General features: G+C 33.4%; 37 protein-coding genes. 16 read left to right on the plus strand and 21 right to left on the minus strand.

Going from position 1 to position 42,319, the window contains the following annotated elements; genetic code table 11:
* Together ACM55G_RS14370 and ACM55G_RS14375 are read right to left on the minus strand one after the other, a co-directional pair.
* Positions 1–2,431, minus strand: a 2,431-nt coding sequence (locus ACM55G_RS14370; RefSeq protein WP_416844633.1) for an ice-binding family protein, incomplete at its 3' end; no start/stop codon positions are given.
* A gap of 1,398 nt (positions 2,432–3,829) precedes the next feature.
* Positions 3,830–4,684: a leucine-rich repeat domain-containing protein gene (locus ACM55G_RS14375; protein ID WP_416844634.1), complete on the minus strand. Its 855-nt coding sequence runs from the start codon at positions 4,682–4,684 to the stop codon at positions 3,830–3,832.
* Between the two features lie 180 nt (positions 4,685–4,864).
* Between ACM55G_RS14375 and ACM55G_RS14380 the strand changes: the two genes are divergently transcribed.
* Positions 4,865–5,347: a DUF1761 domain-containing protein gene (locus tag ACM55G_RS14380; protein WP_416844635.1), complete on the plus strand. Its 483-nt coding sequence runs from the start codon at positions 4,865–4,867 to the stop codon at positions 5,345–5,347.
* Positions 5,348–5,398: 51 nt separating this feature from the next.
* Here the strand turns inward: ACM55G_RS14380 and ACM55G_RS14385 are convergent, their stop codons facing one another.
* The gene (locus tag ACM55G_RS14385) at positions 5,399–5,677 is read right to left on the minus strand and encodes a 4a-hydroxytetrahydrobiopterin dehydratase (RefSeq protein ID WP_416844636.1); all 279 of its coding nucleotides are present in this window, start codon (positions 5,675–5,677) and stop codon (positions 5,399–5,401) included.
* Positions 5,678–5,772: 95 nt separating this feature from the next.
* Here ACM55G_RS14385 and ACM55G_RS14390 point away from each other — a divergent pair, with 95 nt between their 5' ends.
* Positions 5,773–6,921 (plus strand): 8-amino-7-oxononanoate synthase, encoded by a 1,149-nt coding sequence (locus tag ACM55G_RS14390; RefSeq protein WP_416844637.1) that lies wholly within the window; start codon positions 5,773–5,775, stop codon positions 6,919–6,921.
* On the opposite strand, the gene ACM55G_RS14395 is transcribed toward ACM55G_RS14390, so the two are convergent.
* A complete protein-coding gene (locus ACM55G_RS14395) occupies positions 6,914–7,804 on the minus strand; it encodes a diacylglycerol/lipid kinase family protein (protein ID WP_416844638.1) in 891 nt (296 codons plus the stop codon). The genes ACM55G_RS14390 and ACM55G_RS14395 overlap by 8 nt on opposite strands.
* Positions 7,805–7,868: 64 nt before the next feature.
* Here ACM55G_RS14395 and ACM55G_RS14400 point away from each other — a divergent pair, with 64 nt between their 5' ends.
* On the plus strand, positions 7,869–8,837 hold the full coding sequence (locus tag ACM55G_RS14400; protein WP_416844639.1) for an App1 family protein: 969 nt from the start codon (positions 7,869–7,871) through the stop codon (positions 8,835–8,837).
* 33 nt (positions 8,838–8,870) lie between these two features.
* On the opposite strand, the gene abc-f is transcribed toward ACM55G_RS14400, so the two are convergent.
* Positions 8,871–10,778: a ribosomal protection-like ABC-F family protein gene (gene abc-f / locus ACM55G_RS14405; protein WP_416844640.1), complete on the minus strand. Its 1,908-nt coding sequence runs from the start codon at positions 10,776–10,778 to the stop codon at positions 8,871–8,873.
* An 86-nt stretch (positions 10,779–10,864) separates the two neighbouring features.
* On the opposite strand from abc-f, the gene ACM55G_RS14410 reads away from it, so the two are divergent.
* A complete protein-coding gene (locus ACM55G_RS14410; protein WP_416844641.1) occupies positions 10,865–11,248 on the plus strand; it encodes a DUF983 domain-containing protein in 384 nt (127 codons plus the stop codon).
* A 2-nt stretch (positions 11,249–11,250) separates the two neighbouring features.
* On the opposite strand, the gene ACM55G_RS14415 is transcribed toward ACM55G_RS14410, so the two are convergent.
* From ACM55G_RS14415 to topA, 7 genes are all read right to left on the minus strand, one after another.
* Positions 11,251–12,303, minus strand: coding sequence for an NAD(P)/FAD-dependent oxidoreductase (locus ACM55G_RS14415; RefSeq protein WP_416844642.1), 1,053 nt, complete (start codon positions 12,301–12,303; stop codon positions 11,251–11,253).
* A gap of 100 nt (positions 12,304–12,403) precedes the next feature.
* On the minus strand, positions 12,404–13,294 hold the full coding sequence (gene porN / locus ACM55G_RS14420; protein ID WP_416844668.1) for a type IX secretion system ring subunit PorN/GldN: 891 nt from the start codon (positions 13,292–13,294) through the stop codon (positions 12,404–12,406).
* Positions 13,295–13,342: 48 nt separating this feature from the next.
* Complete coding sequence (porM, locus tag ACM55G_RS14425; protein ID WP_416844643.1) at positions 13,343–14,893, minus strand: type IX secretion system motor protein PorM/GldM; 1,551 nt, start codon at positions 14,891–14,893, stop codon at positions 13,343–13,345.
* Positions 14,894–14,938: 45 nt separating this feature from the next.
* A complete protein-coding gene (gene porL / locus ACM55G_RS14430) occupies positions 14,939–15,589 on the minus strand; it encodes a type IX secretion system motor protein PorL/GldL (RefSeq protein WP_416844644.1) in 651 nt (216 codons plus the stop codon).
* A gap of 54 nt (positions 15,590–15,643) precedes the next feature.
* Positions 15,644–17,053, minus strand: a complete 1,410-nt coding sequence (gene porK, locus ACM55G_RS14435; protein ID WP_416844645.1) for a T9SS ring complex lipoprotein PorK/GldK — start codon at positions 17,051–17,053, stop codon at positions 15,644–15,646.
* Positions 17,054–17,319: 266 nt separating this feature from the next.
* Positions 17,320–18,471 (minus strand): formimidoylglutamase, encoded by a 1,152-nt coding sequence (locus ACM55G_RS14440; protein WP_416844646.1) that lies wholly within the window; start codon positions 18,469–18,471, stop codon positions 17,320–17,322.
* Between the two features lie 83 nt (positions 18,472–18,554).
* On the minus strand, positions 18,555–21,071 hold the full coding sequence (gene topA, locus ACM55G_RS14445) for a type I DNA topoisomerase (RefSeq protein WP_416844647.1): 2,517 nt from the start codon (positions 21,069–21,071) through the stop codon (positions 18,555–18,557).
* Positions 21,072–21,412: 341 nt separating this feature from the next.
* Between topA and miaB the strand changes: the two genes are divergently transcribed.
* The 7 genes from miaB (at position 21,413) to groL (ending at position 28,410) form a co-directional block, all read left to right on the plus strand.
* A complete protein-coding gene (gene miaB / locus ACM55G_RS14450; protein WP_416844648.1) occupies positions 21,413–22,858 on the plus strand; it encodes a tRNA (N6-isopentenyl adenosine(37)-C2)-methylthiotransferase MiaB in 1,446 nt (481 codons plus the stop codon).
* Positions 22,859–23,132: 274 nt separating this feature from the next.
* The gene (locus ACM55G_RS14455; RefSeq protein ID WP_416844649.1) at positions 23,133–24,392 is read left to right on the plus strand and encodes a sigma-54 interaction domain-containing protein; all 1,260 of its coding nucleotides are present in this window, start codon (positions 23,133–23,135) and stop codon (positions 24,390–24,392) included.
* 112 nt (positions 24,393–24,504) lie between these two features.
* Entirely contained in the window at positions 24,505–25,008 is a 504-nt protein-coding gene (locus ACM55G_RS14460) for an LptE family protein (RefSeq protein WP_416844650.1), read from the plus strand.
* A 101-nt stretch (positions 25,009–25,109) separates the two neighbouring features.
* Entirely contained in the window at positions 25,110–25,964 is an 855-nt protein-coding gene (locus ACM55G_RS14465) for a tetratricopeptide repeat protein (RefSeq protein WP_416844651.1), read from the plus strand.
* A gap of 3 nt (positions 25,965–25,967) precedes the next feature.
* Positions 25,968–26,312, plus strand: coding sequence for a preprotein translocase subunit SecG (gene secG, locus ACM55G_RS14470; protein ID WP_416844652.1), 345 nt, complete (start codon positions 25,968–25,970; stop codon positions 26,310–26,312).
* 135 nt (positions 26,313–26,447) lie between these two features.
* Positions 26,448–26,723 carry a co-chaperone GroES gene (locus tag ACM55G_RS14475; RefSeq protein ID WP_416844653.1) on the plus strand — a complete coding sequence of 92 codons (276 nt, stop codon included), beginning with the start codon at positions 26,448–26,450 and terminating at the stop codon, positions 26,721–26,723.
* 58 nt (positions 26,724–26,781) lie between these two features.
* Positions 26,782–28,410 (plus strand): chaperonin GroEL, encoded by a 1,629-nt coding sequence (gene groL, locus ACM55G_RS14480; protein WP_416844654.1) that lies wholly within the window; start codon positions 26,782–26,784, stop codon positions 28,408–28,410.
* 75 nt (positions 28,411–28,485) lie between these two features.
* On the opposite strand, the gene ACM55G_RS14485 is transcribed toward groL, so the two are convergent.
* The 8 genes from ACM55G_RS14485 to xrtF all read right to left on the minus strand — a co-directional run bounded on the left by ACM55G_RS14485 (position 28,486) and on the right by xrtF (position 35,548).
* On the minus strand, positions 28,486–29,166 hold the full coding sequence (locus ACM55G_RS14485) for a DedA family protein (RefSeq protein ID WP_416844655.1): 681 nt from the start codon (positions 29,164–29,166) through the stop codon (positions 28,486–28,488).
* Positions 29,167–29,357: 191 nt separating this feature from the next.
* Positions 29,358–29,696, minus strand: coding sequence for a heavy-metal-associated domain-containing protein (locus tag ACM55G_RS14490; RefSeq protein WP_416844657.1), 339 nt, complete (start codon positions 29,694–29,696; stop codon positions 29,358–29,360).
* Between the two features lie 42 nt (positions 29,697–29,738).
* Positions 29,739–31,748 carry a TonB-dependent receptor plug domain-containing protein gene (locus ACM55G_RS14495; protein ID WP_416844658.1) on the minus strand — a complete coding sequence of 670 codons (2,010 nt, stop codon included), beginning with the start codon at positions 31,746–31,748 and terminating at the stop codon, positions 29,739–29,741.
* A gap of 71 nt (positions 31,749–31,819) precedes the next feature.
* Positions 31,820–32,236 carry an HYC_CC_PP family protein gene (locus ACM55G_RS14500; RefSeq protein ID WP_416844659.1) on the minus strand — a complete coding sequence of 139 codons (417 nt, stop codon included), beginning with the start codon at positions 32,234–32,236 and terminating at the stop codon, positions 31,820–31,822.
* Between the two features lie 53 nt (positions 32,237–32,289).
* Positions 32,290–33,645, minus strand: coding sequence for an MBL fold metallo-hydrolase RNA specificity domain-containing protein (locus ACM55G_RS14505; RefSeq protein ID WP_416844660.1), 1,356 nt, complete (start codon positions 33,643–33,645; stop codon positions 32,290–32,292).
* Between the two features lie 37 nt (positions 33,646–33,682).
* Positions 33,683–34,519, minus strand: a complete 837-nt coding sequence (locus ACM55G_RS14510; RefSeq protein WP_416844661.1) for an ATP cone domain-containing protein — start codon at positions 34,517–34,519, stop codon at positions 33,683–33,685.
* A 59-nt stretch (positions 34,520–34,578) separates the two neighbouring features.
* On the minus strand, positions 34,579–35,022 hold the full coding sequence (locus ACM55G_RS14515) for an exosortase F system-associated membrane protein (protein ID WP_416844662.1): 444 nt from the start codon (positions 35,020–35,022) through the stop codon (positions 34,579–34,581).
* Complete coding sequence (gene xrtF, locus ACM55G_RS14520) at positions 34,997–35,548, minus strand: exosortase family protein XrtF (protein WP_416844663.1); 552 nt, start codon at positions 35,546–35,548, stop codon at positions 34,997–34,999. Before xrtF ends, ACM55G_RS14515 begins: the two co-directional genes overlap by 26 nt.
* Positions 35,549–35,623: 75 nt before the next feature.
* Here xrtF and ACM55G_RS14525 point away from each other — a divergent pair, with 75 nt between their 5' ends.
* The 5 genes from ACM55G_RS14525 to rpe all read left to right on the plus strand — a co-directional run bounded on the left by ACM55G_RS14525 (position 35,624) and on the right by rpe (position 41,038).
* Positions 35,624–36,079 carry a GAF domain-containing protein gene (locus ACM55G_RS14525; protein WP_416844664.1) on the plus strand — a complete coding sequence of 152 codons (456 nt, stop codon included), beginning with the start codon at positions 35,624–35,626 and terminating at the stop codon, positions 36,077–36,079.
* Between the two features lie 286 nt (positions 36,080–36,365).
* A complete protein-coding gene (gene rpsO / locus ACM55G_RS14530) occupies positions 36,366–36,632 on the plus strand; it encodes a 30S ribosomal protein S15 (RefSeq protein WP_066079886.1) in 267 nt (88 codons plus the stop codon).
* A gap of 155 nt (positions 36,633–36,787) precedes the next feature.
* Positions 36,788–38,923 (plus strand): polyribonucleotide nucleotidyltransferase, encoded by a 2,136-nt coding sequence (locus ACM55G_RS14535; protein WP_416844665.1) that lies wholly within the window; start codon positions 36,788–36,790, stop codon positions 38,921–38,923.
* A 164-nt stretch (positions 38,924–39,087) separates the two neighbouring features.
* A complete protein-coding gene (locus ACM55G_RS14540) occupies positions 39,088–39,951 on the plus strand; it encodes a sigma-70 family RNA polymerase sigma factor (RefSeq protein WP_007137700.1) in 864 nt (287 codons plus the stop codon).
* Between the two features lie 424 nt (positions 39,952–40,375).
* A complete protein-coding gene (gene rpe, locus ACM55G_RS14545) occupies positions 40,376–41,038 on the plus strand; it encodes a ribulose-phosphate 3-epimerase (protein ID WP_416844666.1) in 663 nt (220 codons plus the stop codon).
* Positions 41,039–41,443: 405 nt separating this feature from the next.
* Here the strand turns inward: rpe and ACM55G_RS14550 are convergent, their stop codons facing one another.
* Positions 41,444–42,172, minus strand: coding sequence for a superoxide dismutase (locus tag ACM55G_RS14550; RefSeq protein ID WP_416844667.1), 729 nt, complete (start codon positions 42,170–42,172; stop codon positions 41,444–41,446).
* Positions 42,173–42,319 lie beyond the last annotated feature (147 nt).

The following is a 42,319-nucleotide window of genomic DNA, read 5'->3' on the forward strand; positions in this document are numbered from 1 at the left end:
CCCAACAGGCTAATGCCGTGGTTGGTTCTGATGGCTGTGTGCCGGTTGTTTTCCAAGCACAAGTGGTGGTATCAAAACTTCTAGTTTCCCAACAGGCTAATGCCGTGGTTGGTTCTGATGGCTGTGTTAGCGTGATAGAAATAGTAGCACTACTGCAATTTGTTGGATTTAGAGCCTGACAAATTTTATAAACTAAAGTATATTCTCCAAATGCAAGATTATTAGTTATAGAAATATCTCCTGTAGTTGTATTTAAAGAAATATTTGGATTAGCTCCAGATTCTAAAGAAATATTGACATCAGCTGCAGCAAAAGATACACCATCTATTCTATCATTTGTTAGAACGTTGCCTAAACTACCACTAGTAGCACATTCCGATTGGTAACTATCGTTTAGAGCTGCTATTACTGGTGCAGTTACCGTCACATTACTTGTTACTGTACTACAATTAGTTGGGTTGTTTACCTCACAAATGGTATACGTAATTGGATAGCTTGCTGCTGCTGTCTTTGACGCAACTGTGATTGTTCCATCAGCATTCATTGTTAATGGTCCGTTTGGGGTAGAAGTCAAAGTTACCTGTCCTGGGGCAGTGCCGATTACTGCTTGTGCTCCTTTTAAGGTATCATTTCCAATTACACTTGGTGTTTTTGTACCTGGTAATACACTTGGACTGTCTGTTAATGCATCTATTGCTGGTGCAGTTACCGTTACATTACTTGTTACTGTACTACAATTTGTTGGATTTGAAACCTCACAGATGGTATACGTGATTGGATAACTTCCTACTGGTGTGTTTGATGCAACAGTGATTGTACCATCAGCATTAATTGTTAATGGTCCGTTTGGGGTAGAAGTCAAAGTTACCTGTCCTGGGGCAGTTCCGATTACTGCTTGTGCTCCTTTTAAGGTATCATTTCCAATTACACTTGGTGTTTTTGTACCTGATAAAACAGTTGAACTATCTGTTACTGCTACTATTACTGGTGTTTTTAAAGAAGTAGAAGTAATGCAAACTGGATTATTATAAATTATGCCTGAATAAGTATTAACTGCTCCGCCTGTAGAAAGCTGTCGGCCGGCGAGAAACACAGAAGCTCCTGAACCACAAGCTCCGCCATGGGAAAGAAATGTCCCTTTTAAAACAGCACCTGCTCCTATACTAATAGCACCAGTAGTAACACCGGCTCCGCCAATCCAAAAAACATTACATCGACGTGCTCCATTAATTAAAATCATTTTTGCTTTTGCTTCTACTGTAAATGCCCCAGCAAACTTAAAAACAAATATTGCATCGGGATTATTTTGACCGTCTAAGACGAGAGTACCTCCTAAAGATCCAGCACCGTTTATGAAATAAACCCCAGCATTTATTGTTTCCCCGCCTAGAGCAACACTTCCAAAAGCTGCTGCGTGTGCATGATGTACTACAGGTAAAACACCCCCATCCGAAGGAACTGTATTTGGCAGAGCCATGAGCGAATTATAAGCTTTATCTAAATCTATATTCGCTTGTGCTGTATTAGTATCCGCAGTATGATAAGACCCGATAACAACTGAATCCCCAAACCCACTTATAGCGCCAGAATTTGTACCAATTTTGCCATTAATACCAGATGTACTAGTATTTGGCACATCACCAAAATTAGTATAAAGGGCATAATTTGAAAGAACTCCCAAAACATCAACAGCAGGAGCGGGACTACAGTTATTTTCACAGAAAATTGGAATTGTACAAGCATCAGCAGGAGGACTTACGGTAGCACCTGCTCCAGTAGTTATCGCTCCTTCTAAGGTAAGCATTCTTCCTTCAAGAATAGCATCAGCACCAAGACCAACAGCCCCTATCTTTGCAAATAAGGTTCCTTTTAGATTAGTATTTGCCGCAACAGAAATAGCTCCATCAGTAATAAAAAAAACATTACTAGATTTTGTTCCATTAATTAAATTAATAGTTGCGCCAGCTCCTACTGTCATTGCACCGTAAAATTTAATTACAAAGAAAGCATTAGGATCTCCTTTTCCATCAAGAGTAAGATTTCCGCCTATAGATCCCGCACTAGGTATGGAATAAACTCCAGGCTTAAGCGTTTCGCTACCAAAAGCAGCAGTATGGGTGGCTGGATTGTCAACAAAAAGATCGTTAAGATGAATATATAACCTAAATAAATCGAATCTGCACTGAGCAGTTACTGCATTAGCATTGTATGTATTACCATTAAAAGATGGTGGCGCAAATCCGCTAATTATTCCAACATTTGTACCAACATCCCCTGTCCAAGTGGCTCCCGCTCCATTTGTAGCAGCTCCCGCTCCCGTATAACCTTCAAAAGATTCAAGTATACCTAGATTAACGGTTTGACTAAAACTTCTATTTGAGAAAAGCAATAACGCAATGGTTACTACATAGAAGAGTAAATATTTTTTCATAAGAATTAAACTAAATATATTTTCTTGTTTTTTTATTACTTCAAAAACTGGGCCTGTACATTTTTATAGTACTTATTTAATTCAAAAAGACTCCTTAGAAAGATGACTCTACTCTAATTTTGCTCTGAATATGGATTTGATTCTATTATAAATTTCATCGATATTTGAAAAACATCAATAAAGCTTGTTTTAATTGGAATACAGGTAAATCTAACTGTTTAAAAAAACTAATTCATTCAAATAAAAAACTTTATTTGATTAAAGTAGTAACAAGCAAGATTAATTAGTTCTTTCCTTATTTTGAAAACTTAATAAAATTAATTAGGTTTTTATGACAATGAAAAACAAATTCTGATATGCAAAATTTCATTATCAAAGAAAAAAATGCTTAATCAATTAAGTTTTTTGTTAAGTAGAATCAGCGACTATTGTTTTAAAGTTTTGGAAGTTTGTGACCAGAAAGTTTGCAGTTATATAAATTATAAGAATTAAAAAAGTATTTTTTTTTCATAAGTTTGGGGGCATTAACTAACTAGATAAGGCTTTAAAGTGCATTATTTACAACACGAATGGCATTAACTGTTTTAAAATTTGGAACATTAGGGCATAAAAGTACTTTATTATTTTCGAAAAAAGGATTTAAAGAGGAAACAGTTCTGCTCAGATTCAATCTGAACACAAAATACTACTAATAAAAAAAAAGAATTACTAACGTTATCTAATTGATTTTCAATGCATTAAAATTAAAAAAAATACTCATTGTCTTTCGTGATATTCTTTTGACGTGAAGCCAACAACTGCCTTAAAAATCTTGCTAAAAAAATTCCGACATACAAATCCAAACGCCTATGATAGTGCTTCAATGGTGTTTTGATTCAGAAACCCTTAATTAATTGTACAGCGTGTTCATTCGCAGCTTATTGGGATATGTAGCAAAACTAGTTTGGACATGCTAACTTAGCCTTCACAGAAAGTTAAGAAATAATCTTAATTCTAACCTATGAAATAAGTGCGCAAAATTTATCACAAAGCTTTTAAAGAAAAAGCCTTATCAGAGCTCGCCAGAGAGTTGGGAGTAACAGCACAAAAATTTTATTAATAGCGCAAAGAGTTCGAGGAGTTTGGAAAAGGAAGTTTTCCTGGAAAAGGAAATGTAAAACTAAGTCCGAACAAGAAAAAATTCACGAACTGAAGAAAAGACTCAAAGATGTAAAGTTAGAGCGCGATAATTAAAAAAAAAAACAACCGGCATTTTTTCCAAGGGCGGTCGATGATTAATCGGATTAATTCATACAAAAAAAAACCTGTGAAGCAAAAAAGCTACACAGGTTTTTCTAACTAAACTTATCAAATTAAACTTATTTAAAAAAAAACTAAACCTCACATTTATTTCAAATATTAATCTTCAGAAACTATAGCTGTATTTTTATTAGAAGTTACATTTAATAAAATGGCAACACCTTTATCATTTATCATTGTCATATTTAATGTATCCAAAATCGCTAAATCTTTAGATACTAATCCATTAAACATATTGTAGGAAATATTCATTTCTTTAAGGTTATTCAATTTTTCTAACTCAAATGGCACTTGACCAATCATTTTATTATCAAATAAACTAAGATTTTCAAGAGACGCCATATTTACTACATCACTGCTTAATGCCCCAATAAATTTATTACTACTTAGTAATAAAATTTTTATTGTTTTTACATCATAAAGCGAAGTAGGAATTTCTCCAGTTATTTCATTGTTATATAACGACAGAACTTCTAATTGTTTTAAAGATCCTATTTGCAACGGCAATTCACCAGAAAGCATATTCATATATAACTCTAAATTTTTTAAACTACTCATTTCACAAACTGAGGTAGGTATTGTCCCTGATAAATTGTTAAACGAAAGGTTTAATAATTTCAAGTCCTTTAAATTTCCAATATTAGATGGAATTTTTCCAGATAGGTGATTTTTGTGTAAATTCAATTCTTGCAGGCTAACTAATTTGACAATATCAGATGGAATTTGGCCATTTAAATTATTATCAGCCAAATTTATTGAAATCACTTTCTCCCCTTGTAACTTAACTCCGTACCAAGTAGAAACCGGTGATGATAAATCCCATTTAACATTCCATTGATTTCCATTTGTTGCTTGATATAATTTCACAAGTGCATCTTTATCTGAAAGAGACACATTAGCCAACATGGAAAAAGAAAACAAAACGGTTAAAAATAGAGTAGTTAAATTTTTCATAACTTAAAGTTTTATACTTTTATATTTATTAAATGTACGTACAATAAGAATAACTATCAAATAAAATCGACAAAACGCACTATTTTATATTATTTACAGAGTTATATCTTACAAAAAACACAAATTACTGTTAAATAATAATTCACTAAATTTGACTTACTAACCTTTAAAATTAATTTTATGGAAATGAATTATTTGGCGCTTTTAGTTGCTGCAATGTCGACACTTGTAGTAGGATTTGTTTGGTATCATCCCAAAGTCTTTGGGACAATGTGGATGAAAGAATCAGGAATGACTGAAGAAAAAATAAAAGGAGGAAATATGCTTATAATATTCGGTGTGTCATTGCTTTACGCATTTTTAATTTCTCTACTCTTACAAACAATAGTTATTCATCAAATGGGCGCTTACAGCGCAGCAAATAATATTCCTAATATTGATCCTTCAATTCTACAAAATTACATGAATGCTTATGGGAAAACCTACAGAACATTTAAACATGGTGCATTACATGGCTTCTTAGCAGGCTTGTTTATTATTCTGCCTGTAATTGGAACAAATGCATTATATGAAAGAAGAAGCTTCAAATACACCATTATAACTGGCGGCTTCTGGATCGTTTGCTTTATGATTATGGGCGGGATTATTTGTGGCTGGGTTTAAAAATATATTTTTATTAAAAAATCTCGTCTCTTCTAAAAAGACGAGATTTTTTTATTCTATTTTTTCGATCGTTTTTGCTAATTCTATGTCCTTATCAGTTACTCCATCAGCATCGTGAGTAGTCAGCCGAATCGTCACTTTATTATAGACATTAAATAATTCCGGATGATGATTTCTTTTCTCAGCCAGCACTCCCACCTGAACTATAAAACCCAATGCTTGAGTGAAGTCTAAAAATTTAAACTTTTTCTCTATTCCATTATTAATAAATTGCCAGTCCTTTAGCTCTTTTAATTCGGATTGGACTGTTTGCTCTGTATACGTTTTCATAATTTATTTTTTTATTCATATAAAGTTAGCAAAATTAGAATCATAGAACAATACTTTAAATTTATTAACTAATTTTGTGAAAATTAAAATCCAATTTGAATACTTCTTATTCTTTCAAAATTTATAATTCTACCGCTCAACTTCCAAAAAATTGGAATGATTTAGCTATATCAACTATTTTTTTATCCAAAAATTATCTGGAGTTACTAGAAAAATCACCTCCAGAAAACATGATTTGTCATTTTATTGGAATTTTCAAAGATGAAACTTTAGTTGGTATTGCAGTTTCACAATTTTTAGATTTAAATAAATTGGACTCTTTTGGCGAACGAGATAAATGTGTAAAAACCGCCATACGGAATTTTGCTTTTAGAAATTTTTGCTCGCATGTATTACTTATTGGCAACAATATGTTAACCGGGCAAAATTCTTTTGCTTTTTCTAATACTATAGATGAAAAAAAAGCGCTGCAAACATTAAACTTGGCAACAACTGCATTGAAAAAAATCTTTGAATCTAAAGGTAAAAAGATTCATATTACCTCATTTAAAGATTTTAACGAAGACGAAATTAAAAATTTTAACATTTCAGAATACAAAAACAATTATCAGTTTTCAACACAGCCAAATATGGTTTTTTCGATCAATGAAAATTGGAAATCAGAGCAAGATTACATCGACTCACTTTCAAAAAAGTACCGAGATCAATACAAAAGAGCCCGAAAAAAGGCTGAAATGGTTGAAAAAAGAAAAATGCATCTTGAAGAAATCATTGCAAATGAACAGACCATTTATGACTTGTATATCCACGTAGCCAAAAATGCCCCTTTCAATACTTTTTTCCTTCCTAAAAATCATTTTAGAACTTTTAAAGAAATATTCAAAGATAAATTTCTTTTTTATGGCTATTTCATTGATGGAAAACTAATTGGCTTTAATACTTTAATAAAAAATGGCGCCGTAATGGATACCTATTTTCTAGGATATGATGAAGGCATTCAACGTGAAAAAATGCTGTATTTAAACATGTTATATGATATGATTGCCTATTCTATCAATAAAGGTTTTAAGGAAATTATATTTGCAAGAACTGCTTTGGAAATTAAAAGTTCTGTAGGGGCAAAGCCTGTAAAAATGTATGGTTTTATAGAGCACAGCAACCTCATACTTAATTCCTACATGCCTAGAATTTTTAAATATTTAGAGCCCGAAACTATTTGGCAAGAACGAAATCCATTTAAATAACCTCAATGATTCGATTCGGGATTGCAACTTTCATTTGTTTAGGTAAAATTTCGATATTCAATTTTGTTTTTTTTCCAAAATATTCTCCATCAATTTGAAAACTAACCGGTACATTTGTCGTTATTGTTGCTTTATCAGTTGAAATTATCTCTAAATCTTCTGAATCTATTGGCATATTTCCAGTAATAATTTTCCCAAGTATTACCAAATCCAAGTTTTTCAAAATAACCAATTCAAACTTTCCATCATCCATAACTCCATTTGGATTGATTGAAATTCCTGTGCCATACTTTTTAGAATTAGCTATTACAATCATTCTTGCCACACATTCTATTGTTTCAAAATTACCTGTAATAGTGGCTATGAAAGGATCGTCTAGATCAATCAAAGTACTGAAGCTTTGTAAAAAATAGCCCCATATACCACGAATACTACTTTTTTCATAGTTCTTAATCATTTCCGCATTAAGCCCCAAATCACTTAGATGAATACTTTTTTTTCCATTGATGGAAATCATATCTATTTCCATATAATTATTATGGAATGCTATTGTTAAATTTTCTTCCAGTGTTAGAGGCAAATTTAAATCTACTGCTAAACCGTTGGCAGAACCAGCCGGTAAAATCCCAAGAATTACATTGTATTTTTCCATTGCCTCAGCAACCATTTTTATAGTTCCATCCCCACCTGCTACAATAATTCGTTCTGGCTTGTAAGTTTCATAAAGCGCTTTTATATTGACTATATCAGCAACTCCTGAAGTAGTATAACTGACAAGATTCAGGTTTTCTTTTTCAACAAAAAGCATTACACTTGCAATAAGTTCCGCTTTATCAATATCTCCAGAGATAGGATTAACAACCAATATGATATTCTTTCTCAAAATTTACTTACTTTTATTGGTTAAAAAATCACAACTTCTAATTCATCTCAAAAGTACAAAATAAATGAAGCCTATTTTAAAATTATACCGCGGCTATGCTAATGAACAGGAATTAATAGTTATGGGCCATGTCTTTAGACCGACAACAGCCAAAGATTATGATTTTCAGAAAAAAAATATCAAAAACGCAACTTCGGTAATTGGTATGTACCGAATTAAAACACAAGCAAATGCTGATGTCTATTTAATGCATAATAAAATTAAGATTCATACAAAAACACTGAATGACGGATATTTTAAATTTTGTGTACCATTAGACCAGTTTACCCTTTATGGCTGGATTGACTACGAGGTAAGTATTCATTACAATAACGAAACGATAACTATCAAAGACAGTTATATTCGCCCCCACAAAGGTAATTTAGGAATTATATCCGATATTGACGATACTTTTTTAGTATCGCATACGGTGAACCCTTTGAAGAAATTATATGTTTTGTTATTCAAAAACATTAACAAAAGAAAAATTTACGAAGACGTTGTCACGCACTATCAGGCATTAAGTACGGCTGGAAGAGATCATAAAGAGGAATTCAACGCTTTTTTCTATGTTTCAAGCAGCGAATGGAATTTGTACCGTTTTATTATAAAATTCACCGAACTTCATCAACTACCAAAAGCGGTTCTTCTATTAAAGGACATTAAAACGAGTCTGACTGATTTTTTTCTAACCGGAAGAGGCAACCACAATCATAAGTTTGACAAAATAAAACACATTCTAGAATTTTACCCTAATTTAGAATATGTGCTACTTGGTGACGATTCACAACATGATGCCTTTTTATACGAAGCAATTTGCAAAATTTTTCCAGTTACGGTAAAAGCAGTTTATATTAGACAAACTGGTGACACTAAAAAAGTAAAAGTAACCGCTATTTTGAAAAATTTAAAAACCTTAAATGTTTCTGTTTGTTATTTCAAGAATAGCAGTGAAGCTATTACACACTCTAAAATGATTGGGATTATTGTATAAAAAAAAGAGTTCCAAAAATTGGAACTCTCTTTTTTATACATTGTCAATTTCTTCTTGAACTACTTCCCACTCTAGAAGGAGTTTCTCCAGCTCGGCTTTTTTCTTGTTGTATGCTGTGAAAAATTTAGCGTCTTCAATGTGTTTGTCGTAATTAGAAGCGAGCATTTTGTCATCTTGTTGAATGTCTTTTTCTAATTGCTTAATTTGACTCTCCACTTTACTCAACTTATTCTGCAAGGCTTTCCCTTTCTTTTGATCTTCATAAGAAGCTTTATTGCTTTCTTTCGGTACTGCTGCTTTTTGAGCATCTTTTTTCTCCACTTCACGCATATTCTCCATATTGCGTTGTTCCAAGAAATAGTTAATATCTCCTAAATATTCTTTTATTTTTTGGTCTTTAAACTCATACACCAAATTTGACATTCCTTGCAAGAAATCTCTATCGTGAGAAACTAACAATAAAGTACCACCAAATTTTTGAAGTGCGGCTTTCAAAACATTCTTCGATTTTATGTCCAAGTGATTCGTAGGCTCATCCATCAGTAGAACATTGATGGGTTGCAACAACAGTTTACATAACGCCAAACGGTTTCTTTCGCCCCCAGAAAGGACTTTTACCTTTTTCTCTACATCGTCGCCACGAAACAAAAAAGAGCCCAACATATCGCGTACTTTAGAACGATTGGTATCTACCGCTGCATCTTCCATAGTTTGTAACAAGGTGATTTCACCATCCAGGTATTCTGCTTGATTTTGTGCAAAATAACCCAACTGTACATTGTGGCCTAACTTAATATTTCCTTGGTATTCAAATTCATCTACAATGGCTTTGATAAAAGTCGATTTTCCTTGTCCATTTTGTCCAACGAATGCAATTTTACTTCCACGTTCTACTAACAAATTAATATCTTTCAAAATCGTCTTATCACCGTAGCTTTTAGTAACATTTTCTGCTTCTATAACTACTCGTCCCGGTTCCTTTGAAACAGGAAAAGTAATATTCATCACCGAATTATCATCTTCATCAACTTCAATACGTTCTATTTTATCGAGTTTTTTAATCATCGATTGCGCCATGGAAGCTTTAGAGGCTTTGGCACGGAATTTTTCGATTAATTTCTCGGTTTCTTCAATTTTTTTGGCTTGATTTTTTTGTGTTGCCAATTGTTTTTCACGGATTTCATGACGCAGTTCTAAATATTGAGAATACGGTCTGTTGAAATCATAGGCTTTTCCAAGAGAAATTTCGATGGTTCTATTAGTCACATTATCCAAGAACATTTTATCGTGCGAAACAATCACCACAACACCCGGGTAATTACGAAGGAAACTTTCCAACCAAATGATACTCTCAATATCCAAGTGATTCGTAGGCTCATCCAATAACAAAACATCATTTGCCTGTAATAATAGTTTAGCCAACTCGATACGCATTCTCCATCCACCTGAAAAAGTTTCTGTCTGATTATCAAAAACTTCTCTTTTAAAACCTAATCCAAGTAGAATTTTCTCAGTATCGCCAACATAATTATATCCACCCAATAATTCAAAACGATGGGTGTAATCAGATAAGTCTTCTATAATTTGGCTGTATTCATCACTTTCATAATCAATTCTGGTAACTAATAAATGATTAATCTCTTCAAGCTTTTTCTCAACAATTTTTATCTCCGTAAAAGCTTCATAGGCTTCTTCTAGAACCGTTCTTCCTTGTTCAAAATCAATATCCTGGCGCAAGAATCCCATTCGAAGATCTTTTTCTTGAGAAATAACACCTGAATCAGGAGCAAAATCTCTTGCCAACATTTTAAGCATGGTCGATTTTCCAGCACCATTTTTCCCAACAAGACCCACTCGGTCTCCAGCACCCAATCGAAAGGTTACTTCTTCAAATAAATAAGTACCACCAAACGAAACGGATAAATTGTGTATATTAAGCATGTATTGTTATTTTATTCCTTTCTGAATTTGTAAATTTGTATCCCGAATTGTCGGAATTAAAAAAGGAAAAATTAAATTTTTTGCAAATGTTAAAAAAAGGATCCAAATTATATAGCATTTTAACAGGAACTTGTCCTAAATGTCAGAATGAGAGTATGTATTTAGATAAAAATCCGCTACATATCACTAAAATCTTAAAAATGCATGAAAATTGTAGTCATTGCGGTTTAAAATATCAAATAGAACCTTCTTTCTTTTATGGCGCAATGTATGTGAGTTATGGATTGAATGTTGCAATTGGAATTGCTGCCTTTATAATCTCTTTTATATTTTTTGGCTCCAATCTTAAAGTTGCCTTTATTTCAATAATTGCCGCGCTCATTCTTTCATTCCCATTTGTTTTACGTTGGTCCAGAAACATATATATTAATATGTTTGTTTCTTATGATATAAAAACAAAACTAAAATAATATTATTGCTGCCCTTTAGGCAAAAACCTGTTAATATTAATTTCCTTATTTAAAGGAATTTGATGTTCTATATTGTCAAATAAAGCTTTAGCCATTGCTGGCCCCAGCATAACTCCTCTTGTTCCTAAACCATTCAGGATATGTATTGATTCATAATTTTGGAGTGTTCCTACTAATGGTCTTCTGTCTTTTACAGTGGGCCTAACTCCAGCAAAATGCTCCACAATTTCAAAATCACAGCTTATAATTTCTTTAATCCTTTCCTCTAATTCAATCTTTCCTTCTATTGTAGGTAAGTCTGTTTTATCTTTCCAATTATAAGTAGCCCCTACTTTGAATAGATCATTACCTAGAGGTAAAATAAAGACACTCGTATTTACGATTACATCTAAATCCAACTGAGGTGCTTTTATAATAAAAAGCTCGCCTTTGGTTCCGTCTAGAGGCAAATGCTTAAAATATGGATTTGAATGCATGCCAAAACCTTCTGCAAAAATAATATGTTTAGCCTGAATATCTTTATAATGAATTTCATCATTTACTATTTCTAAAATATCATACTCAAACGATTCTTCCTTAAATAAATTATTTTGGTTCAAATATTCTCTGTATTTATTTAATAACAAGGCGGTGTCCACATACCCGGTTTGTAGAACTTCTCCATATCCATAAGGGGAATCAATTCCTATATACTTTTTAGAGATCAATTGCGTGGATAAAAAAGGAGCTAACGCTATTTTATCTGAAGCAGCAAACCAATTATTCTGTTCTTCGATGGAGAAAAATTTTCTTAGAATCGGTCTTTTAAAATCTACTTTGAATTTTAGCTTTTCTTCCAAAAAAGTATAAAATTCATTCATCAATACTAATTGCTCTTGCGCTTGCCATACTTCGCTAAAGCGTTTTAGAATAACCGGATTATACAAACCTCCTGCAATCCTAGAGGAATTTTGGGAATTATTATCCAATATCAAAATAGTTTTCTCATTTCGCAAAGCAATCTCAGCAAATGAAATACCCGCTAAACCAGAACCTACTATTAAATAATCAATCATTTGAAGTAATTTTTTTTTAAATAAATACAAAGTAAACACATTAAAACAAAAAAACTCTTACCATTACAGTAAGAGTTTTTGTTTATGTTGGAAATTGAAATTAATAATTCCACATATCTTGTTCGAAATTGCGAATTTTTTCTTTCACTCTTTCTGATTCTAACAATTGATTCTGTGCATTATCTTTCATATACTCAGCAATTGATCTGTCTCCATAAACGTTTTCTTCTTTGTAAATGACACTGTTAAATTTCCTTGAATTAAGAATTTGATCAAAAGAAACAGGCATCGCAGAATTTTTATCATTGAAAGCTTTGGCTTCATGTAATACGTCTCTAGCTGCAGGGAAAAATATCCAAAATAGCTCAATGTAATCTTTTTCATCACTGTTCATCGTAAACACATCTGGTGTAACAGGACAAATCCCAAGTAAACGATACTTCAATTCACTTTGACGTTTGTCAAAATACCAGTATCCTTTAATTTTATATTGGGTAACATCTTGTGCTGTAAGATCTGATTTTAAAATGTACTCCGGAGATATCTGAGCTCCCGCATTTATTTGTTCTCTTCCAGCATCAGTTGTGTCAATACGGGTCAATGAAGCCTGAATATCTTTCATAGATTTTTTGGTATTAAAATAACTGTCGGTATACACTTCTGTTATTTTACCATTTCTCATTGCCTTTGTCAAAACATCATATAAAGACCTTCTATCAGAACCAATATTAGCAGTATCTATAGGAAAATACAAAGAAAAATTGATCTTTTCACTTAGATCGATTATTTCCCAAGTTGTCTTACCCATCAAAACGTCTCTGTCATGCACATAGCCATAAGCCAATGGTTTGTCATTATCAGAAATAAGCTGTGCTGCAGTTTTAAGTCCTATTTGATCTGGCGTTTTAGCATTAAGCAAATTGGATTGTGCTGTAGTTACAAAACTCCAAGTGACAGAGATAATAGCTATTAAAAAATTTCTTACATTCATCATGATTTCATTATAAGTTAATGAAGTAGTGGTTTGTATAACTACTTATTATTGTATTTCAAAAATTACTGGAGCGGTTCTAGGCAATAAATAACTACCCGCACCTACAAGTTTTGTTTTAATTTCAGAAATGGTAACTTGGTCACCTCTAACCGTTTTAGAAAGAACTGCATTACATTGTGCATTCAATTTATTCCCTTGAACAACAACAGTAGGTTGACCAGTTACTTTCAAATTAAAGCCAACTACATTTAAAGCAACTTCAAAATCAAAATCAACTAACTTAGCACCAATTGTAGCTATTTGTAAATTCGATTTAGGTCCTTTTACCACACCCATTTCTCCTCTAATAGTTCCATTCGGTCCAGGAATACCTTTTATTCTGAAGGTTTTTTTATCCGAAACCTTAGATCCATCAGGAAGTGTTCCAGTCACATTGATAACAGTTTCAGTTCCTGCTCCTGGGCTCATATTGTATTTTCCTCCACCTGCAGAACTCAACCCTGGAGCAGATGCCGTAACCTTATCAGCTGATACACCCGCAAAAGAAATAGTCATAGGATTTACAACACCTCTATAAACAACATTCATTTTATCGGCAGAAATTGTAGCTGATTTTGGTCTTGGAACAACAACATAAGAAGTTTTTTGAATTGCAAGTGGTACTAATTTACCATTTTCTTCAAAATTGAATGAACCGCCTATTGCGTGTTCTCCAATATTACCTGCTCCAAATGAAAACTTTGCCTGACCTGCCTCAGCTTGTAAACTTGAACCATTTACTACAACTGATTTAGCTTTTAAAGATGGATCAAATTTTCCTAATATAATTTTCCCTTTAACAGTTTCACCTTGAAAGAAAACAGATTTCTCCAGAAGAACTATCGGTTGATAAGCAGTAAGAGAAGCTGCAGCAACTAAATCTGATTGGAACATTCCAGTCATTACATCGCTTTCTGTTGTTTTAATATCTGCTTGTAATTGAGATAATTTTGTAATTGTAGCAATAAGTGGATACCCTTTATAATTATAATCAATCCAAGGTAATTCAGCCCCTGCTTTTTCAGAATAAATAGGCTTAGTGGCGAATCTAGCTTCGATTTTTTTCATTTCTGATTCAGCAATTGAACTGCCGCCTATTGCTTTTATCTGATCTGGAAAATTATTAATCTTATCTAAAAACTCTTGTCCCTCCTTAGAAACTTTATCACCAGTAAAGAATTTTCTGTCAATCAAATCACCTTTATCCATTTGCTCATATGGTAAATTACCTTCAGTGTCTCTTACAAATTTACTGGTAACAGTGGTTTTGATATTTTCTAAATAGTCCGTAAACTCTTTAGACAATGCTCTAATTTTTTCAACTTTAGCTTTTTTATCCCCAAATTGTCCAGGTTGATCCACTGCCTTTTGAGCTAATTGTTCAAATGAAGATTGATTTCGGGTATCTGTTATAGAGTTAGACTCTACTATTTTATTATTTAAGATCCCAAAAGCTGACAACACTTCTTTAGACATATTTAATGCTAACATTGCGATAAAAACCAAGTACATCAGGTTTATCATCTTCTGTCTAGGGGTTAGTTTTCCTCCTGCCATATTTTCTACTAATTAGTTTGTTATTTTTATTTAGTTTGAAACTAATTACCCTTTATTATGCATTGCAGAAAGCATTCCTCCGTATACATTGTTAAGGGATGACAAATTAGATGTCAAAGACTGCATTTGGTCCTTTAATTTTAAGTTATTCTCAGCAACTTCTTCATTTATCTGTGCATTTCTAGAAGCGCTTTGTAATTGTATTTTGTATAAACTATTCAAAGATTCCATTTGCGCTGCAGCCAAAGTTAACTCTTCACTATATTTCTTAGTAGAATTAATAGAATCTACAGTTGGAGCAATCCCTTTTGCAGCAGATTCGAAATTTTTAATACTATTCCCCAAACTCGCCATTAATTCACCGTCAATTTTAGCGTCTTTTAACATTGCATCTAGTTTTTGAGACAACAATCCTTGAGCATCTGATGGAGCTTCAATTTTTGCTTTTTTTACACCAGTCACTTTACCATTTGCCAGTTCAGGATATACTAACGTCCAATCTAGATCATCATCAACTGGTTCAAATGCTGAAAGAGCAAAAATTGCAGCTTCTACAACAAGCCCTATCGTTAACATTAAATTTCCAGTTATAAAACCGAATTCAAGGTGAGTAATTTTGAATAATGCTCCAATGATTACAACTGCCGCTCCCATACCGTATGCGAAATTCATTGTTTTTTTGCTAAGTAATGCCATAATGTTTTTTTTAGGGGGTTAGTTATTTAAAGATCTGGTTTCCTTTATAGTTATTTATTTTTTACCTCTTTTGGTACTTCCGGTAGTTTGCAATCCCATGTAATCCTGAACGGTTCTAAAACCAATAAAGCTTCTTGCAGAATCAGCATATTCGAAATCCCTTGTACTTACTTGTAGGAAATAAGCAACGTCTTTCCATGAACCTCCACGAACTACCTTGCGTTTATTTGAAGCATCCAGCACATTTGGATTCATAGAAGACACATATTCGTATGCATTTGGATCATAAGATGAGTCTGTCCATTCTGAAACGTTTCCTGCCATGTTATACAAATTATAACCATTTGGCTCATACGATTTTGCCTCTACAGTATACAAAGCTTCATCTGCTGCGTAATCACCTCTATTTGGTTTGAAATTAGCAAGAAAACAACCTCTGTCATTTTTAGTATATGGTCCACCCCATGGATATGTTGCAGACTGCAATCCCCCTCTAGCCGAATATTCCCATTCTGCTTCAGTAGGTAATCTAAAAGAATTTATCAAATCGTGGCCTTTCTTTTTAGATTTTATATAAGTGTTTTTATTCAACGTTCTCCAAGCACAAAATGCTTTTGCTTGAGTCCATTTTACCCCTACAACTGGATAATCTCCATATGCTTTGTGCCAAAAATAATCATTATGCATTGGCTCATTATATGAATAAGCAAAATCTTTAATCCAAACAGTTGTGTCAGGATATACATTAACTTCTTCCGTTTTAATAAAATCTTTTCTTTTCCCTACCTTAGCTTTTGCAGCAGCTTGAATATCCATCCAAGAGTAACGAAATTTTAATTTATTCACATCTATTGTACGTAATCCATTATATGACGCTTCTATTGGCAAATACATAGAATCCATCACTTCAGTATAATATTCATCTGGATATAACTTCGTATCTTTGATTAATTTTACTTTTTTATTTAATTTTCTTCCTGCATAAGGGTCATCAGCAGTACCTATACTGTAATAATTATCATACATATATTTATCATATGCAGTCATCTTTTCAGGATCTGAATCATTAAAAGCAAAATCACCGATACTTCCTGCATTTTTACCTTTTCCTTTTCCTTCACCTGCTTTTTGGCCACTTTCATCAGCAAGAATAGCTAATCGAACTCTCATTGTAGAGTCTTTTACCCATTCTACAAATTGACGGTATTCACTATTCGTGATTTCAGTTTCGTCCATATAAAAAGAACGAACAGTCACTGTTTTTGTAGGCGCATCCTCAACATCAGCTAAATCATCATCGGATTTACCCATTATAAAAGCTCCTCCTGGAATTAAAGCCATTCCATAAGGTTTCTCAGGATGCCATTTCCCTCCATTAATACCAACTAATTCTCCTTTGTCGCTTGATTTACCACAGCCAATTAACAGTGTTAAAATTGCCGTAAATACAATGAAATTCTTCATATAAGTTTGGATTATCTATTCTTTGTCTTAAAATTGCGTAAACCTATTTATTATTTATTAAAAAAACAATATTTTTTATTGTTAAATCAATTTAGGGTCAAAAATAAAATTAAATACAAAAAAATATTTTATCGATAAAGTGCAAAAAAAATCGACACAATACATTAAAAGTGGTTTTTTTGTTAATTTTTGTAATATTTAACACATGAAATTACTTTAAATATTAAGATGGTTTTATGTGTTTAGATAAATTTTAAAAACATTAATTATAAAATGTTTTTTCTTTGCGCTTTCCACCATCTTTCAGGTAATTCTTGATTGCATGCTAATAAATACTCATCGTATGAACATGGTAATAACGTATTTCTTTTTAATTTATTATTACCATTTGAAATAAAAGGTATTTCTATCCACCACCTGTCCGTTTTATCGCTTTTATAAAAAACAAGCTCCTCTTCTTCCAGTGGAACGATGTATTTCAAATAATTTTCCTTGCTTCCAAAAGGATATTCATTAGAACGATAATGAAACCCTTCTATAAAATACCAAATTATCTGCGCAATAATGATAGATTCCTGAACCGAATTATTATGATTAAATATTCCAAAAGAAGATACCTTATCACTTATTCCTGCATATCTGGACAAAGAACAAATTTCTTTACCATTAAAACCATTAGGCGCAAACGAAATAAAATTCCCTGAATCAGATGATTTAATAGAATTTAGATCAATACTCACTAAATCCGCATCTCTAAAAACTGGTTCAGCAAGAGCAATATTATTAGAAATCTCACCCAATCTATAGCCATCAAAAAATAATTTCTCTATCAAATCTATTTCTTCCTGTGAATTAAAATACGTTTGATATCCAATATTACAATAGTTAAAAAGATTATTAGGTTCGTCTACAATTATTTTAGTCAAATAAGAAGAAGCTGAAACGACTTCTTCATCCTTGCCAAAATCAAATTTATTATCAATAGAAACTAAATTGACCATTTGTTCCAAATCATCATAAGCCCTGTAAAGTGCATACGTCAAATCCTGAGAACCTCCTATAACTATAGGAGTGATTTTTTTCTTGATTAGGCTTGCAACCACTTTTTTTAATGCAAAATAAGTGTCCGCAGCTGAATTTCCAGCAAGAATATCCCCTAAATCTGCAATTGAAGCATCCCAGTTCCCTGGAAACAATCCATACAACTCTTTTCTAAGTGGTATTAAATCAACATCCGAAACAGCTTTTATATCTCCCCGATTTTCTAAAACGCCTATTACAGCAATTTTAATCTTGTTTAAATCCGGAAACTGTTCTTTTGTATGCAATACAATTTTACTTCCCAATTGCTGAGAAGTTAATCCATTTATATAACTAAGGATTTCATCATCTACGGGCTTCAGAAAATCAAATTCCATTTTATTTCTTTTTTTTCCTATCCCCAACCCTCTCCATCCCGAAGTGCCGGGAGAGAGGGAGACGAAACTGGAATTAGTTATTATTATTTCTTTTTAACTGCTGGTTTCTTTGCAACAGCTTTCTTTGCTGGAGCTTTTTTGGCAGCTACTTTTTTAGCGGGCGTTTTCTTGGCAATCATTTCCTGAACTTCTGCTAATGTCAATTTTGTTGCATCAACATCTTTACTTAATTCAATTTTGATTTTTCCTTTGGTGATAACCGAACGTCCCCAACGGGCTTTTTCGACTAAAATCCCTTCATCTTCCCAGTTGTGTAAAACCTTATCAATATTTTTTTGCAATTTATCTTCAATCAATTCTTCAATCTCTGATTGTGACAAATTATCAAAATTATATTTCTTGCTTACATTTATAAACAAACCGTTCCATTTGATGAAAGGACCAAAACGACCAACGCCTTTTTGAACACCCTCACCTTTGTAAACTGCAATCGGCGCATCGGCTATTGCTTTTTCGTCAATTAATTCTTTCGCTCTTTCGAAATCTACGTCTAAAGGATTTTCTCCTTTTGGCAAAGAAACAAAAGCAGCTCCATGACGAATATAAGGTCCAAAACGGCCATTACTCACTTCAACTTCCTCGTCTTTATAATTCCCAAGATTTTTAGGCAACAAAAATAAATTTAAAGTTTCCTCTAAGGTAATATTTCCAATATTTTGATCCGTCATTAAACTGGCAAACTTTTTCTCTTCATCGTCCGCAGCTCCAATTTGAGCCATTGGTCCAAATTTACCTAGACGAACAGAAACCGGTTTCCCCGTTTTGGGATCTGTCCCCAGAATTCTCTCACCGCTTTCTCTCTCTGCATTCGCCTCCACATCTTTCACTGTTGGGTGAAATTTATCGTAGAACTCCTGCATCATTTTTGTCCATTCAATATTTCCTTCAGCAATTTCATCAAAATCCTGTTCGACTTTTGCAGTAAAATTATAATCTAAAATGTTTCCGAAATTCTTAACTAAGAAATCAGTAACAATCGTTCCGATGTCCGTAGGAACTAATTTTCCTTTATCGGAACCTGTATTTTCTTTCAACAACTTCTCCCCAACTTTTCCAGATTGCAAAATCAGCTGCGTATAATTTCTTTCTTGTCCGTCTAAATTTCCTTTCTCTACATAATTTCTGTTGATAATTGTAGAAATCGTTGGCGCATAGGTAGAAGGACGACCAATTCCCAATTCCTCTAATTTTTTCACCAAAGAAGCTTCTGTATATCTTGCAGCAGCACGAGAATATCTCTCGGTTGCAGTAATGTAATTATTCTGTAATTTTTCGTTGACTTTCATTGCAGGCAACATCCCTTCTTGCTCTTCTTCATCGTCATCATGACCTTCCAAATACACTTTCAAGAAACCTTCAAAAAGCAACACTTCTCCAGATGCAGTGAATATTTCACCGTGGTTATTTGCTTCAATTTTCACGTTAGTACGTTCTAATTGCGCATCACTCATTTGTGAAGCCAATGTTCTTTTCCAAATCAAATCATACAAACGTGCTTGATCTCTGTCGATATCTACCGTATGACGTGACATATCCGTAGGACGAATCGCCTCGTGTGCTTCCTGTGCTCCTTTGCTTTTATTGACAAACGTTCTCGGTTTAGAGAATTCTTTTCCGTAGGATTTGATAATTTCAGCTTGAGCAGCTTCCATTGCATCTTTGGATAAGTTTACACTATCCGTTCTCATGTACGTAATAAGTCCAGCTTCGTACAAACGTTGTGCGAGCTGCATGGTAATACCAACAGGCAAATACAATTTACGAGCCGCTTCTTGTTGCAAAGTTGAAGTCGTAAAAGGTCCAGTTGGTGATTTTTTGGTAGGTTTCGTTTCTAAATCTGCTACCTTATATGTAGAACCGATATTTTTATTTAAAAAATCTTCAGCTTCTTTTTTTGTATTGAAATTTTTAGGCAGTTTAGCTTTGAATGTTTTACCAGATTCATTGGTAAATTCAGCGACAACAGAATACGTAGCAACAGCTTTAAAATTCTGAATTTCTCTTTCACGTTCCACAATCAAACGAACAGAAACTGATTGTACACGACCCGCAGAAAGTCCTCCTTTTATTTTTCTCCAAAGTACAGGCGACAATTCATAACCAACTAATCTATCCAAAACACGACGGGCTTGTTGTGCATTGACTAAATTATAATCGATTTCTCGTGGATTATCAATCGCTTTTAGAATTGCAGTTTTAGTGATTTCGTGAAAAACAATTCGTTTGGTTTTGGTTTTGTCTAATTTTAATTCTTCGGCTAAATGCCAAGAAATAGCCTCACCCTCGCGATCCTCATCACTTGCTAACCAAACCATTTCAGCTTTTTTTGCTAATCCTTTTAATTTGGTCACCAATGCTTTTTTATCCGCAGAAACTTCGTATTTGGGTTTGAAACCATTTTCCACATCTACACCAATTTCTTTGGAAGGTAAGTCAGCAATATGTCCGTAACTGGACTCTACTTGAAAATCACTTCCTAAAAATTTCTCGATTGTTTTTGCCTTTGCAGGGGACTCAACTATAACTAAATTCTTTGCCATTGCTCTATTTTTCTGGGACAAAAGTATCTTTTTTTTTTAAATATTGAGATTTTGAATTCATTTTTAAAACTATTACGCGAAGATTTACAAAGAAATGATTCAGTCAAGAGAAGTTTTTTTAGCCCCGGTCGCAGTAAAAATTCTTTTTATTTGCTCTTCACGGCAAATAAAAGACTACTTCTCTTGACTTTTATTTCAATTGAAGTTCAGTGAATTTCATTTATAACGAAAAGTAGGAAACAGCTCCTTAGAAACATTGCCTTAAAACAATGTTAATTCTTCGTCTGACATCTTGTCATATTTATTTGAATTACGTTATCTTTGTGCTTTGAAAATATAGGATGGAAAAGATTATTGAAGAAAGCAAACAAGGTGAAAGTCTTGTTCTAGAACATAAACCGGAGAATACCAAAAAATTATTTATAGAAAGTTATGGCTGTGCGATGAATTTTTCAGACAGTGAAATTGTAGCTTCTATTTTATCTGTAAATGGATATAATACAACGCAAATTCTGGAGGAAGCCGATTTGGTTTTGGTAAACACCTGTTCTATTCGGGACAAAGCGGAGCAGACTATTCGCAAACGGTTGGAAAAATACAATGCGGTGAAACGCATTAATCCGAAAATGAAAGTGGGCGTTTTAGGCTGTATGGCCGAGCGTTTGAAAAGTCAATTCCTTGAAGAAGAAAAAATTGTAGACCTAGTTGTGGGTCCTGATGCGTATAAAGATTTACCGAACCTCTTACAAGAAGTAGAAGAAGGACGCGATGCGATTAACGTAATTTTATCGAAAGATGAGACTTATGGTGATATTTCACCTGTGCGATTGATGAGCAACGGAATTACAGCTTTGGTTTCTATTACGCGTGGTTGCGATAATATGTGTACGTTTTGTGTGGTGCCCTTCACCCGCGGACGAGAACGCAGCCGTGAGCCGCAAAGTATCATGAAGGAAATTCAGGATTTGTGGGACAAAGGGTTTAAGGAAATTACACTTTTAGGACAAAATGTGGATAGTTATTTGTGGTATGGCGGCGGATTGAAGAAAGATTTCGAAAATGCTACCGAAATGCAAAAAGCTACAGCGGTAGATTTCGACCAATTACTAGAAATGGTAGCGGTTGGTTTTCCTAAAATGCGCATTCGATTTTCGACATCAAATCCGCAAGACATGCATGAAAGCATTTTGCAAGTAATTGCAAAATATTCTAATATATGCAAACACATTCACTTGCCGGTCCAATCTGGAAGCAATAGAATCCTGAAAGAAATGAATCGTTTGCACACGCGTGAACAATACATGACTTTGATTGAAAAAATCAGAACTATTATTCCGAATGGATCTATTTCGCAAGATATGATTGCTGGTTTTCCAACAGAAACCGAACAAGATCATCAAGACACAATGAGCTTGATGGAATATGTAAAGTATAATTTTGGTTATATGTATTCGTATTCCGAACGTCCGGGAACTTTGGCAGGAAGAAAAATGGAAGATGATGTAACCGAAGAAACGAAAGCAAGAAGATTACAGGAAATTGTTGATTTACAACAAAAACACGCTTGGTTGCGCAGTGAAGAATTCATTGGTCAAACCGTAGAAGTTTTGGTAGAAAAAGTTTCCAAAAAATCTAAAGAAGAGTTTTCTGGAAGAAATTCACAAAGTATTACCGTGGTTTTTCCAAAGGAGAATTATAAGATTGGAGATTTTGTAAATGTAAGAATTTTGAGTTGTACCAGCGGAACTTTAAAAGGAGAAGCAGTTGGGTTGAGTGAAATGAATTAAAAAAAAGTTGCCTAAAATTTTAAATTCATATCGGAAATTTTAAAAAAGTAAAATGTTAAAAAAAAATATAATAATTGGTTTAGTTACTTTTATAATTGGATTTGGAGCTACATTCTATATCATTAGAACCTACTTCCCAAAACATAAAGTTGAGAAAACAGTCCATGTATAAGACACCTTAACGAAACCGCAATAATTATTACGAATCGAATACATTATTTAAACCGCTAAATCAGTTTTAATAATTTGCGAAATTCGAGTAAAATTAAAAAATATGGAATCAGTTCAAGCTATAAAACAACGATTTGAGATTATTGGAAATGACCCAAAGCTCAATCGTGCCATAGAAAAAGCCATTCAAGTTGCTCCTACTGATATTTCGGTACTGGTAGCTGGTGAAAGTGGCGTTGGAAAAGAGAATATTCCCAGAATTATTCATTCGCTTTCTCATAGAAAACATGGAAAATACATTGCTGTAAACTGTGGTGCGATTCCTGAAGGAACTATTGACAGTGAACTTTTCGGACATGAAAAGGGCGCTTTTACAGGTGCAACAAACACACGTGAAGGGTACTTTGAAGTGGCTGACGGCGGAACTATTTTCCTTGATGAAGTAGGTGAATTGCCTTTGACTACTCAAGTGCGATTGCTTCGTGTCTTGGAAAATGGCGAATTCATAAAAGTAGGTTCTTCACAAGTGCAAAAAACAGATGTCCGTATTGTAGCTGCTACCAATGTTAATTTATTTAATGCCATCGAAAAAGGAAAATTCCGTGAAGATTTGTATTATCGATTAAGTACCGTAGATATTACTTTGCCTCCGTTGCGAGAGCGAAAAGAAGATATTCACTTGTTATTTAGAAAATTCGCCTCTGATTTTGCGCATAAATACAAGATGCCTCCTTTAAAACTAGAAGAAAGTGCAGTGCTTGTTTTACAAAAATTTCGTTGGAGCGGTAATATCCGTCAATTGAGAAACGTTGCAGAACAAATTTCGGTTTTAGAAACCAATCGTGAAATTTCAGCAGCAATTTTACAATCCTATTTACCAGCTGAAGGCACCAACTTGCCGTCAGTAATTAAAGACAAGAAAGGCGACAGCGACTTCAATACCGAAAGAGAAATTTTATACAAAGTGCTTTTTGACATGAAAAGTGATTTGCACGACTTGAAAAAACTTACTTTGGAACTAATGCAAAGCGGAAGTTCTAAAGTGCAAGAGACAAATCAAAATTTAATTAAAAAAATATATGGCTCCCAAGAAAATGATAGTGAAATAGATTTTGAAGAAGAACCCAGAACAGCTTTAATTACAACTCCAAATAAAGAAGAACGTTATCAGGAGAATGATGATAGCTACCTGTTTACAGAAACAATCGAAGAAGAAGAGGAAATTTTAAGATTAGAGCAGAAAGAAATTGAAATGATTAAAAAATCATTAGAAAAAAACAAAGGAAAAAGAAAAGCAGCGGCAGACGAATTAGGGATTTCCGAAAGAACTTTATATCGAAAAATTAAACAATTCGATTTGTAATCCTCACCCAGACACTCACTAGAGAAGAGAGAGTTTAAATGAATTGTGAATTAAGAATGAATATCTTTGACCCAAGCGTTAGCGAACTGGCGAAGCAATTTTAAAATTTAGAATGAAAAACATAAAATATATTTTTATTTTGTTAATCGCAGTAACTTTCAATAGTTGCTCCGTTTACAATTTTACCGGCACAGGAAAAATCGATGCAAAAACCTTTCAGGTTAATTTTTTCCAAAACAATGCAGAATTGATTGAACCTGGAATTGACAGAACTTTTACGCTGGCATTACAAGACATTATTCAGAATCAAACCAACTTAAATTTAGTAAAAAACGGGGGAGATTTAACTTACGAAGGAGAGATTGTTGATTACAGAATAAGCCCTATGACCGCAACTGCGGATCAACAAGCATCTCAGAACAGATTAAAAATAAGAGTAAATGTTCGGTTTACCAATAAAAATAAAGAAACAGATGATTTTGAAAAAACATTCGAGTTTTATTATGATTATCCGGCTGAACAACAACTTGTAGGTTCTACTTTGAATAGTGCATTGAAAGAAATCTTCGAAAGAATAACCCAAGATATCTTTAATGACTCTCTTGCTAAATGGTAAATGAGGAGTATTCAGTTGGCAGTTTTTAGTATTCAGTTAACTACACTGAAAATTAAACACTGACACTGAACGCTGATTACTAAACATTCAACAATCAAAAAATGAACGTAACCGATTATACTTATTTAATAAACAGACCAGATGCTATCAATGAGAAGCAAACTGAGGCATTGGAAAAAGTGTTGGATGAATTTCCATATTTTCAAAGCGCCAGAGCTTTACGTTTAAAAGGTCTGTATAATCAAAATAGTTTTAAGTATAATTTTGCTTTAAAAGTTACTGCCGCACATACAACTGACAGAACGGTATTGTTTGACTTTATAACTTCGGACACTTTTACTGCGATTCAAAAAGATTTATACGATAAAAAAATAGTAGCGCTTCTAGACATTACAGTAATCGATAGTGAGATAATTATTCATCAAGAAAAACTGGACCACAAGATAAATACTCTGGAACAATCGATTCTTACATCAATAAGGGAAGCTTTACCATTAGAATCTAATTTAAATTCGAAAACTCCAGAAGAAAAGTTAGCTATTGGAGCTCCTTTGGATTTTTCCATAAGCGAACAACACTCCTTCCAAGAATGGCTTCAATTATCCCGAACGCATCCTATTGTCAGAGAAACTGAAAGTGTCAATATTTCTAAAAGCCTACCAATAGAAAATCCAGATAAAAAGAAAAAAGCAGCATTAATCGACAGGTTTATAGAAACCAGTCCAAAGATTTCGCCTGTAAAGCATGGAGTTCCGTCAACAGTTACTTTTGACCTTAATAAAGATGACAATTCCTATTTGATGACAGAGACTTTAGCACGGGTTTATTTGGAACAAAAAAAATATCAAAAAGCGATTCAAGCTTATGAAATATTAATTTTGAAATATCCAGAAAAAAGTAGTTTCTTTGCAGAACGCATAGCGGATATTAAGATTTTACAACAAAACAATAATTAAACAATGAGCACATTTTCAATTTTTTTAGTTTTAATAACAATAGTTTGTTTCCTATTAATCGTAGTAATAATGGTTCAAAACCCTAAAGGTGGTGGATTATCTTCTACAATAGGTGGTTCACAAATGTTAGGTGGTGTACAAAAAACAACAGATTTTTTAGACAAAAGCACTTGGACACTTGCAACTATTTTAATTGCACTTATACTTCTTTCTAGCTTAAGTTTTACAGGAGCATTAAGTGATAATGATTCTAAAATTATTGAGCAAACGGGAACTACTGCACCAGCAACTGCTGCACCAGGATCTCCAGTTCAGAATACACCTGCTCCAGCAAATCAAGAAAAATAAAACAACACTTTTTATTCTGAATGCCAGCCTGTCAAAGCTGGCATTTTTTATAAGAAAATATGTCAGTTTTAATAGGATGGCATAATTTCTGAAATCCTAAATGCAATCATAAAAATAATAAAAAAACATAAAATCATGGCTTTAAACATCAAACCACTTTCAGACAGAGTTCTTATCGAACCAGTAGCAGCTGAAACTAAAACTGCATCAGGGATTTTCATTCCAGATACAGCTAAAGAAAAACCACAAAAAGGAACTGTAGTTGCCGTAGGAAACGGAACAAAAGACCACACAATGACTGTGCAAATTGGAGATTCTGTACTTTACGGAAAATATGCCGGAACTGAATTAAAACTAGAAGGAAAAGATTATTTGATCATGCGTGAAGACGATATTTTAGCAATCATCTAATCGTAATAAGTCAGAAGAATTAAATATTAAGATAATTTAAAAGTTTAAACAAAAAGAAATGGCAAAAGATATAAAATTTGATATTGAAGCACGTGACGGATTAAAACGTGGTGTTGATGCATTGGCAAATGCAGTTAAAGTAACTCTAGGACCAAAAGGTCGTAACGTAATTATTGGAAAAGCTTTTGGTGGACCAACTGTTACTAAAGATGGTGTTACCGTTGCAAAAGAGATTGAATTGAAAGATCCATTGGAAAATATGGGTGCTCAAATGGTTAAAGAAGTTGCGTCTAAAACTAATGATTTAGCTGGAGATGGAACTACAACTGCAACTGTTTTGGCACAAGCTATCGTAAAAGAAGGTTTGAAAAACGTTGCTGCAGGAGCAAATCCAATGGATTTGAAACGCGGTATTGACAAAGCGGTTGAAGCTATTGTAGCTGACCTAGCAAAACAAGCCAAAGTGGTAGGAAGTGATTCTGAAAAAATTAAGCAAATTGCTTCAATATCTGCTAATAATGATGAAGTAATTGGTGAGTTAATCGCTGCTGCTTTTGCAAAAGTTGGAAAAGAAGGTGTGATCACTGTGGAAGAAGCCAAAGGAACTGACACTTATGTAGATGTTGTTGAAGGTATGCAATTTGACAGAGGATATCTTTCTCCTTATTTTGTAACCAATTCAGAAAAAATGGAAGTAGAATTGGAAAATCCTTACATCCTTTTATATGACAAAAAAGTTTCTTCATTAAAAGAATTGTTACCCGTTTTGGAACCAGTTGCTCAATCTGGAAAACCATTATTGATTATTGCTGAAGATGTTGATGGGGAAGCATTATCTACATTGGTGGTAAATAAATTACGTGGTGCCTTGAAAATTGCTGCAGTAAAAGCTCCTGGTTTTGGGGACAGAAGAAAAGCAATGCTTGAAGATATTGCAATCTTAACCGGAGGTACAGTAATTTCAGAAGAAAGAGGATACACTTTGGAAAACACAACTATCGAAATGTTAGGAACTGCCAAAAAAGTGACTATCGATAAAGACAATACAACAATTGTAAGTGGTGCTGGCGAAGCTGATATGATCAAAAATCGTGTCAACCAAATCAAAGGTCAAATGGAAGCTACAACTTCTGATTATGACAAAGAAAAGCTACAAGAACGTTTGGCTAAATTAGCTGGTGGGGTTGCTGTACTTTATGTTGGTGCTGCTTCTGAAGTAGAAATGAAGGAGAAAAAAGACAGAGTTGATGATGCACTTCACGCAACTCGTGCTGCTGTTGAAGAAGGAATTGTTGCCGGTGGTGGTGTTGCCTTATTAAGAGCTAAAAATGTTTTAAGCACTATTAAAGCAGACAATGCTGATGAAGCAACAGGAATTCAAATTGTATCTCGTGCTGTAGAGTCTCCATTGAGAACTATCGTCGAAAATGCAGGTCTTGAAGGCTCCGTTGTTGTTGCAAAAGTTGCCGAAGGTTCTGGTGATTTTGGTTACAATGCTAAAACTGACGAATACGTTGATATGCTTAAAGCTGGTATTATTGACCCAAAGAAAGTAACGCGTGTGGCATTAGAAAATGCAGCTTCAGTAGCTGGAATGATTTTGACTACCGAATGTGCTTTGATTGATATTAAAGAAGATCATGGTGGCGGAAACCCAATGGGTGGTGGTATGCCTGGAATGATGTAATTCATTCTTCTTTTAAAATAAAAAAACTCCGTTTCTTAATTGAAACGGAGTTTTTTTATTTTTACGTGTTAATGATTATTTTATATGAACGCTTTTTTTCAAAAGCTTGAATAATACTGGAACTGTAGTAATAAGAACAATGATTATAATAATATATTCGATATGTTCTTTTAAATCAATTGCAAATTTCTCTAAAAAGATACCATATAAATAATGTCCGGAGAAAATCAAAATAAAGGACCATAAAAAAGAACTCAAAACATTGAAGAACATAAATTTACTTTTGTCCATAGAGACAATTCCAGCTACAATTGGCGCAAAAGTCCTAAAAATTGGTAAAAAACGAGCAAATATTATGGCTTTACCACCATATTTTTCAAAAAAATCTTTTGATTGCAAAAGGTATTTTTTCTTGAACCAAAAAGTATCTTCTTTTTTGAATAAATAATACCCGCTTTTTGCCCCAAACCAATAGCCAACCGTATTCCCCACAATTCCTGCAGCAGCAACCAATAGCGACAATAAAGTAACATTAATAAAATCACTTTCTATAGTAACCATGTTTTGGACCAAATCTTTACTGTAAATTCCCGCAAGAAAAAGTAAACTATCTCCAGGAAGAAAAAAACCGGCAAAAAGACCAGTTTCGGCAAAAATTATAAATAAAACGATATACAAACCTATTTGAACTTCTCCTATTTGAAGATTAATATAAAATTCCGGATTAATTAATTGTGTCCAATCAAAATTATTCATAAAAACGATTTGTAATTAAATTTAGTGGTCGTGAAAGTAAGAATAATTTAGCTCAACCACAATTTATTGCCATACTTTAAAGTTTAATTAACGCTTCAAAGCATTTAATAACCAGGATAAACTTAATTATAAATCTCAATCATTTAAACAAATTTAAAAACCCATAGCTTTCACTTTGGGTTTCTAAATTATTATCGCTCATATAAACAACAGCTATGAAGACTTTGATAATCTTCGTTTGTCGCTTTCACTTCATCCGTATCATGACCTACTTTGGCAATCGCTTTTTTCACGTCTAATGGAGACGTCTTTTCTTCATTAAGTATCAAACTTAACTGATGAGTTTCTATACTCCAAATTGCTGATTTCACTCCGGCCACTGAATAAGCTGCTTTTTGAATTCGTTTCTTACATTGTTCACAATTCCCATTTACTTCTGTTAAAAATTTAGCATTTTTATTCTTCTTCTCTTGAGCTTGAGCAGCAAATCCAAGAAAAATTACCATTAATATTAAAAAAATATTTTTCATTTTTACTTTTTTTATTGTAATTATTAATTTTTAAAGCGGAACTTATTTTATTTTAAATCGCAATCCAGCATAATACATTTGTCCAAAAACAGGTGCGTATACAATTGAAGTATCAAAATTTGGACCAAAAGGATTTTCACTTCCAAGTATTACTTTTTCCTGAGTATAATTACCAATATTCTCCCCACCTACATACATTTCAAATGTGGAAGAAAAAATTCTTGTAATTTGAGTATTCATCAACGAATAAGAAGGTGAAAATTCCGGTAATCTTTCATTCATTGGATTGCTCGCCGTAGTGGGTAATTGCTGTTTTCCAATCCAATTGAAAGTATAATCAAATTTCCATTGTTTCCCTTTCTCTCCAAGGTTGGTTTCATATTCCAAATTTCCAAAAAATCGATGTTTCGCTTGCAACGGCTTTTGATAATTTCCCGAAAGATAGTCTGTTCTTACATCATAAAATTTATAGGCCGAACGAAAATTGAAATGATCCAAAATTTCATAATTGAATTCCAGTTGTAAACTATTGGCAACCGACTTCCCATTTAAATTATAAAACAAAACTTGTTGAGGACTTTGCAACACATCAACAACAACCTGATTCTGAAAATCAGTTCTGTAAAAATCAAACCCAGCATCAGCACTTTTGCCAAAGAGCATGAATTTTTGAGAAAAACTCACACCATAATTCCATGCGATTTCTGGATTCAGTCCATATATTTTACCATTAGAGTCTAATACATCAAATGTCCTTGAACTCGCAAAAAGCTGTTGATTTTCGGCAAAAATATTCGCTGAACGCTTTCCTCTTCCTGCTGAAAATCGTAAAACTGCTTTTTCCCAAGGATTATAGCGCACATGCAATCGTGGGGTGAAAAATGTCCCCAAACGGTTGTGATTATCAATTCTTCCGCCCAAAATGACACTAAAATCATCTTCATTATCATAGGTATATTCGAAAAAAGCGCCAACTGAATTATCAATTCTGGAAAAGTCATTTACATTGACAAATTCTTGGTATTTATCGTACGTAAAATTCAAACCTGCAGCAAATTTATTCATTGTATTGCTAATAATTGAATTGAAAATCAAGTTCGAATAATAACTGCTTTGCTTAATATTGTATTGGTTTAATCCAAAGTAAGATTGTTGATTATGACTGTTAAAAGCATTCTGAAAACCAATACTCTGATAAGGTAAGTCTTTAAAAACATACCCCACTTTTGTAGAAACATCCAGTCGTTCCGTATTGATTTCAGAACCCCAATAATTTGTAGTCCCTTTGTCTTTCTCTGGATCAAAGTCTAATTCTCCCGTTTGTTTTTTATCATTCAGATATCTGAAATTAATAAAACTCACCCAACCTTTTTCGGGATTGTAATATTGATATCTATTGAGAATGTTGATTTGTTTGGCTAACGGATTATCCATAAATCCATCATTATTCATATCGGTTTTTGCAACTCTTGTATTTCCGTGAAGAAACAGGCTGCTACTCCATTTATCTGATATTTTTCTATTGAAATGGGTGTTTATTTCAAACCGAGAATCTGACGAACCATAAGCATTCAGAAAAAATGGAATATCATTGATCGGTTTAATTAATTCCGTATTAATTTGCCCCGAAATACTTTCATATCCATTCACTACGCTTCCAGCTCCTTTTGTAATCTGGATACTTTCCACCCAAGTTCCAGGCGTAAATGACAATCCGTAGGCTTGTGAAGCGCCACGTACTGACGGGATATTTTCTTCGGTAATCATCAAATATGGACTGGTCAATCCCAGCATTTTGATTTGTTTTGTTCCTGTCAAAGCATCTGAAAAACTTACATCAATCGATGGGTTTGTTTCAAAACTTTCGGCTAGATTACAACAGGCGGCCTTAAGTAATTCTTTGCTCGTTATAAGTGTTGTATTGCCCGTTACCGTAAATGATTTTTGAATTCCTTTTTGCTTTTTTATCACTTTGACTTCATCTAGTTTTTCTTGAGAAAAGATAGGAATTGAAAACAAAATAATAACAAATAGCGTTATTGATTTTTGCATGGCAAATATTTTAATGTTTATAAAGTAATTTCAAATCATACAAAATGATTTGGCTTTTAAAACCATTAAAATCAGGCGTAGAAAATATATTGGCTGTAAAGCTTAAAAAGTGCCGATGAATGTGCATCACAGTAATACGAATTATTCTCGAAGCTTTTAAAAATAGTACTTTTAAAAAAAACAATCGAATTCCATTCCTTTATTAAAAATGGAGTATCAGCAGCATTTAAAGAAAATGCTTTTATAACCACATTATCTGATTTTTTTTGAAGATGAACTACTTTATTCTTGCAACAACTGTCTTTTTTGGAAACTTTTTTTTCGCAACATCCTTTTTCAACTGAATTTAAAGTTTCGCCAGATTTGAAGTAAAATGGCTGGATTGAGGCTACTTTATCTCCACAATAATGCACATCAAAAGCCAATCCCACATTGGAAACCAACAGGAAAAAAGCGAGAAGAATACTAATGTGCTTTTTGAAGTTCATTTTGCAAAATTACTGATTTAATCAATCTATAAAATCAAAAGTTCTGTTAAAAATTAAAGTTCAAACTCTTGTCCCATCAAAGGAACTTTACAATCAAACCCATATTTCTCCTGAATTTTTATGCGAAGTTCATCTAACTGCACTTTTTCACCATGAACTAAAAACACTTTTTTAGGTTTATTTTCCAATGCAGAAAGCCAATTCAGTAAATCTTTTTGATCGCCATGAGCTGATAACCCTTCAATTTCTATAAATTTTGCAAAAACTTGATAATATTTACTATGAATTTTAATTTCTTTTGCTCCTTCCAATAATTTTCTTCCGCGTGTTCCTTCGGCTTGATAACCAACAATGATTACCGTCGTTTCAGGCAAACCGATATAATGCTCCAGATAAGTCAAAACCCTACCACCAGTAACCATTCCGCTTGCTGCAATTACTACTTTAGGCTGTTGATCAAAAATAGTTTCAATCGTTTCCTGATAATCTGAAACCAGTGTGAACATTTTACTCATTTCGGTACAATCCTCCAAGGATAATTTATGCCAATGTTTATTATTGATAAAAATTTCCAACGCGTTAATTCCCATTGGCGTATCAATAATATAGGGAATATTGGGAATTCTGCCTTCTTCTTTAAGCTGCCATAACAAGTACATAATCATTTGGGCGCGCTCAACGGCAAAACTGGGAATAATGACTGTTCCTCCCTTTACAAATGTATTATTGATATACATTTCCAGTTCTAGTTTGGCATCCGTATTGGGATGAAGTCGGTCTCCATACGTGCTTTCAAGAAATATATAATCGCCTTTTTTAGGTTTGGTTGGTGGATTCAGTAACACATCATTATCACGCCCAATATCTCCGGAAAAAACCAACGTCTTATTTTCAAGCGTTACTTCAATACTACAGGCACCAATAATATGTCCTGCATTAAAAAAAACAGCCGAAATTTCTGCATCTAAAGGAATGGGTTCATTGATTTTAATCACTCTAAAATGTGGAAAAACTTTTTGAGCTTGCTCAACCGTATAAAGTGGCTCAGGTACTTCCTGTTGATAAAATTTCCCCTCATGGGCTATTCGAACCTCTTCTTCCTGAATTTTAGCACTGTCTAGAAGGATCAGCTTAGTAACAGCTGCAGTAGGGCTTGTACAATAAATTTTACCTTTAAAGCCTTGCTTAACTAATCTAGGTAACCACCCACAGTGGTCTAAATGTCCATGAGTCAACAAAACAAAATCTATTGTTGATGCTAAAACAGGTAATGGTTCCCAATTGAGCTCGCGCAAAGGCTTAATCCCTTGAAATTGGCCGCAATCTATTAGAATTCTGATTCCATTACTTTCAATTAATGTTTTAGAACCGGTTACAGTTCCCGCACCTCCAATAAATTTAATTTTCATTTGATTTGAATTTAAAGTTAAACAATCCAAAAACCCATTATTTATAAATATACCCACACAAATCTGAAACTTCTTTTAATACATTTTTAATCCGGCTAGTACTCAATTCAATTTTTTTTAAACAATCTGAATTATTCATAATCTCTTTCACCAAAATCACATCCAAGATTAACAATTTATCCTTTTCGGCAAGTGACAGAGTAGTTAAACAAGTTACGGGATAAAGATTGCTGCTGTCATTTTTTGTTTTTAAATTATCGTCCTCGGGATAATTCCAACTTAATAAATTCAATCCTGAACAGTTAGCAAAATCAATAGCGTCTGTTGTAAACCTATTATTGGTGACAATCCAGCATTTTGAAATAATTTCTTTTTTTCCAAAAACTGAATGCTTATTACCTTTTAAATCGTTAAAACGAGAGCATATATACATGGGAACCTTCACATCAGAAGCAGCATCTCTACCTGCATGATATTTACATTCAACCATCGCTGTAGTGCCATTTTTTTTGATTACAACATCAATTTCATGCGAAATGCATTTCCCTTGTAAAGTCAAGTTGGTTATGGTTTCGTATTGTTCAGCAAAAAAAAGTCGGGCTATATATTTTTCAAAGAAAAAACCTGCAGGTCCTAAAAGTCGTATTGCTTCTCTTAGATTATAGCGTGCTGCGTGCGAATTAGCTATTTTTTTCAACATCGCAAAAGCCATTTTGTAAATTTGCTTCGTAGTAATTCCTTCGTAGATCTTGCTTTGAATTGATTGTAAAATTCTTTCAACCACTTCACTATTGGCTTCTGATTTTAATAAGGATTTTTTTAACTTTTCGGCATTAAATTCAACAATATCTCCGGAATATTTTACTATTTTCATACCATTAATTCATTGACAATTAAATAATTAAATTCAACATTAAAGATAAATAAAAAATTTTAGCTATTTTGCTTCTGAAAATAAAACCCCGGAACAAATAACAAGACAAAAATAGGTTGGATTAAAAACCGACGAACATAAAAAAGCACTAAATTATTATGTTCTCTACAGTAGTAAATTGTAAAGAAAAAAATTACAATTAAAATCATGAAGAAAAAATAATACAGAACTAAGGCAAACTTTACCATCTGTATTTCTTTGAAAAGGACATAGATTATGCCTAATGATATACCAGTATTTAATGTATAACGAAAAAACAGTCCCAAAAATAACTGGAATAAATTGAAATTTGGTAATGGCAGATGAGTAAAATCGCTTTTGAAGTAATTTAAAAAGGGATCATAAAACAATTGATCCTCATAGGCACGAATAAGCACTAATAATGCAACTAGAAAAAAAAATTGAACCAATTTAATTTTATTTTTTAATAGTTTTTGAAGCATATTTTGAAAATTTATTAACCCAAATTAACCACAAAATAAAAACTACTCCGTAAATAAATAAAGGAAAAAGTACTGCATGAAAAAACTGCTTTTGATTTGGAAAATTAAACATCAGCACACATAAAAAAACTATTCTTATTACATTAAGTACAAAGATAAATAGGCTTCCGCCAAAAATAAAAAGTAGCGTCGTTTTTAATTTTCCAGAGAAAGCTACCACAAAAGACACAAACAAAATAATAACACTAATTGCATTACAGCCTTCAATAATTCGGGCCATATATTTTTGGTTATAAAACAACTTAATGTAAGGTTCTAATTTATTCTCTTCAACAGTCGCTCCTTTATCAAACAATTGCAATACTTGCTTTGTATTTTCGCCCACTAGCCTAGTGATTCCGTCTAGTTTATTCTCTCCAAAACTATTGAGATATTCCTGATACAAAAACGTAAGAATAATATAGGTCAGAAAAAAGGTAGCCAGAAAAAGTAAAAAAGGTTTGTAGAAAATAAAATATTTTTTCAAAATCTATTTTTTAACAAATTTATATAATTTTTGAAACCTGCTTTAAATACTTTTGTATAAATATAAATAAAAACCATGACATTTCAAGAATTACAACCAAAAGTAACCGAAATTACACTACACTCAACACTTTCCATAGACGAAAAACTTTTGTCTATTTGTCAACTTCTAAGTGACTCTATTGACTATTACAATTGGGTAGGATTTTATTTTGCAAACCAGCAAACTAAAACTTTACACTTAGGTCCTTATGTAGGAGCAGCAACTGATCATACGGTGATTCCTTTTGGAAAAGGCATTTGTGGACAAGTGGCAGTTTCAAACGAAAATTTTGTAGTTCCTGATGTTGCTGCACAAGACAATTATATTGCGTGCAGTTTTACAGTAAAATCAGAAATAGTGGTTCCGCTTTTCGTAAATGGAGAAAACATTGGACAAATTGATATTGACAGCCACGTCCTAAATCCTTTTACCGAAGCAGACGAACGTTTTTTAGAATTTGTAAATCAGGAAGTAGCAGAGTTGTATTAAAATTATTACATTTGATTTCAAACTAACCTAATTTCTTTATTATTTTTACAAAAACTACTTCTTTCGGGGGATACTGTTAAATTTACAAATAACAATAAACCCCGCAAATGAAAACTATCAAACCCAAGACCTTAAATTAGAATCAGATATCATAAAAAAACAAATCCAAATTGGTAGTAGATCAAATTAATTGAATTGTATTGCTAATTCATAATTATTTTCTACATTTGCAGCCGTCTTACAATAGCTGTATGACATACATAAAAATCATTAAACAAATATTGGAATGTATTTAACTAAAGAGATTAAAGAAGAAATCTTCGCTAAACACGGAGAAAAAACAAACACTGGAAAATCAGAAGCTCAAATTGCTTTGTTTACTTTCAGAATTAGCCACTTAACGGAGCACTTGAAAAAAAATCGTCACGATTATAACACAGAGCGCTCATTAGTATTGCTAGTAGGTAAAAGAAGATCTTTGTTGGATTACTTAAAGAAAACAGAAATCAACAGATACCGTGAGATTATCAAAGTATTGAATATCAGAAAATAATCAACATAAAAGAGGTGCGAAAGTGCCTCTTTTTGTTTTTATATATACAACAATAAAAAAGTTTGGTTTTTCATTGGGTTTTAGGCATTAACTACGCAAAACAACAACTACAACACAACTAGAACCCATTGTTTAATCTAAAGAGAATTAAAATTATGATTCCACAATTATTTGTAGAAAACATCGATTTAGGAGATGGCAGAAGCATCTCAATCGAGACAGGACGTTTAGCGAAACAAGCTGACGGCGCTGTAGTAGTAAGAATTGGAAAAACTGTTATTTTAGGAACAGTGGTATCCTCAAGAAAAGCAACTCCAGGTATCGACTTTTTACCACTTACGGTAGATTATCGTGAAAAATTTGCAGCAGCAGGACGTTTTCCTGGTGGTTTCTTCAAAAGAGAGGCTCGCCCAAGTGATAACGAAGTTTTAACAATGAGATTAGTTGACCGTGTATTGCGTCCACTATTCCCAAATGATTATCATGCTGAAGTACAAGTGATGATTCAATTAATGTCTCATGATGACGAAGTCATGCCTGACGCATTAGCAGGATTAGCAGCTTCGGCAGCATTAGCTTTATCTGACATTCCTTTCGAGACTTTGATTTCCGAGGCTCGTGTAGGTCGTATTGACGGTAAATTTATTATCAATCCAAGTCGTGCACAATTAGAGTTATCTGATATCGACATGATGATTGGTGCTTCAAAAGATTCTATCGCAATGGTAGAAGGTGAAATGAAAGAAATTTCAGAAGCAGAAATGGTTGAAGCAATTAAATTTGCTCACGAACATATCAAAGTTCAAATTGCAGCCCAAGAAAGATTAGTGGCAGCATTTGGAAAAAAAGAAGTTCGTACCTACGAAACTGAAAAATCTGACGATGCTATTTACGCTAGAGTAAAAGCAGCTGCTTATGATAAAATTTATGATATTGCAAAAATTGGATCTTCTAAACAAGAGAGAACTGCTGCATTTTCAGAAGTAAAAGAAGAAGTAAAAGCATCATTTACAGAAGAAGAATTGGCAGAAAACGGAGACTTAGTAGGGAAATATTTCTACAAAGTCAACAAAGAAGCTGTTCGTAATGTAACACTAGATTTAGGAACACGTCTTGACGGAAGAAAAACGACAGAGATCAGACCTATTTGGTGTGAAATAGATTATTTACCGTCGGTTCACGGTTCAGCATTGTTTACACGTGGAGAAACTCAAGCTTTGGCAACAGCTACTTTGGGAACTTCCAGAGAAGCAAACCAAATTGATTCACCATCTCAACAAGGAGAAGAAAAATTCTATTTGCATTATAATTTCCCCCCATTTTCTACAGGAGAAGCTCGTCCTTTAAGAGGAACTTCCAGAAGAGAAGTTGGTCACGGAAACTTAGCACAACGTGCTTTGAAAAACATGATTCCTGCAGATTGTCCTTATACAATTCGTGTAGTTTCTGAAGTATTAGAATCTAACGGTTCTTCTTCTATGGCAACCGTTTGTGCTGCAACATTATCATTGATGGATGCTGGAATTCAAATGATACGTCCCGTTTCTGGAATTGCAATGGGATTGATTACTGACGGTGATCGTTTTGCAGTTTTATCAGACATTCTTGGTGACGAAGATCACTTGGGAGATATGGATTTCAAGGTAACTGGAACTACTGAAGGTATTACAGCTTGTCAAATGGACATCAAAATTGATGGATTGAAATACGAGATTATGGAAGCTGCTTTGGCTCAAGCTAGAGATGGTCGTTTACACATTCTTGGAATTCTAACAGATACTTTAGCAACTCCAAAAGCAGATGTTAAAACGTATGCTCCAAAAATTATCACAAGAACAATTCCTGGTAACTTTATTGGCGCATTAATTGGACCTGGTGGAAAAGTAATTCAAGAATTACAAAAAGCTACAGGAACAACTATCGTAATTAACGAAGTTAACGAACAAGGAGTTATCGAAATTCTTGGAACAGATCCTGCTGGAATTGAAGCAGTATTGGCTAAAATCCAATCGATTACCTTCAAACCACAAATGGGTGAAGCGTATGAAGTGAAAGTAATCAAAATGTTAGATTTTGGTGCTGTTGTAGAATACCTTGACGCTCCAGGAAACGAAGTATTACTTCACGTTTCTGAATTGGCTTGGGAAAGAACAGAAAATGTTACCGATGTAGTAAACATGGGCGATGTGTTCATGATTAAGTATCTTGGTTTAGATCCTAAAACTCGTAAAGAGAAAGTATCTAGAAAAGCCTTAATGGCAAGACCTCCACGTGAGGAGAAAAAAGAGTAATCAGATCTTAGTTTACTAAAGGTTTATTTATAGAAAATCCCGTTTCATGTATTTGAAACGGGATTTTTATTTTTATTTAAATTTATTTTCAAAACTATTGTAACTTTTTATCGACCCCATACGTATAACTACTTGTACACTTAAAAATTGAGGAGACAAAAAACATGAGACAACTAAAAATCACCAAGCAGGTAACCAATCGTGAAACTGCTTCATTAGACAAGTATTTACAAGAAATTGGAAAAGTTGACCTTATTACCGCTGACGAAGAGGTAGAATTAGCACAAAAGATTAAAGCCGGTGACCAGAAAGCATTAGAGAAATTGACAAAAGCCAATTTACGTTTCGTGGTTTCGGTAGCAAAACAATATCAAAATCAAGGGTTAACGCTTCCCGATTTGATTAACGAAGGAAATTTAGGATTGATAAAAGCAGCACAACGTTTTGATGAAACTCGTGGTTTCAAATTCATCTCCTATGCCGTTTGGTGGATTCGTCAATCTATTTTACAAGCATTGGCTGAACAATCTCGTATCGTTCGTTTGCCATTGAATAAAATTGGTTCTATCAACAAAATCAACAAAATGTACGCTTTATTAGAGCAATCTAACGAGCGCCCACCATCTGCTGAGGAAATTGCTAAAGAACTTGACATGACCGTAAATGACGTAAAAGAGAGCATGAAAAACTCTGGTCGTCACTTATCAATGGATGCGCCTCTTGTAGAAGGAGAAGATTCTAACCTTTACGATGTATTGCGTTCTGGTGAATCTCCAAATCCAGACAGAGAATTAATTCATGAATCCTTGCGTACTGAAATCGAACGTTCATTAGAAACATTGACTCCAAGAGAAGCAGATGTTGTTCGTCTATACTTTGGTCTTGGTGATCAACATCCAATGACATTAGAGGAAATTGGAGAAACTTTCGACTTAACTCGTGAACGTGTACGTCAAATCAAGGAAAAAGCAATCCGAAGATTGAAACACACCTCTAGAAGTAAAATATTAAAAACCTACTTAGGTTAATTCACAATATCCCCCAATTAAAATTTTTAAATTTTAAATCTTTTAATGTAAAATAAACAACAGTTTGATTGACTGTTCGTTTTTTGATTGATGATTGAAACTCCGGCTGATTACCGGAGTTTTATTTTTTTTAATCTGAATTCATTTCAGATTCTTGAATTTATTTCAGTTCCCTACCTATTCCTGTTTAAAATCATTTGGGCGTAACCCTCCGTAAAAAACTTCGGGTCGGGCTTTTCGTTGCAATCTTTTTATTTTAAAAAAAATAAAAAGGATTTCCACTTCTACCCCTTACGCAATCTGCGGATAACTCGCAAACTGAATCTATAAAAACTTTCGTCATTTGGTCTAAAAAAACTACTTTTGCACAAATAATACAACTGTAAAGATGCACTGCCGTGCATCTCAACAAAACAACTATACAATGAAAAACACATTAATTGCTCCATCAGTTCTTGCTGCTGATTTTGCTAATTTGCAACGCGACATCGAAATGATCAATAATAGCGAAGCCGATTGGTTTCATATTGACATCATGGATGGCGTTTTTGTACCAAATATTTCTTTTGGAATGCCCGTTCTTGAAGCTATTTCAAGACATGCAAAAAAAACGATCGATGTTCATTTAATGATTGTAGATCCGGATCGATACATTAAGACTTTTGCTGATTTAGGAGCAAACATCTTATGTGTACATTACGAAGCCTGTCCCCACTTACACAGAACCTTACAAGCCATAAAAGCCGAAGGTATGAAAGCCGGAGTAGCCTTAAATCCGCATACAAATATTGACCTATTGGAAGATGTTATTAACGAAATCGATTTGGTTTGTATCATGAGTGTGAATCCAGGTTTTGGCGGACAATCATTTATAGAAAACACCTATTCCAAAGTGCAAAAATTAAAAGATTTAATCACCCGAAAAGGAGCCAATACAATTATAGAAATTGACGGCGGCGTTACTAATAAAAATGCAAAACAACTTGTGGAAGCCGGAGCTGATGTTCTTGTGGCGGGAAGTTTTGTTTTTAAAGCGGAAAATCCAACAGTAACAATTGCCCAATTAAAAAAAATGACTTTATTTTAATCTTCTTATTATTTTTGCATAAAAAAACCCAAAGATGTAATGTCTTTGGGTTTTTTGTAGCCTCTTGGCACCACTATAAAATAGAATATTTTTAACTTTCAAGAATGCTGACATAAGTCTAAAACTATGTGATTACATATGTTTACAAAACAACGATAAATCTAATAAAAACTGATTACATAATTTGAATATTAGATGAACTTTCAAAAATAGTCTCAATTTACAACTCAGGTAAAACACTCATCAGCAGAAACATTTAAAAAATTAAGGATGCTTCCTGTAACATATCATTCCTGATAATTCACAAGGCTACAATCAAATTTAATTGAAACTAAAAAATAGTTCTATTATTATTTCTCCTAGCGGGGTTGAGAGTATTCAAAAATACTGAATCTAGCTTAACTCTTACTTCATCAAATTTTCAGCATCATTTAAGCGCAGAGCTACATTATCCCAATTAATAATATTAAATAAAGCGTCTACAAAATCAGTTCGCTTATTTTTATATTTTAAATAATAAGCATGTTCCCAAACATCAATTACCAGTAATGGAATCGCTCCCCATTGTGTCAGTTTTTCATGGTTTTCACATTGCAAAATTATTAAACTATCGCTATAAGGTTGATAAGCAAGTATACCCCAACCGTTACCATCTACATTTTTTGAAGTGGCAGCAATTAAAACTTTTAGTCTATCAAAACTTCCAAAACTTTTTTCAATTCGTTTTAATAAATTACCTGTTGGCAGTGTACTTTTGTTGGTAAGATTTGTCCAAAAAATAGAATGTAAAATGTGGGATGAAAAATGATACGATAGTTTTTTTGTCCAAAAATCAATAGTCTCCAAATTATTATCGTCCAAAGCTTTTTTTATCATTTGCAAATCCTTGTTGGCACCTTTTACCGCACCACCATGATGAAAGGTATAGTGCAAATGCAAGGTTTCTGCATCCATATAAGGCTCCAAAAAAGTTTCGCTATAAGGGAGCGTTTGTTGAATATAATTGCCGTTCGCATCCACCAACTTATCAATAGAATTGTCGGCCAAATTTTCAGCAAATGCACTAGTTGTTGGAAGTATTAACGAAGCCGCCCCTAACAAAGTGCTAGATTTTAAAAACTCTTTTCTATTCATCGCAAAATATTTTAGTTTGACGGTTTAATTGTGACCACGGCAGGGTTTCTGTAACGATCGATAAGTACTGTAAAATAAGCATACTTCTAATTAATTGGGAAGTTTATGGGTATTGTTTTAATTTGGAAATCAATTTTGATATTGTTT

Source organism: Flavobacterium algoriphilum, from assembly GCF_048158655.1.
GTDB classification, from domain to species: domain Bacteria; phylum Bacteroidota; class Bacteroidia; order Flavobacteriales; family Flavobacteriaceae; genus Flavobacterium; species Flavobacterium algoriphilum.

Excerpts from the sequence above, each read along its gene's own strand:
- ACM55G_RS14375 (WP_416844634.1), bottom strand. The coding sequence starts at position 4,684 with ATGAAAAATTTAACTACTCTATTTTTAACCGTTTTGTTTTCTTTTTCC.
- ACM55G_RS14380 (WP_416844635.1), top strand. The coding sequence starts at position 4,865 with ATGGAAATGAATTATTTGGCGCTTTTAGTTGCTGCAATGTCGACACTT.
- ACM55G_RS14385 (WP_416844636.1), bottom strand. The coding sequence starts at position 5,677 with ATGAAAACGTATACAGAGCAAACAGTCCAATCCGAATTAAAAGAGCTA.
- ACM55G_RS14400 (WP_416844639.1), top strand. The coding sequence starts at position 7,869 with ATGAAGCCTATTTTAAAATTATACCGCGGCTATGCTAATGAACAGGAA.
- abc-f (WP_416844640.1), bottom strand. The coding sequence starts at position 10,778 with ATGCTTAATATACACAATTTATCCGTTTCGTTTGGTGGTACTTATTTA.
- ACM55G_RS14410 (WP_416844641.1), top strand. The coding sequence starts at position 10,865 with ATGTTAAAAAAAGGATCCAAATTATATAGCATTTTAACAGGAACTTGT.
- ACM55G_RS14415 (WP_416844642.1), bottom strand. The coding sequence starts at position 12,303 with ATGATTGATTATTTAATAGTAGGTTCTGGTTTAGCGGGTATTTCATTT.
- porN (WP_416844668.1), bottom strand. The coding sequence starts at position 13,294 with ATGAATGTAAGAAATTTTTTAATAGCTATTATCTCTGTCACTTGGAGT.
- porM (WP_416844643.1), bottom strand. The coding sequence starts at position 14,893 with ATGGCAGGAGGAAAACTAACCCCTAGACAGAAGATGATAAACCTGATG.
- porL (WP_416844644.1), bottom strand. The coding sequence starts at position 15,589 with ATGGCATTACTTAGCAAAAAAACAATGAATTTCGCATACGGTATGGGA.
- porK (WP_416844645.1), bottom strand. The coding sequence starts at position 17,053 with ATGAAGAATTTCATTGTATTTACGGCAATTTTAACACTGTTAATTGGC.
- ACM55G_RS14440 (WP_416844646.1), bottom strand. The coding sequence starts at position 18,471 with ATGGAATTTGATTTTCTGAAGCCCGTAGATGATGAAATCCTTAGTTAT.
- topA (WP_416844647.1), bottom strand. The coding sequence starts at position 21,071 with ATGGCAAAGAATTTAGTTATAGTTGAGTCCCCTGCAAAGGCAAAAACA.
- miaB (WP_416844648.1), top strand. The coding sequence starts at position 21,413 with ATGGAAAAGATTATTGAAGAAAGCAAACAAGGTGAAAGTCTTGTTCTA.
- ACM55G_RS14455 (WP_416844649.1), top strand. The coding sequence starts at position 23,133 with ATGGAATCAGTTCAAGCTATAAAACAACGATTTGAGATTATTGGAAAT.
- ACM55G_RS14460 (WP_416844650.1), top strand. The coding sequence starts at position 24,505 with ATGAAAAACATAAAATATATTTTTATTTTGTTAATCGCAGTAACTTTC.
- ACM55G_RS14465 (WP_416844651.1), top strand. The coding sequence starts at position 25,110 with ATGAACGTAACCGATTATACTTATTTAATAAACAGACCAGATGCTATC.
- secG (WP_416844652.1), top strand. The coding sequence starts at position 25,968 with ATGAGCACATTTTCAATTTTTTTAGTTTTAATAACAATAGTTTGTTTC.
- ACM55G_RS14475 (WP_416844653.1), top strand. The coding sequence starts at position 26,448 with ATGGCTTTAAACATCAAACCACTTTCAGACAGAGTTCTTATCGAACCA.
- groL (WP_416844654.1), top strand. The coding sequence starts at position 26,782 with ATGGCAAAAGATATAAAATTTGATATTGAAGCACGTGACGGATTAAAA.
- ACM55G_RS14485 (WP_416844655.1), bottom strand. The coding sequence starts at position 29,166 with ATGAATAATTTTGATTGGACACAATTAATTAATCCGGAATTTTATATT.
- ACM55G_RS14490 (WP_416844657.1), bottom strand. The coding sequence starts at position 29,696 with ATGAAAAATATTTTTTTAATATTAATGGTAATTTTTCTTGGATTTGCT.
- ACM55G_RS14495 (WP_416844658.1), bottom strand. The coding sequence starts at position 31,748 with ATGCAAAAATCAATAACGCTATTTGTTATTATTTTGTTTTCAATTCCT.
- ACM55G_RS14500 (WP_416844659.1), bottom strand. The coding sequence starts at position 32,236 with ATGAACTTCAAAAAGCACATTAGTATTCTTCTCGCTTTTTTCCTGTTG.
- ACM55G_RS14505 (WP_416844660.1), bottom strand. The coding sequence starts at position 33,645 with ATGAAAATTAAATTTATTGGAGGTGCGGGAACTGTAACCGGTTCTAAA.
- ACM55G_RS14510 (WP_416844661.1), bottom strand. The coding sequence starts at position 34,519 with ATGAAAATAGTAAAATATTCCGGAGATATTGTTGAATTTAATGCCGAA.
- ACM55G_RS14515 (WP_416844662.1), bottom strand. The coding sequence starts at position 35,022 with ATGCTTCAAAAACTATTAAAAAATAAAATTAAATTGGTTCAATTTTTT.
- ACM55G_RS14525 (WP_416844664.1), top strand. The coding sequence starts at position 35,624 with ATGACATTTCAAGAATTACAACCAAAAGTAACCGAAATTACACTACAC.
- rpsO (WP_066079886.1), top strand. The coding sequence starts at position 36,366 with ATGTATTTAACTAAAGAGATTAAAGAAGAAATCTTCGCTAAACACGGA.
- ACM55G_RS14535 (WP_416844665.1), top strand. The coding sequence starts at position 36,788 with ATGATTCCACAATTATTTGTAGAAAACATCGATTTAGGAGATGGCAGA.
- ACM55G_RS14540 (WP_007137700.1), top strand. The coding sequence starts at position 39,088 with ATGAGACAACTAAAAATCACCAAGCAGGTAACCAATCGTGAAACTGCT.
- rpe (WP_416844666.1), top strand. The coding sequence starts at position 40,376 with ATGAAAAACACATTAATTGCTCCATCAGTTCTTGCTGCTGATTTTGCT.
- ACM55G_RS14550 (WP_416844667.1), bottom strand. The coding sequence starts at position 42,172 with ATGAATAGAAAAGAGTTTTTAAAATCTAGCACTTTGTTAGGGGCGGCT.